This is a genomic window from Arcicella sp. (assembly GCF_964672035.1).
Genome location: NZ_CBABQS010000018.1, coordinates 1 through 57,671, shown reverse-complemented (window position 1 = coordinate 57,671; position 57,671 = coordinate 1). Strand labels below are relative to the sequence as shown.

Below are 57,671 nucleotides of genomic sequence, written 5' to 3'. Positions count from 1 at the left end.
TTACCAACTGTGAAACGTAAGACATTTCATTATCATACCAAGAAACAGTACGAACTAATTGCGTATCTCCTACATTTTGAACTTTCGTTTGAGTGGCATCAAATAATGAACCGAATGATGTTCCAATAATGTCGCTGCTTACAATTTCATCAACATTATATCCAAAGCTCTCATTTGATGCAGCTTTCATTGCAGCATTAATTTCTTCAACTGTTGTCTTTTTAGCTAAGACTACCGTTAATTCAGTTAATGAACCTGTGATCACTGGAACTCTTTGAGCTGAACCATCCAATTTACCTTTCAAAGAAGGAAGTACCAAGCCAATCGCTTTTGCTGCTCCAGTTGAATTTGGAACTATATTTTCAGCTGCTGCTCTTGCTCTTCTCAAATCACCTTTTGGATGTGGAGCATCCAACGTATTCTGATCATTTGTATAAGCGTGTACAGTTGTCATTAAACCATTCACAATCCCGAATTGCTCTTCTAAAACCTGAGCCATTGGAGCCAAACAGTTTGTCGTACATGATGCGCCGCTAATTACAGTTTCGCTACCATCTAAAATTTGATGGTTTACATTGAATACGATTGTTTTTGCATCACCAGTAGCAGGAGCGGAGATTACTACTTTTTTTGCACCAGCAGTAATATGAGCAGAAGCTTTTTCTGTATCGGCAAAAAAACCAGTACATTCTAAAACAACATCTACATCATGTTGACCCCAAGGAATTAAAGCAGGATCTCTTTGAGCATAAATAGTAACAGCCTCGCCATTAACCACAATCGTGTTGTCTGTTGAAGAAACTTCTACGTTAAAACGTCCTTGTGCTGAGTCATATTTCAACAAATGAGCCAATACCTTTGGACTCGTTAAGTCATTGATTGCTACTACATCAATGCCTTCCATGTTATAAATTTGGCGATAGACTAAACGTCCTATTCTACCAAAACCATTAATTGCAACTTTAACTTTTGCCATCTTTAAGAGAATGTAAATTATAAATTACTTGATTTAAATACTCTACAAAAGTAATGTATTTAATGACATAATACAAACTAGAGGAGCCAAATACAAAATAGGTAACTTAGTAATACTAACTATATAAATTAGTAAAATCTTGTTATGTTGGTTAAAATTACTAAAAATAGTAGTAATTATGTTTAGCCTTACTGCTTATATTAGTACTCTTAATGCTTTTTTGCTGATTGACCTTCTTATGATAAAACGAGAAAGTCGAAAAATTTAGTGTATCTCGCTATCCAGCCTATGAGGATATAAACTGTGCTTTGAGAGATAATAAACAACTGCCACACAAATTAAAATACTCGATTATATACAGTTTGAAAAGTAATCTAAAGGATTTTAATATATTATTCATTAAACAAGGAGTAAAGGTTATAAAATTGACATGAAATTCTCTGAAAGTAATAATATATCAAAATTCTGCACTACCTTGTAAGCATTGATAAAAAGTGTAAATTAGTATTCAAGATAGATTATAAAAAAATTAAAAATAACGTAATCTAATCTTGCTTCCTAGTCAGGAAAGTTTAGAATGATATGCTGGCATAATTATAGAATAACTTATTGTAATATAATTATATAATAGACCAAAGTTTACTAATTTGGCAAAGTTGTGGAGCAATTAAGTATTATAATCATGTGAAATATTAAAGTATTGTCATTGTTTTACTTGCTGACAATATGTCATAAATATAAATATACGATTAGTAAGATAATAAAAATATAAATACCAAATATAATATTGTTTTCAAATATATTCATTTTCAATAATATTATATATGCTTAGTAATCAGCGTATTATAATGTATTAGCTTGTGTAAAACTTAATACTGATTCTACAAATACTCTAACATAATCCCTCCAGATTATTCAGAAAATTCTGTCTGAATAATATCAAAATAATCTTCTTGTTGATGTAATATCGTTGAAATACTTTTACTTTGTATTTTAAATTTCAAATGAATAAATACTGAAATATTTAATGGAACAATTAAAAACTATTATTGAAAACGCATGGGAGGATACCAGCCTCCGCTCAACACAAGAAACAAAAACTGCAATTGAAACAATCGTAGAGAAAGTTGATAAAGGAGAATTACGTACGGCTCAACCAAATGAAGATGGTTCATGGACGGTGAATGATTGGGTGAAAAAAGCAATTATTATGTATTTCCCAATGCGTCAAATGGAAGTACAAGAAGTAGGTATTTTTGAATTTCACGATAAAATGAAATTAAAAAATAATTATGCTGCTTTGGGCGTAAGAGTTGTTCCTCCTGCGGTTGCACGTTATGGAGCATTCTTAGCGAAAGGCGTAATTATGATGCCTTCGTATGTAAATATTGGTGCTTACGTAGATTCTGGAACGATGGTTGATACTTGGGCAACGGTTGGAAGTTGTGCGCAAATCGGAAAAGATGTGCATTTAAGTGGTGGTGTTGGTATTGGTGGCGTTTTAGAACCCGCTCAGGCAGCTCCAGTAATTATTGAAGATGGTGCTTTCATCGGTTCACGTTGTATCGTGGTTGAAGGAGCAAGAATTGGTAAACGTGCTGTTTTGGGTGCGGGCGTCACTATTACTGGTAGCTCTAAAATCATTGATATAACTGGCCCTGAACCAGTGGAATACATTGGATTTGTACCTGAGAATAGCGTTGTTATTCCTGGAAGTTTAACGAAGAAATTCCCAGCGGGTGAATATAATGTACCATGTGCTTTGATTATTGGTAAACGTAAAGAGAGTACAGATTTAAAAACTTCATTAAACCAAGCCTTACGTGAAAACAATGTAACTGTTTAAGTTTCAATTATTTAAAATAACAAGAAAAGTAGAGATAGGGGAGAAGTCCTCCACGACTTTTCTTGTTATTTGATTATTTTATTATCTCTTAAATGTTTGTTCATTTCCTAATCTTTAGTTACTACTAATCCCTAACCTCCGCAATAACTACCTTCCCATTTTCTAAAACAGGTTCAATCATAATTACAACAGACTTAGACGTTGGTGTATTACTCTTATCAGCTATTGAATCTATTGGTACTAATGGATTGGCTTCTGGAAAATAGGTTGCTACATTCTTTAAAGGAATATTATAAGGCACTACAATGAAACGTTGCACTTCCCTATGCGTTCCCCCGTAATAGTTATGAAGATTAACTACTTGATAATGGGTTAAATTTGCGTCAGTGATGTCTTTTTCATTCATCATAATTACCCTCCGCTCATTATATATTCCTCTGTAGCGGTCATTTAAACCATAAATGGTGGTATTAAATTGGTCGTGTGAGCGTATGGTCATCATTAAATATTCATTTTCTTTTAAAGAGTGTTGCGTTGGAGCATTTATTGTAAACTGTGCTTTTTTACTTTCCGTCGTAAATTTACCTTCTCTGGGAGCATTTGGTAAAAAGAAACCCTCCTCATTGACTACCCGAGCATTGTAATTATCAAAACCTTCAACTGTTTGTTCTATTAAATCCCGAATTCCATTATAGTCACCAATTAAATTATCCCAATTCACTTCATACTTATTGACATCAAGCGTTGCTTTTGCCATTGCAGCAACAATAGCTGGTTCAGAAAGTAAGGTATCTGACGGTGGAGAAAGTATACCTTTTGAGTTATGAACAAAACCAGTAGAATTTTCTACGGTAACAAATTGTTGTCCACTTGCCTGTATATCCTCATCCGTCCGACCAAGCGTAGGTAGAATTATTCCCACCTTTCCGTGTACCAAATGCGAACGATTTAATTTTGTGGATACATGAACTGTTAAATCACAATTGGTCATTGCTCTTGCGGTATAGTCAGTATCAGGCGTAGCAGAAAGGAAATTTCCACCCAACCCAAAGAACACCTTTCCCTTCTTTTCGTGCATTACTTTGATTGCCTCCACCGTTCCGAAACCATGCTCTTGTGGGGGCTTAAAACCAAAGACTTTCTCGATACTATCCAACAATTTTTGAGAAGGTTTTTCAAATATACCAACCGTTCTATTCCCTTGTACATTACTATGCCCCCGTACAGGAAAAGTCCCCGCACCCTCACGTCCAATACTCCCTTTGAGTAATAAAAGATTAACAACTTCCTGAATAGAAATAACAGAATTTTTATGTTGCGTCATGCCCATCGCCCAACAGATAACTATTTTGTTATGTACCGCCAAAAGGTCTGCAACTTGTTGAATTTTACCTAATTCTACGCCTGATTGAATGGCTAATTGATAAATTGAATAACCATTCAAATTATCAATTAAATCCTTAAAACCTTCAGTTTCAGCATTTATGAAAGAATAATCAAAAACTTGACCGTCTGAAAGTGTATCAGCCTCCACTAATAGTTTTATGATACATTTTATTAATGCTAAGTCTTGATTTAGATTTACTTGTAGATAAATATCCGTTAAAGTTGTCGCACCTGTGAGTATATCACGCACGTCTTGTGGGTTTTTGAAGGCTAATAAACCCGCTTCAATCAAGGGATTTATCGCAACTATTTTTGCCCCATTTCTTTTGGCTCTTTCTAAAGAACTTAACATTCGAGGAGCATTTGTACCAGGGTTTTGTCCCATGATAATGATTACCTCCGCTTTCTCCAAATCCTTCAAAGTAGTAGAGCCTTTCCCTATACCCAGCGTTGCTATCAGTGCTGACCCCGAGGATTCATGACACATATTAGAGCAGTCTGGCATATTGTTCGTTCCATACATTCTAACAAAGAGTTGATACAGAAATGCGGCTTCATTAGAGGTGCGTCCCGAAGTATAGAAAATTGCGTCATTGGGAGATGGAAGATTTTTTAAGGATGTACCAATAAATTGAAAGGTATCATTCCACGAAATTTTCTCGTAATGGGTTTGTCCCTCACGTACAATCATTGGGTGCGTCAGGCGACCTTGTTGTCCTAACCAATAATCAGATTTGTTAGAAAGTTCTTCTACTGAATATCTTTGGAAAAAAACAGGCGTTACTTTTAGCGTTGTAGCTTCCTCCGCAATGGCTTTTGCACCACTTTCGCAATATTCAGCGATAGCAGAACGATGGTCGGGGTCGGGCCAAGCACAACTTGGGCAATCAATGCCGTGCTTTTGATTTAGTTTGAATAAAGTCTTTATACCTCTAACAAAGGGCATTGCGCCAAAGACGTGTCTTACAGACGAAGCAACAGCGGTTATACCAACGGCTTCATCGTAAGGTAAATCTAATTTTAGTCCTGTAAATGCTAAGGGAGTATTTGGATTGATATTGTTCATGATTGCTAAGTTAAATAGTAGGGAAATTTTATATGTTACTCAATTCGCTCTTTTCCTGTATAAATATTAAAACTATCATTTCTGAGAAAACCGATTAAAGTTATCCCAAATTGCTCTGCCGTTTGAATTGCCAGACTTGATGGAGCTCCTATCGTAACGATAATAGAGATGTTAGCCATTACAGCCTTCTGAACCAATTCAAAGCTGGCTCTACTACTCATGAGCAAGACTTTGTTATATAAGGGTAATAAATCTTGCGTCAGGGCATTTCCAATAATTTTATCCAAAGCGTTGTGTCTGCCAATGTCTTCTCTCAATGATACAATCTTACCCATTATATCAAACAAAGCTGCAGCGTGAAGTCCACCCGTATATTCAAATATTTTTTGATATTGCGATAAACGCTTAGGTAAGTTATAAATATACTCTTTACTTACTTTTAGCGCATTTTGTTCAAGTTTTTGTTTGGGTAAATCGCAAATCATCTTGTCAATGGATTCGATAGATGCCTTACCACATACGCCACAACTGGATGTAGCATAAAAATTGCGTTGGAGCATTTGAAGATTTACGGAAACGTCAGGCTTTAATTCTACTCGAACAATATTTTCAGTGGCTTGCTTTCCTGCATCTACGCAATATTTCACACTCATAACTTGATTGTAAGAGGTGATAATCCCTTCCGAATACATGAATCCCAAAGCCAATTCAAAGTCGTGCGTAGGTGTACGCATCGTAACGGATACACTACGTTGCTGACGATCATCAATACTTCCATACCCTAAACGAATTTCTAAGGGTTCTTCAACCACGACCAGGTCTGATTTTTCTTCAAAACTATCAATGGATACTTTTAATAAATTTACGGGAGATATGGCGTACATAGAAAATGTTTAAATAGATACTTTATAAGGCTTTAATTCCTTTTGTTAGAATGTTATTGCAAATTTGTAAATAAAATCATTGAAATAGAAAATTTATACGAATGTTATACGAATCAGCACCCTTGCGATTGGGTCATTATAATCGCCTTGAAGTAATTAAAGAATTAGATTTCGGGCTTTATCTGGATGGCTACGATGGCGAAGAAATATTAATTCCTCGTGTGTATGTACCAGAAGGAACCCAAATAGGTGACTTTCTTGAGGTCTTCATTTACCGAGATTCAGAAGATCGTTTGATTGCTACAACCTTAAAACCTTATGCCACCGTTGGAGAATTTGCGTATTTGAAGGTTAAAGATGTCAGTAAATTGGGGGTTTTCTTGGACTGGGGATTGATGAAAGACCTTTTAGTGCCTTTCGGAGAACAGACACACAAAATGGGTTTAGGGCGTTCTTACTTAGTTTACATTTATATAGATGAAGAAAGTGAAAGGATTGTTGCGTCAGCGAAGTTGGATAAATTCTTAGAAAATGATAGTACTAAGTTTACAGAAGGGCAAGAAGTATCACTTATTCCATATGAATATACAGATTTAGGAATCAAAGCATTGATTGATAAACGTTGCATCGGAGTAATTTACAAAAGTGAAGTCTTTCAAGATGTCATATTAGGGGAAGTTACAAAAGGATTTATCAAAAAAATCAGAACCGATACGAAGATAGATTTAGCTTTGGTAAAACAAGGATACGATAGAATTGACAATGTTAAATCAAAAATATATGACTTATTAGTTTCCAAAGAAGGTTTCCTTCCATATACTGATAAGACAGATTCTGAAATAATTTATCGTGATTTACAAATGTCAAAAAAGGATTTTAAGAAAGCGATAGGAGGATTGTACCGAGATGACAAAGTTAAACTGCAAGATGACGGAATTTACATTAAACAATAGCAATACTTATGTAAATTACAGACGTATCTAAATTATTGCATCTGTAATTTACATAAGTATCCATAGAATTACAATTGTTCATACATTTAATATTGTAATATGTAAATATATTTATTACATTTGTAATGTAAACAATTACATACAAAGGTTTACAATTGACAAATGGATTTAAACAAGAAAATAGAACAGATTATAATTGACAAAGGTCTATCGCCGAGTTATTTTGCGGATACAATTGGCATTCAACGAAGTAGTATTTCACATATACTTTCGGGGAGAAATAAGCCAAGTTTGGACATTATTCAACGTATTTTGAAGGTTTTTCCTGATATTGACCGAGATTGGCTGCTTTTTGATTCTGAGATACCTCAACAAAATACGCCCCAAATTAATAGACAACAGCCTGTAAATCAGCAAAATACAAGGCAAAGTTTGTATCAGCAAGCGCCACGAGAATCGCCTAAAACATTTCAGGCCGAACCTAATGTCGTGAAATCGCCTGTAAATATGCCCGTAAAGCGTAAAATTGAGCGTCCGACAGTTCCTTCTCCTTCATCATCAGGCAAAAATATAGAAAGGATTATGATATTTTATACCGATGGGACTTTTGAAGAAAAAAGACCGAGTTAGTAAAGTGTGTCAGTTTTTCTAACCTGGCTATAAATTACAAAACAGATCAGAAAACTGTCATACAAAATAGGGTAGAGTAGGAGCGAACTTCTATTTTATCCTATTTTAATTTACTAATAAATAGGATAGGCCTTAAAATCCCACTATCCTATCTTTAAATCAATTTTATGAGCTTCAATTTCCCCTATATTATGGTTAAGTTCAAAAATTAGTACAGGGGTTTTAAAAGCGAAAAATAATGTTTACCGCATCATTTTAAAAATATTCAAAAAAAATCTCAACTCTTATTTTAGAAAATACTGTAGACTTTCTATATTATAAATGGGTAGATCCTATTGTGTTTTTGAATCATCCATCGCTACTTACCTACCTGCCCATTTCGTTGAAGAGATATAGTAATAAATAGTAGGGACTACCCGTCATTTACTGGATTTGGGTAAAATATAGTTCTTCTTCATTGGCATTTTTTAGTAAAATAAAGCCTATTGCTGCCTTTTTAGGCATCAGATTTCAAATGCAACACTGTATCTCCAATCTTACTAATTAATTGAATTTCAGGCAGAATTTTATCACTTTAATATGCGAGAATAAGCCCCAATTATAGCGTAACCAATTCTATTAAATCAATAATACGTTATACACTTTAATATTAATAACTACCTGATTTTCAAATGATTAAGATTAAGTGTTCCACGTGAATATGTAACTATTTGAAAATTAAGCACTTAGAGCGAAATTTTCAAATAGTGTAGATAGTGTTCCACAAATGAGGGACATTATGTGTAATTTTGGGTACAAATTAATCAAAAAACCATGGAAAAGATAGATTCATTAAACCAAGTAGCCCAATTTCACCGTACATTCAAAGCACCAATTTTAGAAACCCCACAAATTCCGGCGGCTGACCGTTGCAAATTACGAGTAAGTTTGATTGCCGAGGAATTGAGAGAATTACAAGAGGCCATTGATAACCAAGACCTTGTGGAAGTGGCAGATGCGCTTTGTGATATTCAATACGTACTTTCGGGTGCAGTTTTAGAGTTTGGTTTAGGGGATAAATTCGTGGATTTATTCAATGAAGTACAACGCTCGAATATGTCGAAAGCTTGTAGTTCTTACGAAGAAGCTAAAGCAACTGTTGCTCATTACGCTAAAAAAGATGGCACTGAGGCTGAGATTGTCCAAGATGGAGATAAATTCTTGGTTTATAGAATTGAGGACAACAAAGTTTTGAAGTCAGTAAAGTATTCTCCTGCGGATTTGAAGGAGATATTGGGGATGTAATGGATATATCCTATTGAATATCATGCATACTTATCGCTCTAATTTTAAGTATGACCATCCTGTACACAGTTGCTGAATGTGAAGTAATAGAAATCTTGGGTTTACTTACTAATCCAAGATAATACAGACGGTAAACTATTTTTTTAGTTCAAAATGTAATTAAAAATTAGGAGAGGGGAAACAGAAGTATTTTTATGTAGCACGGAATTATATTCCGTGAATCTTGTGAAAGTAATTTTACAATAAATGTATTCAATTAAAATTGACCACTTCACGGAATACAATTCTGTACTACATAAAACCAAATTTAATACCTACAAATTCATTTCTGAGAATCAACCAATCCGTACAAGGGCCTCGAATAAAAAAATCTGAGGGATTCTCAGCGGACTTGATTTTGAGGAAATTATAAGAAATCTTATACCTACTTACTCTCAGAATTTTTTTTATCCTAACGACGCATATCATTCAATCAACCCCTTGCAATACATCTTCATCTATCCCGAAGGCTTGGCTCTTATACAATATTCAAGCCGTTTCAGTAGAATACAAAAAGTTGTATAATTTATATTATGTTAAATAGAACAATATAAGTTCTAAATGCACGCTACATCTTATTACCATTACTGAACATATTTTTACTAAACTTAAAATGGTTCTCTGCAAAAAAGGTCTTGAACTTTACATCCAAGACCTTTTTAAAAATTGCATTAGAATAATATTACTCTCCGAGAGCTTTCAATTTGTCTTCCATTTTAAGAATTTGATACAGACTTCTTAAACTTGACTTTAAATCCTCTTCCTTCTTAATTGACCAAGCTTTCTCAAAATATGGTAATGCTTGTTTGAATTTATCAGTTGCTAAATCTTCAATCGCTTTCCCTTTCGTTTTGTAGGTGTTCATATCCATTGCATCCACTTCTTTCTTGATCACTACGGCTTCATTGAAGTTCATTACACCCAAGTTGAAGTTGACATCATAATTATTAGGATCCAATTCAATTGCTTGTTTGTAGTATTTAGATGCTTGAGCCATAGCCTCGCTTTGCTTAACTTTTGCATCATCTGATTTTTTGGTAACTTCTTCTGTGTTTACCGCAGTGGCAGCCTGTTGAGTTTTCTCAGTATTTAATTGAGTCAATGCTTCATTTGCCTCTTGTTTCATTACATTAACCTCTCCAATTTGCTTTTTTGACGACGCAGCAGACTTTGGTTCTTTCTTAATTTTATCACTTAAACGCTTAATTTCATCATCATAAGCTGAAATTTTGTCTTTTTGTGCCTGAATTTTTTTATTCAATCCATCTACATTACCTTTTGATAATTGATCTTTATATCCTTTAATTTCTGGATCTAACTCTCTGGCTTTATTTTCATATAAGATCGCTAAGTTTACAATTTCTTGCACATTCTTTGACCCTGACGCAACAGACATTTCCATTTCCTTAATAGCAGCATCTATCTTTTTGAATCCCAACAACATATTGATTTTCTCAGATTTCAAATCCTTATTGTTAGGATGCAAAGCAATACCTCTATTAATGGTTCCAATCGCTAATTCTTCTTTATTCGCACTTCTATAAATTTGCGCTAAGGCGTAAATCATCCCTGGATCTTTTCCACCTAACTCTAAAAATTTCTCATAACCAGCCTGAGCAGCTGCATCATTTTTAGCCAATTGTCCGATTACACCCGTGTACATTGCAGCAGTTGTATCTTTTGGAGCAACTACCATTGCGGTTTGCAAATCTTTCAAGGCACCTGTAAAATCTTTCACTTGGTATTTAGTAATCCCAGCATCCATAAAGGCAGCGTACAATTTTTGTCCTTCTATTTCTGGCTTGCCATCTTTGTCCATCACCATTGTTAAATATTTTTTTGCTGGTGATGCAGGGTCAATTGAGACAGATTTCTTAAAAAAGCTCATTGCTTTATATGCAGCTGAAGGATCCGTCTTTGTCAAAACTGTATCTCTTGAATTAGCAAAATCTAAATAGGCTTCTCCACGAATTAACCAAGTTTTTGCTTTAAGAGAGTCTTTTTTCATTACTGCCTCGTCAGCTTTTTTCTTAGCTTCGGTTAATGACTTGCGATTTGCTTCAAGCATTAATTTATCTACTTGTGCGAAGGTTGCTCCTGTTGTCGTTAATATCGCAAAAAGAGCAAGTGTTATTTTTTTCATTCTTGTTTGATATGGTTTGTAATTGTTTTATTTAGATTTTTCTGTTTAACGGATAATCTTTCAAGAAGTTACTCGTTTAACAAAAGATTAACATTTCAATGGATAGTTATTAATTGATAATTGACAGTGGTTAAGATTTATTATCCATTGTCAATTATCAATTGTATTTTATCAATTATTCTTCGCTTCCCTCCTCTCCTGCTGATTCTACTACATCATCAGCGTTTGAAGAAATTTCGCCTTCACTTTCAGCCGTAATTCCGTCAATTTCTACGACTTCTGCGTCTAAAATCACTTCTTCTTCGGGTTCTTTTACAATTTTTGTGACTGAAGAAATTTCATCTGATTCATTTTTTAAACGAATTAACTTAACTCCTTGCGTATTCCGTCCCATGACACGAAGGTCGGCTACTGCCATACGGATTAAAATACCCGATTTTGTAATAATCATTAAATCATTACTATCAGTTACTTCCTTGATAGCCACCAAGTTACCCGTTTTTTCGGTAATATTCAGTGCTTTCACACCTTTTCCACCACGGTTGGTTAAACGATAATCTTCTACATCCGAACGTTTTCCGAATCCCTTTTCTGACACAACTAATAATTGTTGCGTTTCTGGGTCTTCGATACAAACCATTCCGATGGCTTTTTCCATCAATTTTTCTTCGTCGAGCCAAATACCTTTTACACCAGCCGCTGAACGACCCATTGGGCGTACACGAGATTCTTCAAAACGTACTGAACGACCTGTATTCGTAGCAATAATTACGTGATTATTACCATTTGTTAAAGAAACATCCAATAAACGGTCATTTTCACGAATCGTAATGGCAATAATTCCATTCTGACGTGGACGTGAATAAGCCTCCAAAGTTGTTTTCTTAATCGTTCCGTCTTCAGTACACATCACAATAAAATTATTATTGATGTAATCTGGATCAGTTAATGACTTCACGTTGATAACGGCTCTAATTGAATCGTTACTTTCGATGTTCATTAAATTTTGCACTGGACGACCTTTGGCAACTTTTGAACCTTCGGGAACGGCATAAACTCTTAACCAGAAACATTTTCCGCTTTCAGTAAAGAATAATAACCAGTTGTGCATCGTAGCTGTGAAAAGATGTTCAGTATAATCGTTATCTTTTGTAGCAACTGCACGAGAACCAACTCCTCCCCTATTTTGGGCTTTGTATTCTCCGATTGGTGTACGTTTAATATACCCTTGATTTGAAACGGTAATCAACATTTCATCATCCGCAATCATATCTTCAACCGAAAATTCATCATCGGTCATGTTAATTTGCGTACGACGAGCATCTCCATAACGTTCTCTGACATCAATCAATTCATCTTTGATTATTTGCAATTGACGTTCTGGTCTGTCCAAAATATCTTGCAAATCATCCATCAAACGTTTGATTTCTTCATATTCAGCCACAATTTTATCACGCTCCATACCCGTCAAACGTTGTAAACGCATTTCGAGAATGGCTTTCGACTGAATTTCAGAAAGTCCGAAGTTAGACATTAAACCTGCCTGAGCTGCATTTGGATCTCTTGATTCACGAATCAATTTGATAACTGCATCCAAATTATCGAGTGCAATCATGAAGCCTTCCAAGATATGCGCTCTTTTCTTGGCTTCACGCAAATCAAATTGGGTACGTCTAACAACAACTTCGTTGCGATGTTCAACAAAATGATGAATCAAATCTTTCAAATTCAAGGTATAAGGACGACCTTTTACAAGGGCAACGTTATTCACCGAGAATGAAGATTGAAGCGCAGATTGTTTGTAAAGATTATTCAAAATCACATTTGGAACGGCATCACGTTTTAAGTCAAAAACGATACGCATTCCTTGACGATCTGACTCGTCACGGATTTCTGAAATACCTTCAATTTTCTTATCATTTACCAAATCAGCACATTGTTTTATCAAAGATGCTTTATTGACCATGTAAGGAATTTCGGAGATGATAATCTGATCTTTTCCTGTTTTAGAAGTCTCGAATGTAGCATTTCCACGCACAACAATACGTCCACGGCCCGTTTCAAAAGCATTTTTCACGCCCGAAACACCATAAATTGTACCGCCCGTTGGAAAATCTGGCGCTTTGATGTATTGCATTAAGCCTTCAATCGTAATGTCACGATCTTCGATATAAGCAATAATTCCTGAAACAACTTCCGTCAAATTGTGAGGAGCCATATTGGTTGCCATACCTACGGCAATCCCCGATGTTCCATTCAATAAAAGATTAGGAATTTTTGCGGGAAGAACCGTTGGTTCCATCAACGAATCATCGAAGTTGGGTCTAAAATCAACGGTTTCTTTTCCTAAATCTCCCAATAATTCTTCGGCAATTCTTTTCAAACGTGCTTCTGTATAACGCATGGCGGCGGGTGAATCACCATCGACCGAACCAAAGTTACCTTGTCCATCCACCAATGGATAACGCAAAGACCATGGTTGGGCCATACGCACCATTGCATCATATACGGATGTATCACCGTGTGGGTGAAACTTACCCAAAACCTCCCCAACAATACGGGCAGATTTTTTATAGGATTTGTTGTAATTTACGCCCAATTCATCCATACCAAAAAGTACTCGACGGTGAACGGGTTTGAGTCCATCACGGACATCTGGCAAAGCACGGGAAACAATAACGGACATCGAATAATCAATGTACGCTCCCCGCATTTCGTCTTCAATGTTAATGGGGATAATGTTACTGGTTTGTTCTGACATAGTTTTTTTGAATGTGAGTGGTAGATTAGTGGAAATTGTTAGGCTATTTCCGCTACTCGATGCCTTTTGAATTCAAGTAAAGATTTTAATAAACAATTAATACCAAAACAATACTGAATATTATGCTTACTATACAAATTTCGTGAAATTTGAGGTGTTTTGCAAATATTGAAGGCAATAGATACGATGGTGAATGAGTTTTCGGTAAATTTGTTAAAACGTATTGTCAGAGCGATTCTGTCAATGCATCCCTTTCTGAATTTGGATTCGTGGGATTAGTGGATTTTTTGAATTTTAGTTCAGAAATTTTTCTGATTAATCCACAAAATCCTATTTTTTTATCCAAATATCTTTAAAGCTGAAATAACCAAAACTTATGAAATTTTCAAAAAACTATTTCCTATTATTTTTCCTTTTGGCTAACCTATTTTCAAGTTGTCAGCCTTCTGAAAAAACGGCTTCAAATCAACAAAAAAGAGTATTTCAAGCCCAAAATGAGGGTGATTCTACGGAAAATCGACCTAAAAAGCATCGAAAAAGATATAAAAAGGATATAAATGAAAACGAAAACTCAAATTATATCGCTGAGAATCGTACAGACGCAAATAAATCGGATATTGTTACTGGAAATGCACCTGAAAAGGCCTTGAAGGTTTTGAAATATGTTCGTGAGAATGGCGTAACGATGAGTGAATACGTAGGCGGACGAAAATTCGGCAATTTTGAGGGTTTACTTCCCAAAAAAGATGCGTCGGGCAAACGAATAGATTATCAAGAATGGGACGTAAATCCGAAAGTGAACGGCAAAAATCGTGGAACGGAAAGATTAATTACAGGTTCGGACGGAAAGGGATATTATACAAATGACCATTATAGGAGTTTTTTGTTGGTGGAGTAAAAACGCACAAGATATCTGAATATTCAAGTGGTCTGTGAAGACATTGACAACGGAGGTAACAGCCCGTTACACCTCACCAATAATCAATAAATTATGCAAAAACAAAGAACCATAGAAGGGTTTAATAAAATAGCGCCATTTTATCATGCGGTTTCTATGATATGTTCTTTAAATAGAATTCACAAGTCCCAAATGTGGCTATTATCAAAGAAAATGAATTTTTCTAAGACGTTGATAATTGGCGGTGGAGATGGAAAATTTTTAATCGAAGCCATAAAACAGGGATTATCGGAGCAATATTATTATGTAGATCTTTCCGATGCCATGATTAAATTGGCTCATGGTAAAATTGAAAAGCAATTGCCTCTTTCCTTAGATTCTGTAGTCTTTATTTGTGGTTCGTATCAAGATATTCCTAACAATCAAAAATTTGATTTAATTATTACCCCTTATTTTTTAGACTGTCTTTCAGAAGGTGAATTATCGCTGGTAATGGCTAAACTTCATGCTCAATTAACGGTTGAAGGAACATGGTATTTTACAGATTTCAATATTCCTAAAGATAAAACGCTGAACTTTATTTTTAAAAATATAATTCAATTACTTTACAGAATTTTAAACTTATTTTGTGATATGGGCGTAAATCATTTGCCTGATTTCAACAATGAGTTTTGTAAATATAAATTTACACTTCTTCATGAAGAATATTTTATAGGTGGTTTGTTAGTGAGTCGAATTTATAAAAGTAAGATTCCTTAGAAGTACTATTTCTTACCTATATTTCAATAAAATCAATACCAAAAGTGGAATAACCTCTAAAACATTAACTACCAACAGAAATATCGTTTTATGTTTCTTAGAAAATTATCCATTTGAACAACTTAATTAAATTCCAGAAAGTTTTAATAATAACTTAATTTGGAATATCGGTCATATTATCGTGATACAGCAAAGACTTGTTTATGCTCTGTCAAATTTACCATTGTATATTTCAGATGATTTAGTAAACAAATATAAATCAGGAACGAAACCAGTCTCGCCCATTTCGCAGGAAGAAGTCGATGAGTTAAAATCATTATTAGTATCATTAATTAAAAAAACCAAAACCGATTGAATTACAGGAGAATTTCAAATTAATCACGAAATCACCACTTATACAGGATTTAATTTAGCATCAGTGGAGGATGCGATAATATTTAATAATTTTCACGAAGGGCTTCACCTTGGTTATATACAAAGTATTCTCAAATTTTTGTAAAATCTAAACATGGCAAATTACACAATCCTAAATACCATCTCCGATAAACATTCTACCGAAAAAACATTGGTAGCCATCATTGACGGAGAACATACTGATACCTTAGAAAAATTCTATGCGTCTGTGTCATCTCAACTTAAATTTCCAGATAATTTTGGAAATAATTTTGATGCTTTTGATGAAATGATGAATGATTTGGACTGGCTGCCAGAAGACCGTATCTATCTAATTTTCAGGAATTATGATATATTTTTGGTAGAGGAAAATGATGAAGCCCGTGAAATCCTTTTAACTATTTTGGATGATGCATCATCAGAATGGAAACGTACGGATGGCGAAGGAAAATCCTTGAAAATGCAGATTGAACCGTCGGAATTGGGAGAAGATGATTTGGAGACTTTAGGAATTGAATTTGCAACCACATAGTTTTCATAGTGGACATAAAGAAAATAGCATAAGATAGATTGAATTTGCAACCGCATAGTTTTCATAGTGGACATAAAGAAAATAGCATAAGATAGATTGAATTTGCAACCACATAGTTTTCATAGTGGACATAAAGAAAATAGCATAAGATAGATTGAATTTGCAACCACATAGTTTTCATAGTGAATACAACATAAAGAAGCAGTAAATGATGACAGTGTTAAAAAACAAAAATATATTTGTTATAGGATTAATTCTGATAATGATTCATTCCTCCTTTTCCCAAAAAATAACAAGAGGTCCATATCTGCAAATGCCCACGCCCACGAGTATGATGATTCGTTGGCGTACTGATGTGGCGGTTGGTTCAAAAATCAATTTTGGTTTGACTCAAAATGAGTTATATTCCTCAAAATTGGATGATTTAGCCAAAAAAGAACATATCATCACAATTGATAATCTAAAACCTAATACCAAATATTTTTATGGAGTGGCCTCTGGAAATACTGTTTTGCAAGCAAGCACGGACAATTTTTTCGTAACAAACCCTATGGTTGGCACAGAACAAAAAGTAACTATTTGGGCATTGGGTGATATGGGAATGGGAACGGAAGCTCAAAAAAGAGTTTATCAGCAATATTTGAATTATACCGATAAAACGCATACGAATTTATGGTTACTTTTGGGCGATAACGCCTACGGACAAGGGATGGATTGGGAATATCAATTACGTTTTTTTGAATATTATCAAGGGGATAGATTGATGAAACAGACGGTTTTGATGCCTTCACCTGGCAATCACGATTATTCTCCGACGGCTAATAATTACAGAATTGAAGACCCTCTTGCAGCTTATTTTAATATTTTTTCTGTCCCCACAAAAGCCGAAGCAGGTGGTGTACCTTCTGGGTCAAAAGCCTACTATTCTTACGATTATGCCAACATTCATTTTATAAGTTTAGATTCTTACGGACGTGAGGATATGGACAAACGTCTTTTCTCGAAAGATAGCCAACAGATGATTTGGTTGGAAAAAGATTTGAAAGCAAACAAACAAAAATGGACAGTTGCCTTTTGGCATCACCCACCCTACACGATGGGTTCGCATAATTCGGATACAGAAGATGAGCTTCGTCTTTTGCGTGAAGGTGTTGTTCCAATTTTGGAGAAATATAGTGTTGATTTAGTTTTGAATGGACACAGCCATAATTACGAACGCTCGCAAATGCTAAAAGGACATTATGGTTTGGAGGCAACTTTTAATCAAAAACAACATGGTGTGAGTACATCAAATGGACGTTATGATAATTCAAATGATTCTTGTCCATACATAAAAGACAGCAAGGCAACTGATAATCATGGAATTGTCTATGTAGTAAATGGTGTAGGAGCTGCCAATAGCGGCTCGCAAGGTGCCTATCCACATAATGCAATGGTGTATTCAAACAACGTCAATGCGGGTTCGATGTATTTGGAAGTTGAGGGAAATCGTTTGAATGCAAAATTTATTACAGAAGATGGTAGTATAAAAGACCAATTCACGATTTTGAAAGATGTGAATCAAAAACAGATTTTAAAGTTGGAAGCCAATCAAAATAGCATTCCATTACAGGCATCGTGGAAAGGAAATTATAATTGGCAACCTAATAATGCTAAAACCCAATTGGTAAACGTCGCTCCTTCGATAACCACAAAATATACGGTACAAGATGACCAAAATTGTTTACAAGATGAATTTACGGTAAAAGTTGCTTCGGCGTATTCATTGAAGGATTTCAATTTGACTTCAACTAAAAGTGGAATGTCGATTAATTGGTTAACCGTGCAAGAAAGGGGCATTGTGAGTTTTGATATTGAGCGACAAAGACAAGGCTCCGATTTCAAAAGTGTAGCAAAACTTAACTCAAAGGCCAATGGACAATCTTCAGATAAAGTTCTTTCATATCGTTACCTTGACCATATTCTTGAAGGCAACGAAATTGTAAATTATCGCATAAAAATGACTGATAATGAAGGGCTTATTTATTATTCAAATGTAAAATCTGTCAGTACAAATTTAAAGGTTGCTGATTAAAAATTTGCAAAAAAAAGCGGTTAAACTATCGTCTAACCGCTTTTTATATAAACTTAATAAGATTTAATCAGTTTCTAATCCGTTACATCCGTGTGCGACAAAATTACTTCCCAATCTCCAATTTTTGGTTAATTCCTTTTTCCATCATCGGCAAACCATCGGTCATCCAAGCAGGTGCTGGAGCATCTTTTAAGTAATGTTCGAAATACTGATACAATCTTTTAGCAAAATCTTTTCTATTTTTTCGTTGTGTCAATCCGTGTTTTTCTCCATTGTAATTCAAAAGCCAAACAGGTTTATCTAATCTTTTAAGCGCTGAATAAAATTCAATTCCTTGTTGCCACGGCACAGCGCCATCATCATCGTTGTGCATAATTAATAAGGGTGTTTGGATTTTGGGAACTTGAAAAAGTGGCGAGTTATCTACATATTTATCAAATTTATCCCAGAGCGTCCCTCCTATTCTGGTTTGTCCTTTTTCATATTGAGATTGTCGAGAATTACCTGATTCCCAACGAATTCCACCGTAAGCCGAAGTCATATTCGATACGGGCGCTCCTGCCTCAGCGGCTCTAAACATATTGGTTTGTGTAACTAAATAAGCAGTTTGATAACCACCCCAACTATGTCCTGAAATTCCCACTCTTTCTGGATTAACAAATCCTTTGGCAATCACTTCTTTTGTTCCAGCAATGATACAATTATAAGCACTTTTACCAGGATCGCCCGCTTTATAAATAACATCTGGCACAAAAACTAAGTAACCATTTGAGGTAAAGTAAGGATAATTAATGTACGAACGAATCGGCGAAGGCGTGAAATGCGTATGTAAATTATCCGTATTCTTTTCATAAAAATATACCATCATTGGATACTTTTTAGTCGCATCAAAATTTTCTGGTTTGTACAAAAGTCCTTGCAAAGGTGTTCCATCAAATGCTTTATAATCAACGAGTTCTACCGTTCCCCAAGCGTAATCTTTTTGTTGTGGATTCGCTTCTGATATTCTCGAAACATTCTGAAAAGTCATATCTGAGGTATAAATATCTGGAAAATTCTGAAAATTCTGTTTTGTAAATATCAGATTATTCGCATTTTTGGCCTTGATTGGATTGGATAAATTAAAATCGACTTTATAAATTTCTTTGGGTTTCGACAGCGGACTTACTGGAATGGCAAATCCCTCCGATTTATCTTTTTCATACACCAATTTCCACAAAGCATTTTTACCTAATATAAATTTATCATCCACATCCAAATTGATGTATCGATATTGAACCTTATTAGCTCGTCCACCCGTAATAAGCATCGGAACGTTATTTTTTAAGTCAATTGCCCAAGCATCATATCGGTCATACACCACAAACATTGGGTCTTTCTCATCATCAACCCAACCCGCAGAACCGTAAGAACTCGGCAAATCGGGGTGATCATCTTCTTCGTCAAAATATTTAACAGCAATATTGTTGGTCATCTTAACCGTTTTTTCGGTTTTTAGAGAATAAGCAAACCAAGCAGTATCGGGTGCCGACCACCATGTGACATACTGGGCATTTGGCGAAAGTACTGGATTTCCTTGCAAAGCCTTAGCAATTTGTTTCCTTGAACCATCTTGCAAATTCACTAAATATACGTCCTTGCGGTTGCTCCAATCCCAATGCTGATTAGAATATGGCACATCAGAAGTGGCTATTACCGTATTATTAATAATTTCTTTATCTAAAACAACCGTAGGAATTTCAAGAAACCCTAATTGTATTATTTTAAGATTTTCTAAATTAACCACTGACAAAAAAGACCGTTTTTTATCTTCTTCTAACGTAACTTTTTGCTGCGTTTGCAACTTTTTGTCTTGCCAACTCCAAACCTCTACATTCACAATTTCTTCGGGTAACAACGTTGTATCTGCTACAACAGATTTAGGATTTGTTCCGAAAAACAATTTTGTTCCATCCTTTGAAAAACGGGGCTGATAATTATCACTCACATACCAACCTGCGGGGGCAAAGGTCTGCTTTTCATCGGCTAAAGGTTTGGCAGTTTCTTCTCCAGATTTCCAATGATAGAGTTTTGGCAAACGGATTTGAGTTTTATTATTTGTATCTAAATCAGCAATAAAAGCAATTTGTTGGCCATCTTCGGAAACCGACAATTTCTTAAACTTTCCTTTTGATTTAATAATATTATCTACTTTTCCAGTCTGCAAATCATACGAATAAACGCCTGAAATCATCGTAGAATCATTACCAGTGGTACTAAATACAATTCTATTTGCATATTTAGCAAACTCATAATCGGTCACAAAACTAAATATTTGATCTGTATTAGTTTTTAAATTTTTCAATACTAAACGATATCCGTTCTCTTCGGATTCCTTTTTGCCTACTTTCTTTTTAGCATTATCATTTTTTTTAGATTCTTCCATTTGGTAGGCTACCCAGCCACCCATTTTCTCTGGAATTTTGAAGGATAAAACATTAGCAATCTTCGAAACTTGATTGGTTTTCAAACCATAAATGCCCAAAGAATCTTTGGGCATTTCGTCTTTTTTCTTTTTCAGTCGTTTCAAAGATTTAACCAAACTTAGCTGTGGTTTTATCTTGAAAATAGCAAACTCAGAATCATCCGTTAAACGAATATCTGTGCCTCTCTGAACAGAATCTATTTTTGCATTTTTCAAAGAATGAAATATCACATTACCATCGCCTTCCTGCGGGTTTATTGGAAAAACTATGGTACTTCCATCATTAGAAATATAACGATCTGGAATTTCTTTCCAAGAATCATATACCTCGTGGGTAAGCATTTTTTTCGGGGGCTGAACCACTACGGCTTCCAAAGCTTTCTTGGATTTTTTACTTTTTTGTGCTGATAATGAAAACGTTGCTATCAGACATACCAATACAAGGAATATTTTTCTCATGATTAGGTTGGGATAATAGTTTAATGAAGTAAATTATTTATTTTATGCGCATTGAAGATTCTCTAATTTTTAATTCGGTTTTAAACACTTTCACTTCGGGTTTGTCTATGCTATCGGGTTTTTCAATTTGATTAAGTAACAAAGACATTGCCATTTTTCCCATTTCCAAGGTGGGTTGTGCGACACTCGTGAGCGTAGGAGTTACGATGGTGCAGATAGGATCGTCATTAAAACTTACGATGGCCACGTCTTCTGGAATTCTGATGTTTTTTTTACGCAAGGCTGCAATTGCTCCCACCGCCAAGCGGTCACTAACGACGACTAATCCATCTGGAGGAGTTTCTAATTCAAATAATTCATTAGTCAGTTCAATGGCTTGTTGAAGATTATAATTTCCGTGAACTACTAATGTTTTATCTAATTTCATCCCCGAATCTTTTAAAGCCTTTTCATAGCCCGATTGTCGCAAATTGCTAACTGTAACGTTTGAAGGACCCGCCAAAAAAGCAATTCTTTTCGAGCCATTTTCTATAAGATGTTTGGTCGCTTCATAAGCCGCCCCCACATTGTCCACCATCACTTTTGGCACATCAATTTCGTCGGCATCTCTGTCAAAAAATACCAAAGGAATTCCTTTTCTTTGTAATCGTTTTAGATGTTCAAAATCGGTAGTTTCTTGTGAAATTGAAACAATAAAGCCCTCAACTTGGCCTCTGGAAAGGTTTTGAACATTTATCAATTCACGTTCATAAAGTTCACTTGTCTGCGTTAGTAGCAAACTATAACCTCTGGCAAAGGCTTCTTCCTCAATTCCTCTAATAACCGAAGCAAAAAAATGATACGCTAAATCAGGCACAATTACTCCAATCGTTTTTGTTCTGCTTTTTACTAAATTAGTTGCTAAAATATTGGGCTGGTAATCCAATTCTTTGGCTAACTTTAATACTGCATCACGAGTTTCTGCTTTAATTTCTGGCATATCTCGCATCGCACGGGATACGGTCGCAACCGAAATATTCAGATGCCGAGCGAGGTCTTTTATCGTTACTTGATGAGCCATAAATTATCCTACTAAAGTTACTTTTGCTCGGGTACACACGCCCCCGATGGGTGGATTAAATTTGGAAATGGAAACTTCAATTTTTTCAATGTTGGGGTAACGTTCCCGCACATTTGAAATGATTAATTGGGCAATATGTTCTAAAAGTCTCGCCTTAATTTTCATTACTCCAGAAATTATTTCGTATAAATCTCCATAATTAACGGTATATTTTAACTTATCATTTTCAGCCGCTTCCGAAAAATCGACCACGACTTGGATATCAACTTGATAACGATTTCCAATTTTTTGTTCTTCATCATGTACGCCATGATAAGCAAAAAACTCTAAGCCTTCTAAGGCAATTGTTCCCATTTTTTTAGGTTTAAAGGGTTGGGTGTTAGGATTTACGACATTATACCTAAACTAAAAACACTATAAATTTCAACAAAATAGATATCGTAAAGTTTCAGGTATTAGCACATAAAACCAAAAACTTATCACCGGTTCTAAACAAAAAATTTCAAGCTGTAAAATCAACTTGAAATTTTTACATAGAAAGATTTTCAACCACTATATATTATCAAAAAATGAACCTCCTCCATTAGAAATTGCAGCAGGAACATCTTTTGTAAATTCCTCCATTATTGATGAAACCGTTGGTAAACCGCCATCATTAGGTGTTGATTTACGAGGTCTTCCACGAGTGGCTTTCATTTCTTTGGTCAAACTATCAGCCGTTTCATTAAAGGTATCATTGGGTATTTCAATTGTTGGATTTAGAAGAGCCTCCGTAAACAATCCCGTTTCTGCTTCAGCACCAATAATGGCATGAACGGTCGGTAATTCTTCATTTTCATCGTCATAATCATTGGCTGGTTCAAAATCAATTTCAGGTTCTGTTACCTCAATTTGTACTGGCTCTGAAACTACCTCATTTACTGGCGAATAATCTTCACTTTCATCAGCTAACGTAAGTTCAACGACTGGCTCTTCAACAATTGGAACTACTAATATTTCCATAACAGGCGAAACTACTGAAGGTTGAGATAATTTATCTGTTACTTTAGTATCCAGTTCGTTCAATTTTGCTTCGCCGGTACGAGTGTTAATTCTCTCTTCAAACTTAGTCACTTTATCAAGTGCATCATTGGCAAAGCTTTTTAGCTCAACTACCAAATAATCCTTGTAACGCTCCATGGCTTTGAAGTCACGCTCATAATTTTTTAGGTCATTCACGGCCTCTTCAACCAAGAATTTAGCTTTATTTTCAGATTCAGAAATCATCATATCCGCTTTTTTCTGAGCTTCATTGGTAATTTCCTCGGCATCTTGACGAGCTTTATCCGTAATTAAACTGGCTTCAGCTTCTACTTTTGCGTTGATATTTTGTTGAGCATCCTCGGCAGCTTTCAACGTTTTGAAAAGGCTACTTTCTATCTCTTTCATCCTTACGATTTCTTTTTCAGCAATTTCTAACTGTTGCTTAGAAAAACGAACGTCTTCCGAGATACGCTCCCATTCTTGCGAAAGAGACAATAAAAAGGCATCAACTGATTCGGTATCGTACCCTCTAAAACTCTTATCAAAAGTATGTTGTCTAATTTCAAGGGGTGTTATTCTCATGATTTTTTATATTTATTTCCTTCTTTTAGACAAAGGATATATTAAACAAAGTTGGATTTTCTGCTATGTAAGTATAAATCTAATAATTCTCAATCTTCTATACGCCAAACCGATATCCGCCGATCATCAGAGGCGGATACTAATAAATTTTCATGTTTACTCCACCATAATTTGTTAATCGACGTTCCGTGTCCTGCGTGACGGGCTTTATCAATAACTTTCAGTAATTTGAATTGTTCAGCATCCCAAATTTTGATGGACTTATCCATGCTACAAGTGGCAAAATATTTACCGTCGGGGCTAAATTTTATATCATTGATGGCAAATAAATGAGCCGCAATATCTTGACGCAAATGATACTGATTATTTACGGCTAAAATTTTTAGGTGTGCATCTCGTCCAGCCGTGATTAAATACTGATAATCAGGCGAATAGCAAACCGTAAAAACTGAGTTAGTGTGTTGATTAACCACTAATTTCAATGAAAAATCCTGTAAATCAAAGACTTTTACCGAAAAATCGCTGTATGCCACCGCAAATTCGTTCGAAAGTGAGTTTATGGCAATACTTCTCACACTTTTATCCGATGCTTTAATGTATTTTTTGACCACAAAATTCTCGACATCCAATACCACAATCGTACCATCTGATAGGCCAATAAAAGCATTATCTTTGTAAATTTTTATATCAAAAATTGAAGATGACGTAATTTTTATGGACTTAATTTCTAACTTAGATTCTACATCAATCAGGTGAATCCCTTCAAAATTTTGACCTACCCAAAGTTGATTTCTTACTTTATCAAAACATAAAGCATAGATAGAAGCGGGAACTTGCGCAAATAATTCTCCTGCATCAGGCTTACTTAAATCCCATCTTACCACCAGTCCATCGCCACCTCCCGAAAAAAAAAGATTAGATTCAGCAGTCTCTTCAAGCGTATAAACACAATCACGATGACCAGAAAATGTATCTATTTTTTCTATTTGCATGGTTTGGGTATGGGGTATTGAGCGAGATTACACTAAAATTGTTTGATTTAAGCAAACTCAGAAAAATCTTAATCTATTTTATAAATCTTATTAATCAAGAAAATAGTGTTTCAGACCGTATCTTTCAACGAAATTACTTTATTTTGCAAGGAATGACAACATTATGATTCGTTCAATAAAAAGCAAAATTAGTCTTCATGCGCTAACACCCTGACAGCTAATCACAAATACCAATAATTAACCCAAAATGGCAGTAGTTTTTTCTAAAAATATTTCGGAACAATGTATCGTAACACTTTGGGAAATAGCGGAAGATGCTGATTTTTTTCTAAAATATCTCCATTTAAAAGCAGAAGATTTAGAAGTCTGCTCGAATGCGACTCACCCAATAAAGCAATTGGAATGGTTAGCGAGTAGAACCTGTGTAAAATATACGGTTGAACAATTAGAACACATCTATCAGGGCATTGAAAAAGACGAATTCAATAATCCATATTTATCGAAAATTCAAGGATTTGTATCGCTTTCACATACCAGCAATTACGCCGTTGCCGTGGTGAGTTTGGAAGAAGAAGTAGGAATTGATATTGAGAAGATATCCGATAAATTAAGCCGAGTTTCTCATAAATTCTTGTCGGAATCGGAACGCCTCCACGCAGAGGATGACCTCCTCAAAATGTGTATTTATTGGTGTGCCAAAGAAAGTTTATATAAGTGGTATGGCAAAAAGAATCTATCGTTCAAAGATAATATTTTTGTCGAACCTTTTGAAGGTAACCCTACAATGATAAAAGGTGAAATATTTGTAGATGGAATCCTAAAAACAGCGCATGAATTGGCGATTTTTTATGTGGACGATTATGTAATAGCCATTACGGTTTAATTCGATGTTTGTTATTCGTTTTTCGATAATAAAAAGATAAATTTGGTTTCTTCTTTAAACTATTATCGAAAAACGAACCTCTAAGATCAAAAACTCACTCCTGCATCATTTCCTGCAAAGCTCTATCAATCTCTTTTACCTTGTCATCATCCCCCACCTTTTCAAAAGCCAAAGTTAAATTTCGCAACACTCTACGGATAATATCCAGATTATTGCAAGGCTGATAAAAGATTTCGTTTTGTGGAAAATTATACTGAGCAATGTAATTATCAATATCCACCCGACTGAACACCAGCCCACGATTAAAGACATTGATATAAAACTGCATGTTACCGGATTTGTAGGTCAGGATGAACAGATTGGGTAGATTTACCCCCCAAACCGGTAAGTTCAGTTTTTGAGCAACCAATAAATAAATCACACAAAGTGAAATGGGATTCCCTTTTTTGAGTTCGATTACCACATTCAACATGGAGTTTGAAGCCGAATGAAAATGTTTGGTATTTGCGCCAAATTTCAACTTTCCAAAAATCACAGAATTCAAGGTTTTTATTTGATCCATTGGGTGCATTCCATCCCTAATTTCAAGCCAAACTTCGTAGTAGATTTGATCGACATCTTGACGAAGTTTTTCTAAAGAAAGTTCTGGATATTGATAAGTCGCAATGGCCCACATTCCTTCTAAAAGGTCTTCTGAACCATTTTTTCGCCAAGTTAAAAGTCGTTCAAAGAAGGCATTATATTGTAAATCATGGATTAAATCTTCTAATTTTTTCTGCATCAAAGGGCTTAATGATGACTCTTCCCAACGGTCTTCCAAATACGGAATAACGGTGTCGCCCATTGAACGAATTTTAGTCTCTACATGGTTTAAAACTTCATAATCTTCATCATCCAATAAGGAGATTAAAGCTTTGATTTCGGATTGTTTCATGTCTGTCACGGGTAATTTTTATTGAAAATACGATTTCTTTTTGATAACGGCAAATTGATTTTGTGAGTTAGGGGTTAATAGAGCCGTTTTCATTGTTTTCTAACTACTGATGATGAATTCAAGCATTATTTCAACATTCCATTTATTAACGTTTAGACCGTTTAAGCGAAAATTGAAAGGATAGTTTTTTCTCACAAGGCTTTGTTGTAAATTTGTCTTCGTACACATAAATCATTTCTAATTAAAAATCATACCCTTGGAAATTAAGGGATTCTTTTATGAATATATTAGTTACAGGCGGAGCGGGTTTTATTGGCTCTCATACCGTAGTTGAACTTCACAACGCAGGTTTTGAGTCAATTATTTTAGATAATTTTTCAAATTCCGAAAAAAAAGCACTTGAGGGTATCGAAGAAATTATTGGTAAATCAATCAAATATTATGAAGCTGATATTAATGATGCGACCATTTGGGATAAAATATTTACCGAACAGAAAATTGATGGGATTATTCATTTCGCCGCTGCAAAAGCCGTGGGAGAATCCATCGAAAAACCGCTAAAATATTACCAAAATAACGTTTCTGCCACGATTTTAATGTTAGAAAAAATTACAGAATATAAGGTAAACAATTTGGTTTTCTCTTCTTCATGTACGGTTTATGGCGAGCCTGATTCCCTACCAGTTACTGAAAACTCAGCCGTAAAGCCTGCTACCTCTCCATACGGAAATACAAAACAAATTTGCGAAGCTATAATTAGAGATACAGCGCAAAGTACGAACGACTTTCACGCTATTTCTTTACGCTATTTCAATCCAATTGGCGCTCACGAAAGCTGCCTAATTGGTGAACTACCTTTGGGTCCACCGGCTAACCTTGTTCCATTCCTTACCCAATCTGTGGCGGGTATTCGTGGACAATTATCCGTTTATGGCGATGATTATCCCACTTCCGACGGTACAGCAGTACGTGATTATATCCACGTAGTAGATTTAGCCAAAGCGCACGTATCGGCATTAAATTTGCTGTTAAAACAACCAGAAGGACGTTATTACGATTTTTTCAATATAGGAACGGGCGAGGGAAGTTCAGTTTTGCAAGTAATAAATGCCTTTGAAGAAGCCACGGGTTTAAAGGTGGATTATGTCATAAAGCCTCGACGTGATGGCGATGTTATTGCCGTTTATGCAGATTGCACAAAATCAAAACAGCATTTAGGCTGGCAAACGGAAAAATCACTCAAAGATGCTTTAGGTGATGCTTGGAATTGGCAGAAAAAAATAAGTTAAAATTTGTCTATTCGAGTCAGACAAAAACATAATACTACATAATAGAACCATAAGAACAAATGAAAAAAATACTTATTACAGGCGGAGCAGGATTTATTGGCTCCCACGTTGTACGACTTTTTGTTACTAAATACCCTAACTATCAAATTATCAATCTTGACAAATTGACTTACGCAGGAAATTTAGAGAATATTTCTGACATTGAAAACGCACCCAATTATACCTTTGTGAAGGGCGATATTGTGGATGCCCCATTTATCGACCAACTTTTTGCAGAACACCAATTCGATGGCGTTATTCACTTGGCGGCCGAGTCGCACGTGGACAGGTCAATTACAGACCCAATGGCTTTTGTAATGACCAACGTAATCGGAACTTGTAACCTCTTGAATGCTGCCAAAACTATTTGGAAAGATAACATGGAGGGCAAACGCTTCTACCATGTTTCTACAGATGAAGTTTACGGAGAATTGCATAATCCAGAAGAATTTTTCTTGGAAACTACGCCTTACGACCCACGTTCACCATATTCAGCTTCAAAAGCTTCTTCCGACCATTTTGTGCGTGCTTATGGAAGTACCTATAAATTGCCCGTAGTAATTACCAACTGCTCAAACAATTACGGCCCCAATCATTTTCCGGAGAAATTATTGCCTTTAATCATCCATAATATTTTACACAATAAACCTTTACCAGTTTACGGAAAAGGCGAAAATGTGAGAGATTGGCTATTTGTAGTTGACCATGCCAGAGCAATTGATACCGTTTTTCATGACGGTGTTATCGGAGAAACTTACAATATCGGAGGATTTAACGAATGGAAAAATATAGACATCGTCATGTTAGTTTGCAAGACAATGGATACAAAATTAGGTCGTGAAGCAGGTACTTCCGAAAAACTAATCACGTATGTGACCGACCGTGCTGGGCATGACCTCCGCTATGCGATTGATGCGACTAAAATCATGAATGAATTAGGTTGGAAACCCTCTTTACAATTTGAAGAAGGCTTAGAAAAAACCGTTGATTGGTTTTTGAGCAATCAGGAATGGTTGGATAATGTAACTTCGGGGAATTATCAGAAATATTATACAGAAATGTACGCAAATAGATAACATTAACACATGAATATATTAGTATTAGGAGGCACAGGACAATTGGGACAATGCCTGCAGAAAGTTGCTTCGGAGCGAAACATAACTTCTATCACCTTTGCCGATGAAATTGTGGGTAATATTTTGGATATGGAGGTTTTAGAGAAACTCTTTAATCAAAAAAATCCGACCTTCGTAATAAACTGTGCGGCTTATACTGCCGTTGATAAAGCGGAAGACGAAGTGGATTTATCCCGCAAAATCAATCGTAATGGTGCTGAAAATATTGCAAAATTATGTGTAAAATTTGATGCTACGATGCTTCAAATTTCTACCGATTTTATTTTTGAAGGAAATATTCCCGCATTATTAACCGAAACCGACCCAACTGTACCAATCAGCATTTACGGGTTAACGAAACTGGAAGGAGAAAAAGCCGTAAAAGCAGTTTTAGCAAAACATTATATCGTTAGAACGGCCTGGTTGTATTCTGAATTTGCGGGTAATTTCATGAAAACCATGTTGCGTTTGGGTACAGAGCATGATTCTTTGGGTATCATAGCTGACCAAGTGGGTTCTCCTACGTATGGAGTTGATTTGGCAGGTGCTTTGTTAGATATTATTGTCTCAGAGAAAGAAGCATACGGAATCTATCATTATAGTAATGAAGGAGCAATTTCTTGGTACGATTTTGCCCAAGCCATTTTTGAATTAGGAAATGTGGACGTTATCGTCAATCCTTTAAAAACAAGCGAATACCCCACAAAAGCAACTCGTCCCGCTTTTTCAGTGATGGATAAAACAAAAATCAAAACGACCTTCGGAATCAAGGTTCCGTATTGGCGAGATAGTTTAAAAATAGCATTATCAGCAAACGTATAAAAAATGAAAGGAATCATACTTGCGGGTGGCTCAGGCACTCGCCTTCACCCATTGACTTTGGCAGTTAGTAAGCAACTAATGCCCGTTTACGACAAACCGATGATTTATTATCCGCTGTCGATTTTGATGCTTTCCGGTATCAAAGAGATTTTGATTATCTCTACTCCCCACGATTTGCCGCATTTCAAAAAACTGTTGGGTGATGGTTCTCAGGTGGGTTGTCAGTTTACTTATGCCGAACAACCGTTACCGAACGGACTCGCTCAGGCATTCGTCATTGGTGAAGAATTTATTGGCGATGATAAAGTGGCCTTGGTTTTGGGTGATAATATTTTTCACGGTAGCGGGTTGAGCAAATTGCTTCAAGCCAATAACGACCCACAAGGTGGTGTTGTCTATGCCTACCAAGTCCATGATCCAGAACGTTATGGCGTCGTGGAATTTGACAAAGATTTCAACGTACTTTCTATTGAAGAAAAACCAAAGAATCCAAAGTCAAATTATGCCGTTCCTGGGTTATATTTTTACGATAATTCTGTCGTAGAAATAGCCAAAAACATTGCTCCTTCGCCCCGTGGAGAATATGAAATTACGGACGTAAACAAGGAATATTTAAAACAAGGGAAATTAAAAGTAGGCGTTTTGAACCGTGGAACGGCCTGGTTAGACACAGGTACATTTGCGTCTCTGATGCAAGCAGGACAATTTGTACAGGTAATTGAAGAGAGACAAGGCATGAAAATTGGTTGTATTGAAGAAGTTGCCTATCGCATGGGTTATATCAATGAGGAACAATTAAAAAGCATTGCCGAGCCACTTATAAAGAGTGGTTATGGGCAGTATTTGTTGAATCTGTTGAAGTGATAGATTTTGACTTTGAAATCCCCATTAGACTCTGTTTAATGGGGATTTTTATTTCAGGAAATTTTAGTATGATATTCAACTATTACTACGTAATTAATCCTAAGATTACCCCCCCCAAAAAGATAAAAAATGTGGGAATTTTAGTAAATTGTGTAAGCGCTAAAGTAATAAAAACGGTGATAATACCCAGATAATCAACCCGTTGAACCATTGGAACGATAAAAGTAAATGCAGCTGATAAAGTTAAACCAATGGAGGTTGCATTAATACCATCCAGAGAAGCACGAATCCCTCTAAATTGCTTTAATTGTCCCCAAATTCTATATACAAAGAAAATCAAAAATGTCCCCGGCAAAAATATTCCTGCTGCTCCTACCATGCTTCCCAATAATTGCTCGTACCATGTACCGCCTTTCATCACCAAAACGCCTAAGTAAGAAGTTAATGCAAAAACTGGCCCGGGTAATGCCTGCGAAAGAGCCATGCCCGTTAGGAAATCATCCCCTCGGACGAGTCCTTTAAATTCCACAAATTCGGTGTAGAGCATCGGAGCCAGTACTTGTCCTCCGCCAAAAGTGAGGCTTCCATTACGATAAAAATTCTCAAAAAGTCGGATGGGTTCATAATCGGTAAAATGCCCTAAAACCGCCAAAAACAAAAGAAATCCCCAAAAAAGATTAAAATTAGCCCAAGGAATCACCATTTTATGTTTAGTCTGTTTAGGATAATCTTTGTAGTTGAAGGAAGTGAATGTTCCCCCTACGATTAAAGCAATCGGACAAACCCAAGGTGATTGATAGTAAAAAGCAAAAGCGGCCGAAATTATCATCAACACGATTCCAACATTATTTTTAATTACTTTTCGGCCCAAAATATACCCAGCATGAATTATAAAAGCGACTCCAATGGGTTGAATAAAACGGATTAAATCACGATTGCGAAGATAAGTCATGCCAAAAGCTGCCGCCGTCATAATGGCAACGGCGGGCGTAATCCACACTAATAAAGTAATGTAAGCTAAATTTGGACCTCCGATTTTGTACCCCAAAGCCGTGATAGTTTGGGTGGAAGTTGGTCCAGGGAGCATGGCACAAAGCGCCTGTATTTCAAGGAGTTCTGCTTCAGAAAGATAATTTCTTTTTTTTACAAAGAGGTCTATAAACATCGCTAAATGAACTTGCGGCCCTCCAAAAGAGGTACACGCAAGTATCAAAACGTCTTTCAAGAAAATTAGCCGCCTGATTTTTTTCATTTTTTCAGTCCCAATTCAATCAATCTTTCATTTAAGAATTCCCCTGCAGTCATGTTTACGTACATTTTTGGCTGCGTGGCATCTACGCACGAATCCAAACACGTTAAGTCCATTTCTGAACGTGGGTGCATAAAAAATGGGATTGAAAAACGGGATGTTCCCAATTTCTCTTTCGGAGGATTAACCACCCGGTGAATCGTTGATTTCAATTTATGATTCGTCAAACGGTCGAGCATATCACCAACATTCACGACTACATAATCAGGCAATGAAGTAATTGGAATCCATTTTCCATCAGTTCTTAAAACTTCCAACCCTTCAGCAGATGCACCCATCAAAAGGGTTATCAAGTTTATATCACCGTGAGCGGCCGCACGAACAGCGCCTTCTGGTAGTGTTTCTGGATTCAAGATTGGGAAATAATGAATGGCTCTCAGAATAGAGTTACCGTGTTTTACTTTATCTTCAAAATAATCTTCGGGCAATTCCAAATATAAGGCAATGGCACGTAATAATTGCTTACCTGCATTCTCCAAAGTATGATACGTATGAAGCGTATCTCTTTCAAAATCAGGCAATTCACTTGGGAAAACATTGTCAGGATATTCTTCCCAAATTGGGTCACCATCGTTCAAAATGGGTTGTCCAACGTGATAAAATTCCTTTAAATCTGCTGCCTTAAATCCTTTGGCAGTTTCTTTTCCTTTACCGATGTAACCACGTTGTCCAGCGATTCCTTCAATAGCATATTTTTGTTTTAATTCATCGGAAGAAAGAAAAAATTTCTGAACCGTATCGTATAAATCGGTGGTTTTATCACTGGTTAAACCATGACTTTTAATGGCTACAAAGCCAATATTATTGAAAGCTGCACCTAAATCTTGTACAAATTTAGCTTTGCGGGTAGCATCGCCAGCAGTAAAATCCGCTAAATCAAGCGATGGAATTGTGTCGAGAAGTGTCATTTTTATTGGGGGTTTGGGGTCAGGGGTTGGGATTTAAAAAATGCTTGAAAGTTTAATTAAACCCCTAAATCCAAACCCCAGGCCCCTATTTCAAAGCATTTTCATAGTTTTTAGTAACCGCATCCCAGTTTACAATATTCCAGAAAGCAGCAATATAGTCAGCACGTTTATTTTGATACTTCAAATAATATGCGTGTTCCCAAACGTCTAATCCCAAAACTGGAGTACCCTTTTTCTCAGCTACATCCATCAAAGGATTATCTTGGTTCGGTGTAGAAGTAATCACTAATTTCTTATCTTGAACAATCAACCAAGCCCAGCCCGACCCAAAACGAGTAGTTCCAGCTTTGGCAAATTCTTCTTTAAATTTATCGAATGAACCAAACGTTTTTATGATTTCGTCGGCTACTACTCCTTTGGGAACTCCTCCGCCTTTTGGCGACATCACATTCCAGAAAAAAGTATGATTCCAATGTCCACCCGCATTATTACGCACAGCTGAAGGTTCTTTTCCTGCTTCTTTCAACAAATCCCAAAGCGACATTTTTTCCATTGGCGTACCCGTAACGGCTTTGTTCAAATTATCAACATAAGCCTTATGGTGACGGCCATGATGAATTTCCATCGTCATTTTATCAATATTAGGTTCTAAACTTTCAGGGGCATAAGGCAATGCGGCTAATGAAAATGGAGCGGTTTCGAGCATCGTTTGCTCCAGTGTCAATTTAGGTAATGTATTATTATAACTACTTCTGAAGGAGAAGCCAAACGATGAAAAACCAGACAAAGTAGCTACTGAGGCTAAGGTGGTTTGAAGGAAATTTTTACGGTTCATGAGTTGTTTAGGCTTTGCGATTAGCTTTTGCCCGTTTAGAAATTTATTTTACTTATTTAATCGTTTGTAATTTATTCGTATCTGAATTCACAATCTTCATCGTATAATGCATATTTTCATCTGGACGAACAACTGGCATTCTCATGATTTCTACCAAATTGGGCTTTATCACAATCATATTGTCAATATTTTCAAGTGCTGGTTTCATATTTTTATCGCCTTGAATTCCCCTTTTTGATAATTCAGAAGTAAAAGGAATGCTACTGGGAGGCAATTGAAATTTCTTAATGGCATTTTCTTGTTGATAACTTTTCAAGAAATCCAACATGATTGGGGAAGTAAGCTCATTGGGTCTTACTTCGTTTTGAGCGTAACCGTAAAAGGCTAAACCGATGAAACTGAGGGCAAAAACTGATTTTTTCATAATATGGATGATTTTAGAATTACTCATAAACAATTCGACTTACAATACTTCGTCCCAAGGTAATTTCATCCGCATATTCCAAATCTCCACCAATCGGGATTCCTCGGGCAATGGTTGTAATTTTAATATTCAAAGGTCTCAACCTTTTCGTCAAGTAAAACGCCGTGGTATCTCCTTCCATGGTAGGACTTAATCCCAAAATTATTTCTTTAACTTCCGATTCCGTTCCTATTCTATCCGAAATTCTTTTCAATAATGAATATATCTTCAAATCATTCGGCCCAATCCCCTCCAAAGGTGAAATAATTCCTCCCAAGACGTGATACATTCCTCGGTATTGCGAAGTATTTTCAATCGCTAAAACGTCACGAGTGTCTTCAACCACGCAAATAATAGATTCGTCTCGCTTTGGATTAGCACAAATCTGGCATAAATCATTATCCGAAATATTATGACATTGACGGCAATATTGCGTTTTAGTACGCATGGCAATCATTGCTTCCGAAAGTTGAAGCGTTTGGCGTTCATCACGTTTCAGTAAATGTAGCGCCATTCTCAATGCCGTCTTCTTTCCGATTCCTGGCAATTTTGAAATTTCCTCTACAGCATTTTCAATAAGTTTTGATGGATAATTCAATTTATTTCGATGTTAGGTTTTAGATGTTTGTTTTTCGTTTTTCGATATTTGCTAATGATATTCCAAATTCGTCTTGAGGTATATTTTTACGAACATCAAACATCACATTACTCTGGCATCAATTCCTCGGCGACAAATATCATTTCGCATGGGTACAAGTTCTTCAAATGTTCCTTTTTTCACGGAGCATTTCCCTTTATAATGAATTAATAAGGTACATTGTTCAGCCTGTTCAGCCGTATGTCCACACACCTCCACAAGTGTATCAATCACGAAGTCGAAGGTATTTATTTCATCATTGAAAACCATAAGGTCATTTTGATCAACATCAATTACTTGATCCATTACCTCTACGTCTTCTTCAAATTGTTCAAAAGGTCGCATCTATTTATGTTCTGTATGTTAGGTTTCTCGATTTTTCAGTAAGATAATACTGATATTCCCGAAATTGTGAAAAATATAACTCTTTTATGATAGCAAATTTAACAAATTTTCTCAATTTTGGTAAACGGTTTTCAATTAACAATTGAAAATTGACAATTAATAATTAAGAGAAATAAATTATATTGAAGTAGTACGATAGTTTTCTTTTTCAATTATTCATTGTTTGTTACTAATTGTAAATTATCCTGCCAATTATTAATTAAAACTCATGACCACAAGTTTAGCTTTCGGAATTTTAGCCGTTTACTTTTTAATGTTAATTGTCGTTGCTCATTATACCTCCAAGGGTGCCGATACGAATACTTTTTTTACTGCCAACAAGCAATCGCCTTGGTGGTTAGTGGCTATTGGTATGATTGGAACGTCTATTTCGGGGGTTACGTTCATTTCTGTTCCAGGCGCAGTTGGCGTTGATAAATTATCGTATTACCAGATTATTCTTGGCAATTTAGTAGGGTATTTTGTCATTGCAACGGTGCTTTTACCCTTGTATTATCGATTAAATTTAATTTCTATTTATACTTACCTCGAAGGACGTTTAGGAAAATGGTCTTACAAAACGGGTTCGTCATTTTTCTTGCTCGCCCGTACTTTGGGTTCGGCTGCTCGTTTGTTTTTAGCGGTTCAAGTGCTTCAATTAGCGATTTTTGATGCATGGGGAATTCCATTTTGGGTATCAGCTTTAGTAACCATTTCCTTGATTTGGGTTTATACCTACCGTGGGGGCGTAAAAACGATTATTGTCACGGATACACTCCAAACATTTTTTCTCCTCACGGCCTTGGTTTTAACGATTGTATTAATTGCCAATAAATTAGATTTAGGTTTGGGTGGGCTAATTTCTACTATTCAAGAAAGTAAATATTCTCAAATGTTTTTTTTCGATGACTTTTCTTATAAACATCATTTTGGGAAAGACTTTGTGGCGGGTATTTTTATTGCCATCGTAATGACGGGACTCGACCAAGATTTAATGCAAAAAAATCTTACTTGTAAAAACATCGGTGAAGCACAAAAAAATATGTTTTGGTTTTGTTGCACCTTCGCCGTTACCACTTTAATGTTCGTTTGTTTAGGTGCGTTACTGTACATTTATGCCGATAAAATTGGCTTTGAAATTCCCACAAGAACTGATTTATTATATCCAAAATTAGCCTTGAGTGGCGAGTTTGGACTATTGGCTGCCGTAACGTTTTTATTAGGAATCACTGCCGCAACCTATGCAAGTTCAGATTCTGCTTTAACAGCCTTAACTACCGCCTTTTGCATTGATTTTATGCACATCGAAAAATACGAAGAATCGAAAAGAACAACGATTAAACATTACACCCACATCGGGTTTTCAGCTTTGTTTTTTGTCATTATCTTGATATTTCACGCCGTGAGTAGTTCTTCTATTATCTCAACGGTTTTCAATATTGCAGGATATACGTATGGTCCACTTTTAGGGCTTTTTGCTTTTGGATTATTCACAAAAATGCCCGTCCGTGATTCTCTCGTGCCTTACGTATGTATCGCCGCTCCAATTTTAACCTATATCATCGACACCAATTCAAAGGAATGGTTGAATGGTTATCAGTTTGGATTCGAGAAATTATTAGTCAATGGAGCTATTACATTTTTGGGGTTATTTTTGTTAGGAAAAAAACCTTCCACTACTCAGTTGGGTTAGCATTCGGATTTAGCTAATTTAGCTAATTTATCCAGATTTTTAGATTTTATTTTAGTAAATTAGCTGAATCTTAGCTCCATTATGAGCCATTCATCGTGGATTTAACAACGCAATAAAACTCGCACGATTTTTGTCTTAAAAGTTTTATAATTCCTTGCGTACAATGAACCTAAAACTAACAAAAAAAATTATTTCGATTTTTATCTTCTTTACTTTATCAAGTTGTAAGGAAAATATTCCGGTATCCAAACCCGAATTTCCAGCCTTGACTTTCAAGGATACTGATGTTAATGGCGGTTCTTGGAAAACGGTCATTATTGATTCCCCACAAGAGTATTACGTTAAAGTACCATCCGGTATAGATTCTGACGAATATCAACAAGAACTTACTCAATCAAATTCAATCGTAAACCAACGCAATTATGCTCAGGAAGTAGCCATAAATCATTGGGCTTCTGGAGGCGTATTGAGGTGGAATCAAATTGCTCGTGAGTTAGTAGCAAAATATAATCATCCCCCCAAAGATGGAGAAAAAACCGACTCGACTAAACCGATGGCTTCACCGCCATTTGCCGCTCGTACGTATGCACTTCTGAGTGTGGCACAGTATGATGCCTTAGTGGCTACGTGGGCGTATAAATACAAATACATGAGATTAAGTCCATCCCACCATGGCTTAAAGAGTTCCTTGCCCGAAACAGCGCTGCCTTCCTACCCTTCCGAAGATGCAGCAGTGGCAGCCGTTTCGTATAAGATTTTGAGTAAATTGTTTCCCGCCGAAAATGATTATCTCTACAGCCAGGCGCTCGAACACGGAAATACCAGATTATGGTCGGGTGCAAATCTAAAAAGTGATATTATTGCGGGTGGACATTTGGGTGAACAAATTGCTAAAAAAGTAATTGCTTATGCCCAAAACGATAATTTTGACCATGCACGAGACGAAAAACAAACCTGGAAAGATAATGCCAAGAAAATTAGGAATTCATGGATAAGTCAGAGTAATCCACAAAGTCAACCTCTCTTACCGTTAATGGGCATAGTTCACACTTGGTTTGACAAAAATGAAGTTTTGGGAAATCCGCAACCCTCATCACCGCCTTCCTTGGAAAGTGAAGAATTTAGAAAAGATATTGATTCCGTTAAAGCCATTGGCGATTCACAAACACCCGAACAAAGACGCATTGCTGAGTTTTGGGCGGATGGTGTAGGCACCTTTACACCGCCAGGACATTGGAATAAAATTGCAGAAGATTTAATTAGAAATCAACAATTTACGGAGTTGAAAACGGCTAAAATATTTCAACAGTTAAATCGTGCCGAGGAAGATGCTGCCATTGCGTGTTGGGCAACAAAATATAAATATTTCTTTCCAAGGCCTTCGCAAGTGGATAAAAATTTAAAACATTCATTATCCGTGCCTAATTTCCCATCTTACACTTCCGGACATTCAACGTTCTCGGCGGCAGCGGCTTTAGTGTTAGGACATTATTTTCCGAAAGATTCTGTCCGTTTAAAGAAAATGGCCAACGAAGCTGGAATATCCAGAATCTACGGAGGTATTCATTATTTCTGTGATAACGAAGGGGGAAAAATGTGTGGGGAAAAAATTGGAAAATTGGCGATTGTTTGGGGGAAGTGATTTTACAATAAATATTTGCAACGTAACGCTACATCTTGTATATTTGAATTAAAACCATTAACAATGTTTGATTTTTTGCAAGGCATAAAAAATAAAAATTTATGTTTATGATTTTGACCATAATCCTCCTCATTTTCATGCAATTTATGCTGAATACGAAGTTTTAATCTCAATTATTACGTTGAAAGTATTGAAAGGAGAAATGCCTAAACCTCAATTAAAAAGAGTTTTAAAATGGGCAAAATTGAATTAATTAGCATTGTTAGAAGAGTTTAAATTCTTAAATCCTCAACTTCGCAAATGAGACCTCCACGAATCATTAAAATAATAAAAGTAGAACCCTACAAAGTAACTACTCTTTGGTCTAACGGAGAAGTTAGAATGAATGACTTTGACAAAAAATTAGGATTATTTCAACAAAGTGAACGACTTAAAGCTCTTTTAGATTACGAAAAATTCTCACAAGTATCTATTAATCAAGGAGATACTATATCTTGGGAGAATATTCAATTTAAAAATACTCGTGGTAATTTAATCCCTATTTCGTTTGACCCTGATGTTCTTTTTGAGGAAAGTGTTATCGTAGAATCACCTCCAATTATTGAGATTGACTCTCGAAGAGAATTTACTCAAAGTGATTATGCGCTTAGAAATGGGCTTTCACCTTCCAAAGTTCGTACTTGGGTTAAGAGAGGAAAATTAAAAAGTAGATATGTCCCTCATTTAGGAATTACATTAATTGTTACATAAATTTGCAAAACTGCCATATGGCATATATATTTACGCCATATTGTAACATTGAAGATTATGAAACAGACACTTGTTGTAAATCGCCTTAAAAATCCTTTAGATTTAATTGAACTTTCTCGCAAGGGTTTAAGCCGTGCGGCCGTTGATTTAGTCGCTCAAAAGCTAAGTCTTTCCGACCGTGATATGGCTCGAATTTTGAATATTTCAGAACGAACTTTTCACCGTTATTCTCCTGATACACAATTAGATACCTCCTCAACGGAACGTCTTTTGAAATTAATGCTTTTGTATCAACACGGCGAAGAAGTATTCTCAACGCTGGATGATTTTAAACCTTGGATGAAACAATCAATGCGGATATTTGGCGATAAATCAGCCCTTGATTTATTAGATACCGTTACAGGTTTTGAATTGGTGGATAATGTTTTGAGTAGAATTGAATTTGGAACGTATTCATGATAAAACTCTATCGCCTGCAATCGGCACGTTACGGATTACCCAAAGATTTTTTATCGGGCAAAGGGGCAGAACTCACAGGCGGACGGTGGAATCCCTTGGGTATGCCTGTCGTGTACACCTCACTTTCGGTTGAATTAGCTTCGTTAGAATATTTAGTGCATTATTTTGAAGGATTTCCCAACAGCAAACTTCCTGAATTATTAGTGGCATCGATTGAAATTTCTGAACAAGATATTTTAACGATTGAGCCTGATTTTTTACCCAAAAACTGGCGAAATAATCCTGCGCCAAGAGCATTACAATCAGTTAGTAATCAATGGTTTAAGAACAAAAAATACTTAGCGTTACAATTGCCGACTGCCGTACATTCTATGCAAACAGAATTATCATACAACGTTTTGCTGAATCCACTTCACGAACGTTTAAACGATGGATTAATCACGCAAATAGAACCGTTTTATTTTGATAGTCGCTACAAGAAGCCACAAATTCAAGGTAATCAAATGAATGATTTGATTGAAGATATTTTGGGAAAAATGTAACCCATAAAAAAGCCCAAACTTTACAGCGTGGGCTTTTTATGATTTCATCGTGGTAACACCTAATCACCAAAACCTATTACCTAATTTCTACAAATTATAGTGTGGACGAATAACGCCCTTATATCCGTGTTGCGATAACCAAGTCAATTTTTCATTTGCTCCTTCTTTCGTATAAAATTCGCCGAAAATTAATCTGAAAATTTTTCCCGTGTCCTTCGCTCCTACTTGCACATAAATTTCTTCTTTTTTCACGCCCATTTTCAATAATTCATCGTATAAATCTTGAATCATATTCAGGTTTGAAAGTGCGGTCACTTGCACACCAAAACCTTTTGGATTTTTCTCTGAACCACCAATATCGTAGGTGTGATTGACCGAAAAAGGCTCAGCGGGTGTTTTTGGCAGGGCAGCCATAGCAGGTTTTATTTCTTTACTCTCCTCTTTTGAGGTAACCTCACGCCCTTTATTCAAAAAATTATCGAGCGCTTTATCAATTACTCTTTCAGCTGTTGGTTGTGACACAACTTCCAATCTTACTTTGGCTTTTCCGCTCGCCATCATGCCTAATTTTGAAGCAGCTTCTTTTGATAGGTTAATAATTTTACCTTGTTCTTCACATTTACAATAATCATTTATTCGAACCTGAACCGTAAGATTATTTTCTAAATTAGTTACTTTTACTAAGGTATTTAGGGGATATTTTGAATGCGAAGCCGTCAGTTGTGCATCATCATATTTTTCTCCAAATGAGGTCAATTTTCCTTTGAGGTTAGCTGCGTAATAACGAGCAGTTCCTTCTTCGCTGACTTTGATGACGGGGTAAATTTGGGTTGCTACTATTTGAGCAGAAAACCACAAAAAAACCAGTAATAATGCAAAAATCTTATTCATGGCGCTGATAGTTTAATTTAATACGGGGGTTACAGTTTAAATTACTATGTTAGTGATTAGTTAGTTCTTTCGATAATTATTTATATTATTGCATATAAATTCTCATTAAAATTGGTGTTACTGCAAACATAAGCACTTTTTGCAATAACCCCTTTATTATGTTCAATTAACGTGCCAATTTTTATAAACGGATAAAAATCTGTTTATAAATAAAATAGTTAATTATTCCGTATGTAATCATTTTAATAAAAACACTATGAATTCAATTCCTGCAAGCATTCAAGGACAACAGAGAGTAATTATCGAACACGTTTCACCACAATTAGAAGGAGGGCGTTTTGCCGTTAAATCCTTTATGGGCGATGTCATAAAAGTAGAAGCTGATGTATTTTTAGATGGCCACGATATACTTTCGACTAATTTACTGTATAAATTCTCAAAAGATAAAACATGGACTTGTGTTCCAATGACATTTACCTTGAATGACCATTATGAAGCGTACTTTACGGTTTTAGAAAATGGTTTTTATACCTACACGATTGAGGCTTGGGTCAATCATGCTGCTTCTTGGGAACATGAAATGGATATGAAAATAAAAGATGGACAACACGTGAATGTGGAGTTGTTGGTTGGTGTAAATATTTTGGAAACAATGGCAAAAATTGCCACAAAAGAAGACAAACCAGAGCTAAAATCTTACGCAAAATTATTCCGTAGTCCCAATCATTATGAAGAAGCCGTTGCGTTTTCAAGTAGCCCTCAAATGCGCCAATGGATTCATCAATATCCAGATAAAAAGTACGTTACTACCCACCGAGAATTAAAATTGTGGGTTGATAGAGAACGAGCAGCTTTTTCCTCTTGGTATTCTATGTTCCCCCGTTCGGCCTCCTCTGAACATAATACGCACGGAACTTTCAGAGATGTAGAAGAAAATGTATTACCCCGCATGAAATCTTTGGGTTTCGATGTATTGTATATTCCGCCTATTCACCCAATCGGAAAACAGTTTCGTAAAGGAAAAAACAACTCAACAACGTATCAAGAAGGTGAACCTGGCGTACCTTACGGCATTGGTTCGGAGTTGGGCGGACATACCGCAATCCACCCAGAATTAGGCAATTTCGACGACCTAAAACATTTGATAAATACCTGTAAATCAATGGGTATTGAGTTAGCAATGGATTTGGCCATTCAATGTTCACCCGATCACCCTTGGGCAAAAGAACATCCAGAATGGTTCAAAATACGCCCTGATGGAACGATTCAGTACGCTGAAAACCCGCCGAAAAAGTATCAAGATATTTATCCTATTAATTTTGAATCAGAAAACTGGCAAGGACTTTGGCAAGAACTCAAACACGTAATGATGACATGGGCAGAATGGGGCGTACGAATTATACGGGTGGACAATCCGCATACGAAGGCTTTTGGCTTTTGGGAATGGGTGATTGCGGAAGTACATGCAGAGTATCCCGATATGATTTTCTTGGCCGAAGCATTTACGAAGCCCAAAGTAATGGAACAATTGGCAAAATTGGGTTATACGCAGTCGTACACTTATTATACATGGCGAAATTCTAAGTGGGATTTGATTAGTTACATGAATGAATTGAACGCACAAGCTACCTATATGCGACCCAATTTTTGGGCAAATACCCACGATATTTTACCGTATAGCTTACAAGGGGGACTCGAACCTTTGTTTTTGATTCGGTATTTTATGGCGGCAACTTTATCTTCTAATTACGGAATTTTTGGTCCATTTTACGAATACATGATTAATGAAGCAACGCCAGGAAAAGAAGAATATAAAAACTCGGAAAAATACGAAATAAGGCACTGGGACTGGAATATGGAGAATAAATTGACCCATATTATCCGCATCACCAATCAAGCGAGAATAGAAAATACGGCTTTGCAACGGACTAATAATATCACGTTTTGCGATATTCAAAATGATAATATTTTGGCCTATTTAAAAACCGCTTGGAACGGAAACAGAATTTTAGCCATCGTAAATCTCGACCCTTACAATACCCAAAGCGGATACGTGAGAATACCGCTAAATTTAATCTACAAGCATCCCGATGAAGAATATATCGTTCATGATTTATTGACGGGTGCGAAATACTTTTGGCGAGGAGAATATAATACCGTAGAATTAAATCCGCAATTGATGCCAATGCACCTTTTTCGGATTGAGGATTTGTAAAGAAAGATATTACTAAAAATCCCTTGACAGACTATATCTTAATCAAGGAATTTTTTTTAAAAAACGGCATTTTAACTAAAATAAATTACATAAAATCAATTAAAATCCATATATGCACTTATTTTTGTTTCAATAATTAAAGTAAATTAAAAATGAGTGAGCTTAAAAATAAAAAAACCTAAAAATAACCGGATTACTATGAAGAAAACGTTAAAAAAAGTCGCTCTCATTTTCGTTTCATTCGTGTCAGTAATTGTCATTTTGGGGTTAATATTAGCCTACCTCCCAAGTAAATCAAGAATTAGTAATCACGGGATTTCGCCCGAAGAAGCAGCTATTTTAAGACTGAAATACATAGGAGTTCATCAGCAGTTTACGACTACTGACGGAGAATCACTTTTTCTTCGTAGATGGAATCCTGATAGTATAATTCAATCTAAAAAAGATATTACTGTCTTGATTTTTCACGGATTTACGGCTCACAGTGGAGCTTATGATATGGCTGGCGTTCCACTTTCGGCGGTTGGCAACAATTGGTAGTTTGGTTAAATAAAACTTTCAAATCTTAATTCTAACCACCTTGGAACCACAAACTAATCTCCGAAAATCATGGTATGTCGTTAGCATTCTGACCTTAGCCTACGTTTCTTCTTTCATTGACCGTCAAATACTTTCTCTTTTGGTAGAACCCATTAAAAGAGATTTACAGATTTCAGATACACAAATTAGCCTTTTAATGGGACTTTCATTTGGTATTTTTTACACCATTTTGGGCATTCCTATTGCCCGATTAGCAGATTTGAAAAGTCGTAAACAAATTATAGGTTGGGGCATTGGCCTGTGGTCGTTGATGACGGCTGTTTGTGGAATGGTGGGCAATTTTACGCAACTATTCTTGGCTCGGATGGGCGTTGGTGTGGGAGAAGCCGCACTTTCTCCTGCCGCTTATTCGATGATTGCCGACTTATTCCCTAAAAGTAAATTGGCAATGGCAAATAGTGTGTACAATATGGGTATTTTTATCGGTTCGGGTTTAGCTTTTTTGATTGGAGGATTCGTTATAAATATCGTTAAAGTACAAGAAATGTGGCACGTGCCATTGGTTGGAGATGTTTTTCCTTGGCAAGTTGTTTTCTTTTTTGTGGGATTACCGGGGCTTCTGATCGTTTTCTTGATTTCCAGCATTAAAGAACCAATTCGTCAAGGCAATGAGACTGAAAAAGCGTCTTTAGGTCAAACATGGGCTTTCATTTTAAAAAATGCCAAAACTTACATTAACATTAATTTGGGGTTAGGCTTTTTAACTTTAGTAAATTATGCCAACGCCGCTTGGATACCTTCTTTTTTTGTGAGGACTTATGGTTGGACGGCATCAAAATCGGGTACAATTTATGGGATTGTAGTCGTCATTTTTTGTACCTTAGGTTTATGGTTTGGTGGAAAATTAGCGGATAATTTTACGCAAAAAGGATACAAAGATGGCAAAATAAGAGCCTGTATTTGGCTTATTGCTGGGCTTTTGGTTTCCTGTTGGGTATTTCCACTAATGCCCAAAGGCGAATGGGCAGCTTGGGCAATTATCCCCGTTGCTTTCTTTTCATCTTCACCACTTGGAGCGGGTACGGCTGCCATCGCAGAAGTAACGCCCAACCGAATGCGTGCCATGACATCGGCATTATATTTATTTATGGTCAATCTAATAGGATTGGTTTTTGGGCCTTTGTCTGTTGCATTATTGACCGACAAATACTTTCATGATACCACTATGATTCGCTATTCAATCTTGATTGTGTTGGTTTTGGGTACATTTTTAGGATTAGGTTTTATGTATTTATCCTTGAAACCTTATCGCAAAATGCTGACGAATGAGCAATCTTGACATACATTAAGAGTATTAAATAGTCTCTATAAAAGATTCAAACATAATTGGTAAGTAGTAATTACTGGGCATCACAACATTTGCGGCTTAGATTTACAAATTATGGTTTTTTTTGACTGCTTATCACAAATAGCGTGTTCAGAACTAAATTCCCTACCTACTTATGCTGGATTACTTATTTTATTCGTAAAAAAATAAAAATATTTTTCTTTCAAATGTGTCCCCAAATCTATGCCAATTGAAAGATATCCCCATCGAACGGCAGAAAATAATGATAGATTTTTTACGAAAATTTTACTCAAAAAATCTTGTTACCACTGATGTGACTTCCAATAAAAACCTTCGTTACAAATATAATTACAGATAATACAAACATACTTATTGACAAGGAAAAGACCTTTGATTAAGTCATGAATTGAGAAAAAGACGACTTTGGCGGAAGGCATTTTTATCAATTCAATGGTAAACAAAACTTATTGAAAAGGCTTTTCTTTGCGATAAGTAATGAATTGAAAGAAGCTATTTTGGCGGAAATAATTTTAATCAGTTCAATAATTTGTGATTTATAAAAATGAGTGGCGGCTCAAATTTATAATTCGCAATTTGTCTAAGTAGTTATGAATGATTAGCGATCGGGTAACCCCGACTCATGAAAAAAGACCCCATTGTCAAAAGACTTTGGGTTTTTTTTTGATTGGCACGAAACTTGAGAAATATCGAAATTTTAAAAATGTCAAAATCAGAAATACTACTCTATTTTCTGTACAATCTAATTAAAATTACCCATTCATGTAACAACCATATTTTCAGGAGTTTCTAAAAATTCCACTTTTATTTTATGAAAAAAATTATTATTGGCATAATATTTGACTTGTAATTATTACTCAGAGACATTCCGCCAGATGTTAGGATGAGAAAAAATTGCTCCTGTCTAAGCAGTATTGCATAATTTTCCTCTTCGTTTTAATCCTTAATATTTCTCGGCGTTTCTTCTGATTGTTCAGAATCAATCAGTGGTTGTATATCTTTCGATATTAAACCGAACCACTAATAATATTTGAGTATGTGAGACCGCCATTTTGCTATTCAATTTTTAGCGTAGTCCGCCAACTACGTTTCTTGGATAACTGAGCCACCACTTAGTTGCCTTTTGTTAAATGTTTAACAATTTTCCGTCAAGAAAAAATGAGACAATACTTCAAATTTCATTGCCTAAAATAGCATAGATGGATGGAGTATTGTCTTTTTGCGTTTGTGTAAAAGTATCAATCATATCCCTAAATGATTTAGAAATATTAATGCCGCTAAGGCTAATGAGCGAAAGCTCGAAAGACAACTACTTAGGCGGATTGCGTAAAGGCTCGGAGCTATGCACCGAGTCTTTATTTTTATATGACAATCCATAAGTACAAAAAATATTACCTCATAAGAAGAAAATAAATTACAAAAAATACTGAGCTATTCTTGAAATATTACAAAATAAAAATTCCTTAATCGTAACGATATATCTACGACTGTCATAATTAAAGATACCGTTTACTTATAAGTTTATCAGAAATTATGATTTGAGTGTATTTTTTATGTGTTGAACGCTTAGCACCAAAAATCCAGCACTAATATTTTATAGATACAACCTTTAATTCTTTTTTCGTGTAATTCTTAAAAAGGTTATATGTCAAAAGGTTGTAGAATAATGAATGTATGTTAATTTTGTCTCATCAAACAAGGAATTTATAGCGATAATGAACTTGTAAGGTACGATTCTTGAAAAGAATCAGTTTATTAAATTATGGCGGTAATGAGATAAATCTATTTTTTTCACACAGAATCAAAATATTGTAAATAAAAAAATTGCCTAAGAAAGGATTTTAAATAATCCAATCCCATGAAACAAAACCCTTGAATTGGCGGATTCAAGGGTTTTTATTTTTTATAGGGATTTAATGAGAAGAGCGACGAAGATAAATCTCGTCGCTCTTCTCATTAAATCCCTAAATCTTATTACTTAATCTTCAAAACAACGCCCGCCAAAGGAGGAATCGTTAAACACAGAGAATAAGCTTTGCCTTGCCACGCAACTTCTTGAGTTATAATGGATGAACCATTCACTTTTCCGCTACCATAAAAGGCGGTATCATCAGAATTTAATACTTCTGTCCAAATGCCTGCCAATGGCACACCAATGCGATAATCAGGTCTTGGAACGGGCGTTAAATTTAGAATAATAATCAATTGTTCTTTCCTGTCATTGCCTTTACGAGCATACACAACAATTGAGTTTTCATGGTCGGTTGTATCTATCCATTCAAATCCGTCCGGCGAAAACTGCTTATCGTAGAGTGCTGGCTGAGATTTATACATATTGTTTAAAGCCTTTACCAAATCTTGCATTCCTTTGTGTGGAGCGTGTTCTAAGAGCCACCATTCAAGGCTTTTTTTAAAATCCCATTCCGAAGTTTGCCCGAATTCCCCACCCATAAATAGTAAGTTTGTACCTGGATGGGTAAACATGTACGTATATAAAAGTCTTAAATTGGCAAAACGTTGCCATTCATCGCCTGGCATTTTTCCAACCATTGATTTCTTGCCATACACAACCTCATCGTGAGAAAAAGGTAGCATGAAATTCTCAGTGAAAGCATAAACGGTAGAGAAAGTCAGGTTATCTTGGCTATATTTTCTATACATTGGGTCTTTTGCAAAATACTTCAACGTATCGTTCATCCAACCCATCATCCATTTTTGTCCGAAGCCTAATCCTCCCGCATAAATTGGGCGAGAAACCCCCGTATAAGAAGTAGATTCTTCCGCAATCATCTGAACATCAGGAAATTGAGCGTAAACAGTTTCATTCAATTCTTTAAATAAAGAGACAGAATCAAGGTTATGATTACCGCCAAAAACGTTCGGTTCCCATTCACCATCGTTTCGAGAATAATCTAAATAGAGCATTGAGGCAACCGCATCCACCCGAAGCCCGTCGGCATGATAACGTTCTAACCAATAGATGGCATTTGAAATCAAGAAACTCCGAATTTCGTTACGTCCATAGTTGAAAATATACGATTTCCAGTCAGGATGATATCCTTTCTTCATATCCGGATGCTCGAATAGATGTGTACCATCAAATTCATATAACCCGTGCGAATCGCCTGGAAAATGCGAAGGAACCCAGTCCAGAATTACCCCAATATCATTTTTGTGACATTCCTCCACTAAATACATAAAATCTTGGGGTGTTCCAAAACGAGAGGAAGGCGCAAAATAACCCAACACTTGATAACCCCACGAAGGTTCGTAAGGATGTTCCATGATGGGCATAAATTCTACGTGCGTAAAACCCATTTCTTTCACATATTTCACCAAGTGGTCGGCAAGTTCAACGAAAGAAAGTTTCTGGTCATATTCTTTTCGTTTCCATGAGCCAATATGAACTTCATATACTGACATTGGGGAAGCCAACGAATTATTTTTATGGCGTTTTGCCATCCAATTCGCATCCGTCCATTCGTACCAATTGTCCCAAACGATAGAAGCCGTGCGAGGTGGAACTTCAAAACTTTGAGCGTAAGGATCCATTTTTTCTAAAAACCGTCCGTCTTGGGTTTGAATACAAAATTTATACGTTTCGCCTTTCCCAAGGTACGGGATAAAACCTTCCCAAATCCCCGAAGAATCCCAACGAACGAAGAGATGATGCGTGTCTTTATCCCAATAATTAAAATTTCCAATTACAGAAACTGATTTTGCTGAAGGAGCCCAAACCGAGAAATAAACACCCTTAACTCCTTGAAATTCAGTAATATGTGAGCCAAATTTTTCGAAGAGACGGTAATGTTTTCCTGCTTTAAAAAGGTCAACATCAAAATCGGAGAAACGGCTAAATGTTTCTACATTTTTGAGTTGAACGGGAGGTTGATCAGTTTCCTCGACAACGGCTACGACTTCTTTTTTCGTCGTTTTTTTCTTAGTTAGTTCGGTTGTATTCGTTACTATTTTGGACGTTTTTGCCATTTTTGTTTATGGTTAATGGAGGATGTTTTTTGTCTATTCGTAAAGATAAAATTTCTTTTGTAATAGTTTAGTAATATTAGAGACTGCTAAGAAAATAAATTCGTAAAATAGCCTTTGTAATTCGGCTGAGAAAATCAGCTATCATTTTGGGACAAATGATTAATAATTGTTCTGGGATCAACTTTCCCACGTTTCATTATTTTTTTATAAATTATTCATCTATTACATTTAGTAGAGGGTTATTAATCTTCCGAAGTTACAATATTTTCGTGGAAAATTGGAATTTTCAAGATTGCTATTGGCACAATAAAGCAGGGGCTTTTTTTGCTTGTTTAAAGCCACGATAGTCTCCAATATTGCGTGAGGAGTTGGTAGCTTCGAGAAAATTTAGAAAAGAAAAATGATAATTTAATCGGCTGAATTACTGATTTTAAAGAGCAGTGCAAAATAAGGGACTGACCTTATTTATTGTATCTTAACGAGTAGTAAGTAATAACTGAATCTGAAATTTATTAAAAAAGGGCAAGGATTTAGGAAAAGGGTTATCGAATTTGTTTGAGAAAACTTTGGGTGGGATCGGAATTTTATAAGTAATATTACAGTATTTTAAGGAATTATCCAAATATCAAAAAAGTTATTTAGTTTCTGGTAAATTTCAATTTCTTAAATTTTCATATTCATTTCATTTATTAATATCTTTGTGGGCTATGCAACGCAAACTCATTCTATCAAGTCCACTTCTGGAAATTACCATCAGCCGTCTCTGTCAAGATTTGATAGAGAATCATCAGGATTTTTCAGATTCCGTCATCATTGGTTTACAGCCCCGAGGCATTCATTTTGCCAAACGAATTCATCAAGAATTGGAACAAATTACGGGCATAAAAATCCCTTTTGGTTATTTAGATGCAACCTTCTATCGGGATGATTATCGTCGCCGTGAATTGGTAAAAGCCAACGAAACAAAAATCTCTTTTGTTATTGAAAATAAGCAAGTTATCTTAATTGACGATGTGCTGGCAACGGGTAGAATGGTACGTTCAGCCTTGGATGCCATGACGGCTTTCGGCCGCCCCGAAAAAGTAGAATTATGCGTTTTGGTGGATAGAATTTATAATCGAGACATTCCGATTCATGCTGATTATGTCGGTAAAAAAGTAAATACCTTGGATACCGAAAAAGTATTAGTGGAATTGAAAGAACAAGGACACGAAGAAGATAAAATTTGGTTGATAACTAATTAGGGATTGGGTAAATAGGGTTTAAGAACTTAGGCTTTCATTTTTCCTAATCCCTGATTACTTAATCCCTAATCTCCAAACAAAAGATATGCAAAAACTAAGTACAAGACATTTGTTGGGCATAAAAGACCTCACGCCCAACGATATTGAACTCATTATGGCAACCGCCCGTGAGTTCAAAGAAGTCATTAATCGTCCTATCAAAAAAGTACCTTCTTTGCGTGATGTAACGATTGCGAATGTGTTTTTCGAGAACTCTACTCGTACTCGTTTGTCTTTTGAATTAGCCGAAAAACGCCTTTCAGCCGATACCCTAAACTTCTCAGCTTCAGGAAGTTCTGTCAAAAAGGGAGAAACGCTTTTGGATACTGTCAATAATATTTTGGCCATGAAAGTGGATATGATTGTGATGCGTCATGCAAGCCCTGGCGCTCCCCATTTTTTGGCAAAACACATAAAAGCGAACATCGTGAACGCTGGTGATGGCACGCACGAACACCCAACCCAAGCGCTTTTAGATTCGTTTTCAATGCGTGAGAAATTAGGCGGAGATTTAACGGGAAGAAAAATTGCCATTATCGGTGACATTCTTCATTCGAGAGTTGCCTTATCAAATATTTTAGCCCTCAAAAAACAAGGAGCCGAAGTGACACTTTGTGGCCCTGCTACTTTAATTCCGAGATACATAACTGATTTAGGCGTAAAAGTTTCGCACGATGTTAAGAGAACGTTGGCTTGGTGCGATGTGGCAAATGTATTGAGAATTCAGTTGGAACGTCAGCAAATTAAATATTTCCCTTCCCTCCGTGAATATTCATTATACTTCGGAATTAACAAAAAAATGTTGGACGATTTGAACAAAGAAATCGTGGTGATGCACCCCGGCCCTATCAATCGTGGCGTGGAATTATCGTCCGATGCCGCAGATTCGCATCATTCCATTATTCTTGACCAAGTGGAAAATGGCGTTGCCGTGAGAATGGCAGTGTTGTATTTATTAGCAGGACAGAATTAAAGAATACATAATAGTTAATAGAGAATAGTTTATGGCCAATTAAACAATTCTCTATTAACTATTACTTGTTAATTTAAACCCCTCCGATGATAATTAATCTGTCCAGTATGATACGTCAAATGTCCGTGCAGATGAATTAAAAAGTATTCCGTATTCATTTCATAGCCTAACACATTTTCTGGATAAATAGCTTTCATTTGTTCCTCAGTAAGAGTTGAAAGCACTTTTGATACCACCAGATTTACCTCCTCAATTGATTTTAAAAGTGTTTTTTGGGGAATATTTTTAGCCGAAAATTCTGCCTCACGGTTACGCACGTAACCCGTATTGTCTAAATTCTTTCCGAAATAAGTATTCAAATTACCCATCAAATGCAAAGCAAGATTTCCGCCCGAATTGCTGGTACCGTCTAAAATTTCCCAGAGTTTCGAATCGTCTTGATACATTTCAATTTCTTTATAAAGTTTTTGAATATCTCTTTGAAAGAGTTGGAGAAGGGCTTGTTGCATGATATAATTCTTAATTTATTTTGCCCATTTTTTTAATTTACGAGCATAAAAATGCTGATAAGGCAAGACAATTATTTCAAATAATTGCTGAAAAATTCTACCAATTTGAAACAAAGTGGAAGGATAAATATGCGTTTTATTCGTCAGAATGCCTTTTATCATTGCCTCAGCCACCGCTTCGGGCATTTGGACAGGAAAAGGAACAACAATATTTTTTTGAGAAGCGTCAACGGAGCGATTGAAGAAATTTGTTTTAGTAGCAATCGGATAAACCAAAGAAAGATTTCCTAAATCTTTCATTTCAAAACGATAAGCATCTTCAAAACGGTCGAGCGCAGCTTTGGTGGCACCATAAAATGCATAACCAGGAATTGCCACTTTTGCCATTGCCGAAGATGTCATCATTACAAAATATTCTCGACCCACATTCAAAGCCTTCATTTTCTGAAAAGCGTAAATTGGCGAAAACACATTAACTTGAAAAATCTTTTCGATACGTTGCCAATCGGGTTCAGCAATGACTTCATAATAAGCGAAACCCGCATTGGCAATGAAAATATCAATGGCTTGAAACTGCGCAATGGCAAATTCAAAAAGCCTATCAATTTCCGATTGTTGAGATAAATCACAGACAAAGGGAATGATTTTATCGGAAACATTTTCAATTTTATCAAAATCAACAGTAATTATTTTAACGCCCTCAAAATCAAGCAATTGATTCAACAAAGCTTTCCCAATTCCTGATGCGGCACCCGTGAGAATAATATTTTTATGAGCAATTTGCATGGGTCAAATTTTATTCTGTCAGACTATTATCTGACAAATATAATCCATCGTTAATTCCTAAATTTTCTATGTAAACTATGAAATCTATGTGGTTGCAAAGTAATCCTTTTTCACCAAAGGCACATTAAAATTCATCTCAAAATCCTTGACTTTCATCGTAATTAGCGGAGACGTTTTTGATAAATCTGGAAAGAATTTTCTGTCCACTTCCATCGTTTTTATCGAAGCCAAAATTGCCTTCCCTTTCGCCGTTGGATTGGTGACAATGAGGTCTTTCCGTAGTTTTTGAACAATCGTTAAAGGTAAAATTGAAGTCGTGATTGGAAACGAAATAAAGCCCTTTTTAATCGTGGTATTAAAGAATTCTTCTCCTTCAATACTGACAGAAATATCTTCCGAACCGTCAGGATTTGTTTGCCAATCAAAATCGGCAAACTCCTTCGGGATTCCCCAATTTTCGATGCCATTATACACGCTATCACGACTTGAAACGTATATTTTTGAAATTGAAAACATCTTTTTCCAATCGAAAGTGAACATTCCGGGAATAAATAACAGCTCCTGATAAGGTCCAACGCCCGAGGTTTTATAATTTACCAACATAACCGTTCCAATGTACCCCAAGAATCTATCTCGTTGGTAATCAGCCATAAAGCTATATTCTTTCACAAATTCCTTCGAGAATTTATAGACCATGATGTAGGCATCTCCCGTAAGATTCCACGGTGCTGGGGCGATTTTTATTTCTGGGAAATGTTCCATATTGAATATTTTGAGTTAAAAATTATCATTTCAAATACAACCCCAAATACGCTTCCATTTCCACTTGAATTTTCTTTGCCTCCTCTCCTGCTTTCTGAGCAAAATCTTTTTCCGAAGACACATAAATAATACCTCTCGAAGAATTCACTAAAAGTCCACATTGCGAATTCATGCCGTATTTTGAAACCTCTTCTAAACTTCCACCCTGAGCGCCAACGCCAGGCACCAACAAAAAATGATCGGGTGCAAGGGTCCGTATATGAGCGAGCATATCTGCCTTAGTTGCTCCCACAACGTACATTAGTTGCTCGTCAGTTGCCCATTCTTGCGATTTACGGATAACCTCCTCAAATAATTGTTTATCATCAGCCACTCGTAAATTCTGAAAATCTTTACTTCCTCCGTTAGACGTTAACGCCAAGAGAATTACCCATTTTTCAGGAAAATCTAAAAACGGCGTTACAGAATCTTCGCCCATGTAGGGGGCAACCGTTACAGAATCAAAATCAAAACCCGATGATTCTTTATCAAAAAATGCCCTTGCGTACAGACCAGACGTATTACCAATATCACCCCGTTTGGCATCGGCAATGGTAAAACAATCTTTTGGAATATATTCTAAGGTTTTTTGGAGGCTCTCCCAACCTTTTGACCCATGCGCTTCGTAGAAAGCAATGTTGGGTTTATAAGCCACCGCAAACTCATGAGTGGCCTCGATAATCTGACGGTTAAACTCAAAAATAGGGTCTTTTTCGGTTAATAAATGTTTAGGAATCTTCTGAATATCAGTGTCTAATCCTACACAGAGGTAAGATTTCTTTTGTTGAATTTGGTCAAATAATTGAGCTTTGGTCATTATTGTTAGCTATGAGTTTTGAGCTTTGAGCTTTAAGAAATGTAAAGTCTATGTCTTAGAAATTTGTTAAATCTTATGATTAACCCTAATTTCGTGAACAATATTAACCTGTTAGGTTTCAAAAACAAAAGATTTTCAACCCAAAACTTTTACAATTCCCCAACAATGCAATTTAAACCCCACGAAATAGAAGGCTTAATTGAGTGTATTCCCACAAAATTTGAAGATGAGCGTGGCCTTTTCTACGAATCATACAACCAGAAACTTTTTGCGGCCAATGGTTTTACTGAAGACTTTGTGCAAGATAATTATTCTTGGTCTAAAAAAGGAGTTGTACGTGGTTTACATTTTCAATATTCTCCCAATGCACAAGGCAAATTAGTTCGTTGCATGACTGGAAAAGTGATGGATGTAGTCGTTGATATTCGTAGGAACTCTCCCACTTTTGGACAGCACGAGAAGTTTGTATTAGATTCAGCAATCGGTAATATGCTTTATGTTCCAGCGGGTTTTGCACACGGATTTGTGGCATTAGAAGAAACAATTTTCGTTTATAAATGTACTGATTACTGGAATAAAGCATCAGAATCGGGTATTATTTACAACGACTCTCAATTAAACATCGACTGGGGCATAGAAAACCCAATCGTTTCAGCTAAAGATTTGGTCCTGCCTACTTTTGCAGAATTAAGATAAAATGAGTTATGAGTTATGAGAAAGTGCTTTTTGGATAATTATAGTTCTAATTAATTCATAAATCAACCCTCATAAGTCATAACTAAAAAACTACATACGCAGTTTCTCAATTTCCCGAATCACGTTCACAATACCTTTCAACGGAATTTTCACCCAGTCGGGACGATAACTTATTTCGTACCCCAATTCATAGACAGCCTTTTCGAGTAAATAAATCAACATCAGAAAGTTTATTTCATTATTATTTTTAAATAATGGATGCGGCTTTCCGAAAGTATCTAAATATTTTTCCATGTACGTTTGTTGAATCAATTTATACCAACGGTCGGCGGCAGTTTGCACTCGCACAGGGTCAAATTTTGCCGTTTCGGGGTCATTAAACATCTTAGCGGAAATGGCATAATGATAACTTCTAATCATTCCAGCAACATCTTTTAACGGCGAATGTTTAATCTTACGGTCGGTGATGGCACTTTCTGGTTCGCCTTCAAAGTCGATGATGATATAGTCATTTTTTGTAGCCAAAACCTGTCCTAAATGATAATCTCCATGAATTCTAATCCGCTGAGAATCAATCTCTTTCGTTAGAATATCCTTCGCAAATTCATCAATTAATTCTTTTGATTCCATAAAATCCCAAGCCAATTTTCGGGTTACAGGGTCAGTGATTTTCGTATAATTATCAATCAATAAATTATACCGTCTTTCTAATAAATCCGACAAACGTTTATGGATAAATTGGCGATACTCATCATTGAAAGGTTCTGGAGCGAACATTTTATCGGCCTCTGGAGCGTATAAAGCTATGTGCATTTCGGCAGTTCGTTGAGCCAATAATTCCACTTGGTCAAAAACGTCTTCTTCGATAGAAAAAGTTTTTTCGGAAAAAGCTTCCACAAAAGAATCTAACTGCTCGCCAGTTTGCACCCAACTATCCGCTTCATTTTCAATCATACGCTGTATCATGCCAAGAGTTACATCAGGTTTACCCTCTCTTTTCCAAACAAAGCTACCCGCAAAGGCAGGAATGTAAGCAAAATCAGAATTCTCAGTAATAAATTCCACCATATCGACTTCAGGATTTGTTTCTTCAAATAATTTACGATAAAGTTTAAGAAAATATTTATCGCCAAAGGTCAAAGCCGAATTGGATGAATCTACGGGCAGAACTCGAGAAGAAATAGTGGCTTTAATATCTTCACCAGATAATCCTTTGCCACGATTAAATTCAATTTTCCCATTCTTTCTTTGTGAAACATTTTCGGCATGCGCTACGTGATAGAAGAGCGCCTGCTGAAATCGTTCATCATAGATAGCATCAACTACCAAACCACGCTTTTCATTGATGTAGGCCAGTGTTATGACGCCTTTTGGCGCAATATCTTGTGTATGGGTAGAATCAATAAAAGAAATAGGCAACAGATAGGTTTCGGTTTCGCCATCGCCATAACGCACCTCCACGATAAATAATAAAGCAATAGAATCCTTGATGGGGAGTTCCATGGCGTATTTAATCGTAAATTTTTCCTGCAAACGAGCCTTACCCGCAAACCAACGGCAGGTATTCATATAAGGGGGCAGAATGTTAATTTCAAAGTCTTCCAACATTTTCTTATCATTCTGAATATCCTTCCAAGCCTGTTTAGAGGTCAGCGATGTGGTATTTTCTTGTTTCATTTCTTAAAGCAAAATCGTTGAGTTTTTTAAATAGCATTATTTGACCTTAAATTTATAATATATTTAGATACAAAAAAACGAACCGCCCTACTTTCTAAAAATTACAAAAAAAATAAAAAAAACATTTTGAGCCAAGCTTTTGATAATCAATGGTTTCAAGATTTATTATAAAAATATTTTATTTTTTTCTCGATAAGCGCTTGTCAAATTAAAAAATCGCCGTACCTTTGCACCACGAAAAACGAAAAGAAAAACACTAATCGAAAATCGTAATAACCCAATGGTCCGTTCGTCTAGGGGTTAGGACACGTCCCTTTCACGGATGAAACACGGGTTCGATTCCCGTACGGACTACTGA

At 36.0% G+C, this 57,671-nt stretch carries 50 protein-coding genes and 1 tRNA gene (1 of these 51 running past the window's edge); 27 read left to right on the top strand and 24 right to left on the bottom strand.

The annotated features are described in order from the left end of the window. Nucleotides 1-976: the 5' portion of a type I glyceraldehyde-3-phosphate dehydrogenase gene (gene gap, locus AC1W31_RS07365; protein ID WP_481733773.1), read on the bottom strand. The gene continues 38 nt to the left of window position 1, outside the view; only the first 976 of its 1,014 coding nucleotides appear in the window; its start codon is at nt 974-976; the stop codon falls past the left edge of the window. Between the two features lie 1,027 nt (nt 977-2,003). On the opposite strand from gap, the gene AC1W31_RS07360 reads away from it, so the two are divergent. Then, entirely contained in the window at nt 2,004-2,822 is an 819-nt protein-coding gene (locus AC1W31_RS07360; RefSeq protein WP_481733772.1) for a 2,3,4,5-tetrahydropyridine-2,6-dicarboxylate N-succinyltransferase, read from the top strand. 124 nt (nt 2,823-2,946) lie between these two features. On the opposite strand, the gene AC1W31_RS07355 is transcribed toward AC1W31_RS07360, so the two are convergent. After that, nucleotides 2,947-5,274, bottom strand: a complete 2,328-nt coding sequence (locus AC1W31_RS07355) for an FdhF/YdeP family oxidoreductase (protein WP_481733771.1) — start codon at nt 5,272-5,274, stop codon at nt 2,947-2,949. Between the two features lie 35 nt (nt 5,275-5,309). Beyond that, a complete protein-coding gene (fdhD, locus tag AC1W31_RS07350; protein ID WP_481733770.1) occupies nt 5,310-6,158 on the bottom strand; it encodes a formate dehydrogenase accessory sulfurtransferase FdhD in 849 nt (282 codons plus the stop codon). Nucleotides 6,159-6,259: 101 nt separating this feature from the next. On the opposite strand from fdhD, the gene AC1W31_RS07345 reads away from it, so the two are divergent. From AC1W31_RS07345 to AC1W31_RS07335, 3 genes are all read left to right on the top strand, one after another. After that, on the top strand, nt 6,260-7,111 hold the full coding sequence (locus AC1W31_RS07345) for a CvfB family protein (RefSeq protein ID WP_481733769.1): 852 nt from the start codon (nt 6,260-6,262) through the stop codon (nt 7,109-7,111). Nucleotides 7,112-7,273: 162 nt separating this feature from the next. Then, a complete protein-coding gene (locus AC1W31_RS07340; RefSeq protein WP_481733768.1) occupies nt 7,274-7,741 on the top strand; it encodes a helix-turn-helix domain-containing protein in 468 nt (155 codons plus the stop codon). A gap of 813 nt (nt 7,742-8,554) precedes the next feature. Then, complete coding sequence (locus tag AC1W31_RS07335) at nt 8,555-9,025, top strand: pyrophosphohydrolase domain-containing protein (protein WP_481733767.1); 471 nt, start codon at nt 8,555-8,557, stop codon at nt 9,023-9,025. A 721-nt stretch (nt 9,026-9,746) separates the two neighbouring features. Here the strand turns inward: AC1W31_RS07335 and AC1W31_RS07330 are convergent. Next, nucleotides 9,747-11,207: a tetratricopeptide repeat protein gene (locus AC1W31_RS07330; RefSeq protein ID WP_481733766.1), complete on the bottom strand. Its 1,461-nt coding sequence runs from the start codon at nt 11,205-11,207 to the stop codon at nt 9,747-9,749. Nucleotides 11,208-11,382: 175 nt separating this feature from the next. Next, nucleotides 11,383-13,968: a DNA gyrase subunit A gene (gene gyrA / locus AC1W31_RS07325; protein ID WP_481733765.1), complete on the bottom strand. Its 2,586-nt coding sequence runs from the start codon at nt 13,966-13,968 to the stop codon at nt 11,383-11,385. A 376-nt stretch (nt 13,969-14,344) separates the two neighbouring features. Between gyrA and AC1W31_RS07320 the strand changes: the two genes are divergently transcribed. The 5 genes from AC1W31_RS07320 (at nt 14,345) to AC1W31_RS07300 (ending at nt 18,624) form a co-directional block, all read left to right on the top strand. Then, nucleotides 14,345-14,866 (top strand): guanyl-specific ribonuclease, encoded by a 522-nt coding sequence (locus AC1W31_RS07320; protein ID WP_481733764.1) that lies wholly within the window; start codon nt 14,345-14,347, stop codon nt 14,864-14,866. 93 nt (nt 14,867-14,959) lie between these two features. Continuing rightward, nucleotides 14,960-15,625 carry a class I SAM-dependent methyltransferase gene (locus AC1W31_RS07315; RefSeq protein ID WP_481733763.1) on the top strand — a complete coding sequence of 222 codons (666 nt, stop codon included), beginning with the start codon at nt 14,960-14,962 and terminating at the stop codon, nt 15,623-15,625. A gap of 130 nt (nt 15,626-15,755) precedes the next feature. Beyond that, nucleotides 15,756-15,980 (top strand): DinB family protein, encoded by a 225-nt coding sequence (locus tag AC1W31_RS07310; RefSeq protein ID WP_481733787.1) that lies wholly within the window; start codon nt 15,756-15,758, stop codon nt 15,978-15,980. 153 nt (nt 15,981-16,133) lie between these two features. Beyond that, on the top strand, nt 16,134-16,550 hold the full coding sequence (locus AC1W31_RS07305; protein WP_481733762.1) for a barstar family protein: 417 nt from the start codon (nt 16,134-16,136) through the stop codon (nt 16,548-16,550). A gap of 313 nt (nt 16,551-16,863) precedes the next feature. Beyond that, nucleotides 16,864-18,624 (top strand): purple acid phosphatase family protein, encoded by a 1,761-nt coding sequence (locus AC1W31_RS07300; protein WP_481733761.1) that lies wholly within the window; start codon nt 16,864-16,866, stop codon nt 18,622-18,624. A 103-nt stretch (nt 18,625-18,727) separates the two neighbouring features. Here AC1W31_RS07300 and AC1W31_RS07295 read toward each other — a convergent pair whose 3' ends face one another. From AC1W31_RS07295 to AC1W31_RS07275, 5 genes are all read right to left on the bottom strand, one after another. Beyond that, nucleotides 18,728-21,547, bottom strand: coding sequence for a S9 family peptidase (locus AC1W31_RS07295; protein WP_481733760.1), 2,820 nt, complete (start codon nt 21,545-21,547; stop codon nt 18,728-18,730). 37 nt (nt 21,548-21,584) lie between these two features. After that, nucleotides 21,585-22,607 (bottom strand): LacI family DNA-binding transcriptional regulator, encoded by a 1,023-nt coding sequence (locus tag AC1W31_RS07290; RefSeq protein ID WP_481733759.1) that lies wholly within the window; start codon nt 22,605-22,607, stop codon nt 21,585-21,587. A 3-nt stretch (nt 22,608-22,610) separates the two neighbouring features. Beyond that, a complete protein-coding gene (gene folB / locus AC1W31_RS07285; protein ID WP_481733758.1) occupies nt 22,611-22,961 on the bottom strand; it encodes a dihydroneopterin aldolase in 351 nt (116 codons plus the stop codon). 198 nt (nt 22,962-23,159) lie between these two features. After that, entirely contained in the window at nt 23,160-24,212 is a 1,053-nt protein-coding gene (locus AC1W31_RS07280; protein ID WP_481733757.1) for a DivIVA domain-containing protein, read from the bottom strand. Nucleotides 24,213-24,301: 89 nt separating this feature from the next. Next, nucleotides 24,302-25,204, bottom strand: a complete 903-nt coding sequence (locus AC1W31_RS07275; RefSeq protein WP_481733756.1) for a WD40 repeat domain-containing protein — start codon at nt 25,202-25,204, stop codon at nt 24,302-24,304. Between the two features lie 247 nt (nt 25,205-25,451). Here AC1W31_RS07275 and AC1W31_RS07270 point away from each other — a divergent pair, with 247 nt between their 5' ends. Continuing rightward, nucleotides 25,452-26,087: a 4'-phosphopantetheinyl transferase family protein gene (locus tag AC1W31_RS07270; RefSeq protein WP_481733755.1), complete on the top strand. Its 636-nt coding sequence runs from the start codon at nt 25,452-25,454 to the stop codon at nt 26,085-26,087. 94 nt (nt 26,088-26,181) lie between these two features. On the opposite strand, the gene AC1W31_RS07265 is transcribed toward AC1W31_RS07270, so the two are convergent. After that, a complete protein-coding gene (locus tag AC1W31_RS07265; protein WP_481733754.1) occupies nt 26,182-27,021 on the bottom strand; it encodes a transglutaminase-like domain-containing protein in 840 nt (279 codons plus the stop codon). Between the two features lie 278 nt (nt 27,022-27,299). On the opposite strand from AC1W31_RS07265, the gene galE reads away from it, so the two are divergent. From galE to rfbA, 4 genes are read left to right on the top strand one after another with little or no spacing between them, the layout of a single operon-like run. Beyond that, nucleotides 27,300-28,310, top strand: coding sequence for a UDP-glucose 4-epimerase GalE (gene galE / locus AC1W31_RS07260; RefSeq protein ID WP_481733753.1), 1,011 nt, complete (start codon nt 27,300-27,302; stop codon nt 28,308-28,310). Nucleotides 28,311-28,369: 59 nt separating this feature from the next. Beyond that, nucleotides 28,370-29,425: a dTDP-glucose 4,6-dehydratase gene (rfbB, locus tag AC1W31_RS07255; protein WP_481733752.1), complete on the top strand. Its 1,056-nt coding sequence runs from the start codon at nt 28,370-28,372 to the stop codon at nt 29,423-29,425. A gap of 9 nt (nt 29,426-29,434) precedes the next feature. Further along, entirely contained in the window at nt 29,435-30,286 is an 852-nt protein-coding gene (rfbD, locus tag AC1W31_RS07250; protein WP_481733751.1) for a dTDP-4-dehydrorhamnose reductase, read from the top strand. A gap of 3 nt (nt 30,287-30,289) precedes the next feature. Continuing rightward, complete coding sequence (rfbA, locus tag AC1W31_RS07245) at nt 30,290-31,150, top strand: glucose-1-phosphate thymidylyltransferase RfbA (RefSeq protein ID WP_481733750.1); 861 nt, start codon at nt 30,290-30,292, stop codon at nt 31,148-31,150. Between the two features lie 85 nt (nt 31,151-31,235). Here the strand turns inward: rfbA and chrA are convergent, their stop codons facing one another. The 6 genes from chrA to AC1W31_RS07215 all read right to left on the bottom strand — a co-directional run bounded on the left by chrA (nt 31,236) and on the right by AC1W31_RS07215 (nt 35,647). Continuing rightward, complete coding sequence (gene chrA / locus AC1W31_RS07240) at nt 31,236-32,402, bottom strand: chromate efflux transporter (RefSeq protein ID WP_481733749.1); 1,167 nt, start codon at nt 32,400-32,402, stop codon at nt 31,236-31,238. Beyond that, entirely contained in the window at nt 32,399-33,367 is a 969-nt protein-coding gene (locus AC1W31_RS07235) for an isopenicillin N synthase family dioxygenase (protein WP_481733748.1), read from the bottom strand. Before AC1W31_RS07235 ends, chrA begins: the two co-directional genes overlap by 4 nt. 85 nt (nt 33,368-33,452) lie before the next feature. Next, on the bottom strand, nt 33,453-34,202 hold the full coding sequence (locus tag AC1W31_RS07230; protein ID WP_481733747.1) for a superoxide dismutase: 750 nt from the start codon (nt 34,200-34,202) through the stop codon (nt 33,453-33,455). A gap of 52 nt (nt 34,203-34,254) precedes the next feature. Next, nucleotides 34,255-34,626, bottom strand: a complete 372-nt coding sequence (locus AC1W31_RS07225; RefSeq protein ID WP_481733746.1) for a hypothetical protein — start codon at nt 34,624-34,626, stop codon at nt 34,255-34,257. A gap of 19 nt (nt 34,627-34,645) precedes the next feature. After that, complete coding sequence (recR, locus tag AC1W31_RS07220; RefSeq protein WP_481733745.1) at nt 34,646-35,263, bottom strand: recombination mediator RecR; 618 nt, start codon at nt 35,261-35,263, stop codon at nt 34,646-34,648. A 102-nt stretch (nt 35,264-35,365) separates the two neighbouring features. Continuing rightward, the gene (locus AC1W31_RS07215) at nt 35,366-35,647 is read right to left on the bottom strand and encodes an ATP-dependent Clp protease adaptor ClpS (protein WP_481733744.1); all 282 of its coding nucleotides are present in this window, start codon (nt 35,645-35,647) and stop codon (nt 35,366-35,368) included. Nucleotides 35,648-35,915: 268 nt separating this feature from the next. Here AC1W31_RS07215 and AC1W31_RS07210 point away from each other — a divergent pair, with 268 nt between their 5' ends. From AC1W31_RS07210 to AC1W31_RS07185, 6 genes are all read left to right on the top strand, one after another. Beyond that, entirely contained in the window at nt 35,916-37,379 is a 1,464-nt protein-coding gene (locus tag AC1W31_RS07210) for a sodium:solute symporter (protein ID WP_481733743.1), read from the top strand. Nucleotides 37,380-37,542: 163 nt separating this feature from the next. Further along, nucleotides 37,543-39,021: a vanadium-dependent haloperoxidase gene (locus tag AC1W31_RS07205; protein ID WP_481733742.1), complete on the top strand. Its 1,479-nt coding sequence runs from the start codon at nt 37,543-37,545 to the stop codon at nt 39,019-39,021. 91 nt (nt 39,022-39,112) lie between these two features. Continuing rightward, nucleotides 39,113-39,274 (top strand): DUF4160 domain-containing protein, encoded by a 162-nt coding sequence (locus AC1W31_RS07200; protein WP_481733786.1) that lies wholly within the window; start codon nt 39,113-39,115, stop codon nt 39,272-39,274. A gap of 47 nt (nt 39,275-39,321) precedes the next feature. Beyond that, the gene (locus AC1W31_RS07195; protein WP_481733741.1) at nt 39,322-39,771 is read left to right on the top strand and encodes a hypothetical protein; all 450 of its coding nucleotides are present in this window, start codon (nt 39,322-39,324) and stop codon (nt 39,769-39,771) included. A 57-nt stretch (nt 39,772-39,828) separates the two neighbouring features. Continuing rightward, nucleotides 39,829-40,230 (top strand): type II RES/Xre toxin-antitoxin system antitoxin, encoded by a 402-nt coding sequence (gene parS, locus AC1W31_RS07190; protein ID WP_481733740.1) that lies wholly within the window; start codon nt 39,829-39,831, stop codon nt 40,228-40,230. Further along, nucleotides 40,227-40,772: an RES family NAD+ phosphorylase gene (locus tag AC1W31_RS07185; RefSeq protein WP_481733739.1), complete on the top strand. Its 546-nt coding sequence runs from the start codon at nt 40,227-40,229 to the stop codon at nt 40,770-40,772. The genes parS and AC1W31_RS07185 overlap by 4 nt, the downstream gene beginning before the upstream one ends. Before the next feature lie 87 nt (nt 40,773-40,859). Here AC1W31_RS07185 and AC1W31_RS07180 read toward each other — a convergent pair whose 3' ends face one another. Continuing rightward, nucleotides 40,860-41,663: a septal ring lytic transglycosylase RlpA family protein gene (locus AC1W31_RS07180; RefSeq protein ID WP_481733738.1), complete on the bottom strand. Its 804-nt coding sequence runs from the start codon at nt 41,661-41,663 to the stop codon at nt 40,860-40,862. A 256-nt stretch (nt 41,664-41,919) separates the two neighbouring features. Between AC1W31_RS07180 and AC1W31_RS07175 the strand changes: the two genes are divergently transcribed. The 3 genes from AC1W31_RS07175 to AC1W31_RS07165 all read left to right on the top strand — a co-directional run bounded on the left by AC1W31_RS07175 (nt 41,920) and on the right by AC1W31_RS07165 (nt 45,757). After that, on the top strand, nt 41,920-43,878 hold the full coding sequence (locus AC1W31_RS07175; protein WP_481733737.1) for an alpha-1,4-glucan--maltose-1-phosphate maltosyltransferase: 1,959 nt from the start codon (nt 41,920-41,922) through the stop codon (nt 43,876-43,878). Nucleotides 43,879-44,076: 198 nt separating this feature from the next. Then, entirely contained in the window at nt 44,077-44,418 is a 342-nt protein-coding gene (locus AC1W31_RS07170) for a hypothetical protein (protein WP_481733736.1), read from the top strand. A gap of 40 nt (nt 44,419-44,458) precedes the next feature. Continuing rightward, entirely contained in the window at nt 44,459-45,757 is a 1,299-nt protein-coding gene (locus AC1W31_RS07165; protein WP_481733735.1) for a spinster family MFS transporter, read from the top strand. Nucleotides 45,758-47,758: 2,001 nt separating this feature from the next. Here the strand turns inward: AC1W31_RS07165 and glgB are convergent. Continuing rightward, nucleotides 47,759-49,771, bottom strand: coding sequence for a 1,4-alpha-glucan branching protein GlgB (gene glgB / locus AC1W31_RS07160; protein ID WP_481733734.1), 2,013 nt, complete (start codon nt 49,769-49,771; stop codon nt 47,759-47,761). A 707-nt stretch (nt 49,772-50,478) separates the two neighbouring features. Here glgB and pyrR point away from each other — a divergent pair. Together pyrR and AC1W31_RS07150 are read left to right on the top strand one after the other, a co-directional pair. Then, nucleotides 50,479-51,015, top strand: a complete 537-nt coding sequence (gene pyrR, locus AC1W31_RS07155; protein WP_481733733.1) for a bifunctional pyr operon transcriptional regulator/uracil phosphoribosyltransferase PyrR — start codon at nt 50,479-50,481, stop codon at nt 51,013-51,015. A gap of 85 nt (nt 51,016-51,100) precedes the next feature. Further along, nucleotides 51,101-52,027 (top strand): aspartate carbamoyltransferase catalytic subunit, encoded by a 927-nt coding sequence (locus AC1W31_RS07150; RefSeq protein ID WP_481733732.1) that lies wholly within the window; start codon nt 51,101-51,103, stop codon nt 52,025-52,027. 68 nt (nt 52,028-52,095) lie between these two features. Here the strand turns inward: AC1W31_RS07150 and AC1W31_RS07145 are convergent, their stop codons facing one another. The 4 genes from AC1W31_RS07145 to pyrF form a co-directional block, all read right to left on the bottom strand. Continuing rightward, on the bottom strand, nt 52,096-52,536 hold the full coding sequence (locus AC1W31_RS07145) for a DinB family protein (protein ID WP_481733731.1): 441 nt from the start codon (nt 52,534-52,536) through the stop codon (nt 52,096-52,098). 15 nt (nt 52,537-52,551) lie between these two features. Continuing rightward, a complete protein-coding gene (locus tag AC1W31_RS07140; RefSeq protein WP_481733730.1) occupies nt 52,552-53,322 on the bottom strand; it encodes an SDR family NAD(P)-dependent oxidoreductase in 771 nt (256 codons plus the stop codon). 84 nt (nt 53,323-53,406) lie between these two features. Then, nucleotides 53,407-54,084, bottom strand: coding sequence for an acetoacetate decarboxylase family protein (locus AC1W31_RS07135; RefSeq protein ID WP_481733729.1), 678 nt, complete (start codon nt 54,082-54,084; stop codon nt 53,407-53,409). Between the two features lie 25 nt (nt 54,085-54,109). Next, nucleotides 54,110-54,940, bottom strand: a complete 831-nt coding sequence (gene pyrF / locus AC1W31_RS07130) for an orotidine-5'-phosphate decarboxylase (protein WP_481733728.1) — start codon at nt 54,938-54,940, stop codon at nt 54,110-54,112. 165 nt (nt 54,941-55,105) lie between these two features. On the opposite strand from pyrF, the gene rfbC reads away from it, so the two are divergent. Then, complete coding sequence (gene rfbC / locus AC1W31_RS07125; protein WP_481733727.1) at nt 55,106-55,636, top strand: dTDP-4-dehydrorhamnose 3,5-epimerase; 531 nt, start codon at nt 55,106-55,108, stop codon at nt 55,634-55,636. 90 nt (nt 55,637-55,726) lie between these two features. Here the strand turns inward: rfbC and AC1W31_RS07120 are convergent, their stop codons facing one another. Next, nucleotides 55,727-57,313, bottom strand: a complete 1,587-nt coding sequence (locus AC1W31_RS07120; protein WP_481733726.1) for a putative maltokinase — start codon at nt 57,311-57,313, stop codon at nt 55,727-55,729. A 282-nt stretch (nt 57,314-57,595) separates the two neighbouring features. On the opposite strand from AC1W31_RS07120, the gene AC1W31_RS07115 reads away from it, so the two are divergent. After that, nucleotides 57,596-57,667: transfer RNA gene (locus tag AC1W31_RS07115), tRNA-Glu, on the top strand. Nucleotides 57,668-57,671: the final 4 nt, after the last annotated feature.

What these genes read in the sequence shown, in the direction of transcription:
- AC1W31_RS07335 (WP_481733767.1), top strand. Translation starts at nt 8,555, where the DNA reads ATGGAAAAGATAGATTCATTAAACCAAGTAGCCCAATTTCACCGTACA.
- AC1W31_RS07215 (WP_481733744.1), bottom strand. Translation starts at nt 35,647, where the DNA reads ATGCGACCTTTTGAACAATTTGAAGAAGACGTAGAGGTAATGGATCAA.
- AC1W31_RS07300 (WP_481733761.1), top strand. Translation starts at nt 16,864, where the DNA reads ATGCCCACGCCCACGAGTATGATGATTCGTTGGCGTACTGATGTGGCG.
- AC1W31_RS07295 (WP_481733760.1), bottom strand. Translation starts at nt 21,547, where the DNA reads ATGAGAAAAATATTCCTTGTATTGGTATGTCTGATAGCAACGTTTTCA.
- AC1W31_RS07195 (WP_481733741.1), top strand. Translation starts at nt 39,322, where the DNA reads ATGAGACCTCCACGAATCATTAAAATAATAAAAGTAGAACCCTACAAA.
- AC1W31_RS07135 (WP_481733729.1), bottom strand. Translation starts at nt 54,084, where the DNA reads ATGGAACATTTCCCAGAAATAAAAATCGCCCCAGCACCGTGGAATCTT.
- AC1W31_RS07180 (WP_481733738.1), bottom strand. Translation starts at nt 41,663, where the DNA reads ATGAATAAGATTTTTGCATTATTACTGGTTTTTTTGTGGTTTTCTGCT.
- glgB (WP_481733734.1), bottom strand. Translation starts at nt 49,771, where the DNA reads ATGGCAAAAACGTCCAAAATAGTAACGAATACAACCGAACTAACTAAG.
- AC1W31_RS07330 (WP_481733766.1), bottom strand. Translation starts at nt 11,207, where the DNA reads ATGAAAAAAATAACACTTGCTCTTTTTGCGATATTAACGACAACAGGA.
- AC1W31_RS07280 (WP_481733757.1), bottom strand. Translation starts at nt 24,212, where the DNA reads ATGAGAATAACACCCCTTGAAATTAGACAACATACTTTTGATAAGAGT.
- AC1W31_RS07290 (WP_481733759.1), bottom strand. Translation starts at nt 22,607, where the DNA reads ATGGCTCATCAAGTAACGATAAAAGACCTCGCTCGGCATCTGAATATT.
- AC1W31_RS07340 (WP_481733768.1), top strand. Translation starts at nt 7,274, where the DNA reads ATGGATTTAAACAAGAAAATAGAACAGATTATAATTGACAAAGGTCTA.
- chrA (WP_481733749.1), bottom strand. Translation starts at nt 32,402, where the DNA reads ATGAAAAAAATCAGGCGGCTAATTTTCTTGAAAGACGTTTTGATACTT.
- gyrA (WP_481733765.1), bottom strand. Translation starts at nt 13,968, where the DNA reads ATGTCAGAACAAACCAGTAACATTATCCCCATTAACATTGAAGACGAA.
- AC1W31_RS07305 (WP_481733762.1), top strand. Translation starts at nt 16,134, where the DNA reads ATGGCAAATTACACAATCCTAAATACCATCTCCGATAAACATTCTACC.
- AC1W31_RS07345 (WP_481733769.1), top strand. Translation starts at nt 6,260, where the DNA reads ATGTTATACGAATCAGCACCCTTGCGATTGGGTCATTATAATCGCCTT.
- rfbB (WP_481733752.1), top strand. Translation starts at nt 28,370, where the DNA reads ATGAAAAAAATACTTATTACAGGCGGAGCAGGATTTATTGGCTCCCAC.
- galE (WP_481733753.1), top strand. Translation starts at nt 27,300, where the DNA reads ATGAATATATTAGTTACAGGCGGAGCGGGTTTTATTGGCTCTCATACC.
- AC1W31_RS07150 (WP_481733732.1), top strand. Translation starts at nt 51,101, where the DNA reads ATGCAAAAACTAAGTACAAGACATTTGTTGGGCATAAAAGACCTCACG.
- fdhD (WP_481733770.1), bottom strand. Translation starts at nt 6,158, where the DNA reads ATGTACGCCATATCTCCCGTAAATTTATTAAAAGTATCCATTGATAGT.
- AC1W31_RS07230 (WP_481733747.1), bottom strand. Translation starts at nt 34,202, where the DNA reads ATGAACCGTAAAAATTTCCTTCAAACCACCTTAGCCTCAGTAGCTACT.
- AC1W31_RS07205 (WP_481733742.1), top strand. Translation starts at nt 37,543, where the DNA reads ATGAACCTAAAACTAACAAAAAAAATTATTTCGATTTTTATCTTCTTT.
- folB (WP_481733758.1), bottom strand. Translation starts at nt 22,961, where the DNA reads ATGGGAACAATTGCCTTAGAAGGCTTAGAGTTTTTTGCTTATCATGGC.
- parS (WP_481733740.1), top strand. Translation starts at nt 39,829, where the DNA reads ATGAAACAGACACTTGTTGTAAATCGCCTTAAAAATCCTTTAGATTTA.
- AC1W31_RS07275 (WP_481733756.1), bottom strand. Translation starts at nt 25,204, where the DNA reads ATGCAAATAGAAAAAATAGATACATTTTCTGGTCATCGTGATTGTGTT.
- AC1W31_RS07320 (WP_481733764.1), top strand. Translation starts at nt 14,345, where the DNA reads ATGAAATTTTCAAAAAACTATTTCCTATTATTTTTCCTTTTGGCTAAC.
- AC1W31_RS07315 (WP_481733763.1), top strand. Translation starts at nt 14,960, where the DNA reads ATGCAAAAACAAAGAACCATAGAAGGGTTTAATAAAATAGCGCCATTT.
- pyrR (WP_481733733.1), top strand. Translation starts at nt 50,479, where the DNA reads ATGCAACGCAAACTCATTCTATCAAGTCCACTTCTGGAAATTACCATC.
- AC1W31_RS07175 (WP_481733737.1), top strand. Translation starts at nt 41,920, where the DNA reads ATGAATTCAATTCCTGCAAGCATTCAAGGACAACAGAGAGTAATTATC.
- AC1W31_RS07185 (WP_481733739.1), top strand. Translation starts at nt 40,227, where the DNA reads ATGATAAAACTCTATCGCCTGCAATCGGCACGTTACGGATTACCCAAA.
- AC1W31_RS07355 (WP_481733771.1), bottom strand. Translation starts at nt 5,274, where the DNA reads ATGAACAATATCAATCCAAATACTCCCTTAGCATTTACAGGACTAAAA.
- pyrF (WP_481733728.1), bottom strand. Translation starts at nt 54,940, where the DNA reads ATGACCAAAGCTCAATTATTTGACCAAATTCAACAAAAGAAATCTTAC.
- AC1W31_RS07225 (WP_481733746.1), bottom strand. Translation starts at nt 34,626, where the DNA reads ATGAAAAAATCAGTTTTTGCCCTCAGTTTCATCGGTTTAGCCTTTTAC.
- AC1W31_RS07265 (WP_481733754.1), bottom strand. Translation starts at nt 27,021, where the DNA reads ATGAAACAATCCGAAATCAAAGCTTTAATCTCCTTATTGGATGATGAA.
- AC1W31_RS07270 (WP_481733755.1), top strand. Translation starts at nt 25,452, where the DNA reads ATGGCAGTAGTTTTTTCTAAAAATATTTCGGAACAATGTATCGTAACA.
- AC1W31_RS07360 (WP_481733772.1), top strand. Translation starts at nt 2,004, where the DNA reads ATGGAACAATTAAAAACTATTATTGAAAACGCATGGGAGGATACCAGC.
- AC1W31_RS07210 (WP_481733743.1), top strand. Translation starts at nt 35,916, where the DNA reads ATGACCACAAGTTTAGCTTTCGGAATTTTAGCCGTTTACTTTTTAATG.
- rfbD (WP_481733751.1), top strand. Translation starts at nt 29,435, where the DNA reads ATGAATATATTAGTATTAGGAGGCACAGGACAATTGGGACAATGCCTG.
- rfbC (WP_481733727.1), top strand. Translation starts at nt 55,106, where the DNA reads ATGCAATTTAAACCCCACGAAATAGAAGGCTTAATTGAGTGTATTCCC.
- AC1W31_RS07145 (WP_481733731.1), bottom strand. Translation starts at nt 52,536, where the DNA reads ATGCAACAAGCCCTTCTCCAACTCTTTCAAAGAGATATTCAAAAACTT.
- AC1W31_RS07120 (WP_481733726.1), bottom strand. Translation starts at nt 57,313, where the DNA reads ATGAAACAAGAAAATACCACATCGCTGACCTCTAAACAGGCTTGGAAG.
- AC1W31_RS07140 (WP_481733730.1), bottom strand. Translation starts at nt 53,322, where the DNA reads ATGCAAATTGCTCATAAAAATATTATTCTCACGGGTGCCGCATCAGGA.
- AC1W31_RS07170 (WP_481733736.1), top strand. Translation starts at nt 44,077, where the DNA reads ATGAAGAAAACGTTAAAAAAAGTCGCTCTCATTTTCGTTTCATTCGTG.
- rfbA (WP_481733750.1), top strand. Translation starts at nt 30,290, where the DNA reads ATGAAAGGAATCATACTTGCGGGTGGCTCAGGCACTCGCCTTCACCCA.
- AC1W31_RS07235 (WP_481733748.1), bottom strand. Translation starts at nt 33,367, where the DNA reads ATGACACTTCTCGACACAATTCCATCGCTTGATTTAGCGGATTTTACT.